Below are 57,671 nucleotides of genomic sequence, written 5' to 3' on the forward strand. Positions count from 1 at the left end.
ATCGAAGCAGCGCGGGCGGGGGAGGCGGGTCGCGGTTTTGCCGTGGTTGCCGATGAGGTGAGAGGGCTGGCGCAGCGTACTCAGAAGTCGACCGAGGACATCGAGTCCATGGTCAGCTCCATTCAGTCGGGCACCAGCCGCGCAGTTTCCTCCATGAGCCACACCCGCGCTCAGGCCGAGAGAACGCTCGAAATGGCCAATATCGCCGGCGAAGTGCTGACCGACATCACTGGCTCGCTGAATCTCATCAACGAGCGAAACCTGCTGATGGCAACCGCTGCCGAGGAGCAGGCTCAGGTTGCGCGGGAAGTCGACCGCAGCCTGATCAGCATTCGTGACCTGTCATGTGAAACCGCAGAGGGGTCGAAACAGACGGCAGTCGCATCGGCGGAGCTGTCGCAATTGGCGGCGTCGCTGAATAAATTGACCAAGGAATTCAAGCTTTAAGACGTTAACGGGAAGCCCTGATTGCCAGGGCTTTTTTGATCCGCGATCAAGCGCAGCGCGCAACGAGTGCTGACTCAACTCTGTGTTGGCGATTCGGTGTGTGCCGTCAGTTGTTCAATGCAGGTGGCGAGTTGTTTTTCATAGCTTTCAAGCACGGCTTCGGCTTCAGCTTCGCGCTCATCACGCAGACGAAAGAAGTCGTCGCGACTGAGTTGGTCCGCTACGAGTCGGATATTTTGCTCGATGATCGCGCAGAGTGAGTCTTCATCCTCTAACGCCGCGCTGGTTTGTGCTGCGCGTTGAGTGTTTTCGAGTTCGGTCTTTGCCGCCTCGGCGGCCTTCGCCTGTTCCTTCGCGGTAAGCAGGTCGGTTTCCAGGGCCTGCTTTTGTTCCGCCAGACGCTTGAGTTCAGCGGTCATTGACTGGATGGTATCGGAGCGCTGCTTGAGCTGGATCTCCTGCTGTTGCACCACGGCCTTCAGTGGAAAGAGATTGTTGAGCTCATAACCGGCGACGACAGTCATGGCGATCAGCGCCAGTGCCAGAATCGTCAGGCAGTAGAGGGCGGCGTTGCTGTGGGGTTTTGCGCTATTGAGGGTATCGAGGGCTCTCACGGAATCTGTTCTCCTATCAAGAACAGTCAGGGTACTGGCCGAGTTCCACTGTGCATTTAAGACGAGTCTTAAATTGGCTTTAGTTATTTGCGCTGAGTAAGTGTGATGCTAAATAGCGTGTCTGTTTGTAGATTTTTCAGGTCTGACTGGCTGGTTATAAATCTATGAGAATTGTCTTGTTATTGAATAAATAAATTTTTGCTCAAGTGTTCTTTTTTTATTATCTTCTCGTTCCGGTCGTGGTGATTTTGCTGCCAATTAAATAGGTGTGGCTACGTCAGCCATTCAGTTGTTTACACGCTAGATAGAGTCAGAGAGAGTGTTATGAAGTTGTGCCGTGTATTAATTGTCGGGCTCTTGTATATGCTGTCGTCAAACGCAATGGCGGCGGTATGCGAATTTTATCCGGACAATTCCATGGGCAATATGCGGGTTATACTGCCGGCCACTCTCTCGGTACCACGTGACGCGCCGAATGGCACGGTTATCTATGAAAGTCCGATCGTGACGCTGGGTTCCATTCCCAGTTCGTTCAGGTGCTCTGCAGTGCACAATGAAGGTGTGCGCAATAATGTCGGCGTTACTCAGCCGGGCGTGGAGATTTTTCCTATTGGGAATACCGGAATCGGCTGGCAATGGGTCCGACCGCCATCGGGGAAAGCGTGGAAGGGCTTTCCAGGAACTACCGACACTGCTGGCGGTTGGGGTTGGAATGGTTCGGAGCACATCTTGCGTTTTGTAAAGACGGGCACTATTTCCGGCAGTGCGACGATACCTTCAGGCCAACTGGGGACGTTTGTCGCTGCTGAAATCGAGCCTTTGGCAATGAATACCAGCGGCACGCGGGTAGTCTCACAGTCTTGCGAAACACCCGATGTGAAAGTCGATATGGGCAGCTATAACTTGAGCGATTTCCCCGAGAACGGCGCATCTGCCAAGGAGCAATACTTTTCTCTCAATATGAAAAACTGTCCCACAGGAATTAACAACTTCCGATTTTCCTTCTCACCCACTGCGGGCAGCCCTGTGTGGGACGCTGGTACTGGCATGGTAAATCTGAACAGTAATTCCACTGCCAAAGGTCTGGCATTGCAGATGCGCTTCAGTGACAAGTCGACACTCAAACTGAATCAGAACTACATAATGAAAGCGCCCACATCGCAAGGCGGCAATGCATATGTTTCCTTGCAAGCCCGCTTCGTGCGCATCGAGCCTTCCAATGCGCAAATGCGAGCGGGCGATGCCAATGCCGAAATTGCCTTTGTCGTCGAGTATCTATGAGCCCAACAGCCTCTTTACCTCAGCCACAATCACCGCAATATCAAACGGCTTGGGCACCACCACATCAAACAGATCCGAACGCTGCATGCCGATGTGCGCTTGCGCGCCACTCATGAGAATGATCGGCAAGTGTTTGACGGACGGCTGGGCACGTACGGCTTCGGCGAATTCGAGGCCGTCCATGACCGGCATCATGAAGTCAGTGATGACCAGGGCTGGACGTTCTCTTTCCAGCACTTCGAGAGCCTTCTTGCCATTGCTCGCGGTCACAGTCATGAAGCCCTCATCCTCAAGCGCAAAGCCAAGAATGTCAGCAATCAGATACTCGTCGTCGACTACCAGAATGGTGGTCATGTTATTTCAACCCGCTTGAAGACTTACGAAATTGAACCAGGCAATGACTCAGCTGTGACTGAAGGTTCATTTTTCAAAGCCTTTTCCAGGAACACATCTTGATCACGGATAACCACCTCGAACCGCGACGGGTTGTAGGAGCTATCACGTATCTTGAGAATGGAAAGCGTCCTGTGAAGTTCAGCGTGATTCTCAAAGAAACGCATGAGCATCAGGTTGTCGACAATACTGGACAGGTCGGAGTTCGGTGCGCTGACCTCGGAGCCGAACAAATCGCGCATTTCCCATGAGGCGAACACCGTAACGCCTCTGGATCGCAGCTCATTCATCAGCGCGCTGAAAAAGTCGGTGATGCGTTCCGGCGTGGTTGAAACCCGAGTCATGCCGCTGAGGCTATCGATGAACAGGCGCTTGATGCCTTTTTCATCGACCAGGCTCAGCAGGCGTGCGCCGAGGCCGTCCAGCAAGCCTTCGGTAGTTGGCTGCCAGGCAATGCTCAGCGCACCGCTGTGTTCCATGTGTTCGATATCAATGCCCAGCGAACGGCCTTTCAGCCGCAGCCGCTGCGGGCTTTCATAGAAGCCGAAGTGCAGGCCCGGCGATTCGGCCGTCGACTGCGCGATGAACTTCAGACCCAGCGTGGTCTTGCCGATCCCGGAAGGCCCCATGACCAGCGTCACGCTGGAGCTGTGCAAGCCACCCCCGAGGATGTCATCCAGTGAAGCAATGCCGCTTGGAATGCGCGTCATGTCCGCGCTGTCAGGGGCGGAAGGGCGCTTGTAGAGGCTTTCGAGGCGCGGGTAGACGACCAGGCCGTTATCGGTGATCTCGCACTCGTGAAGACCGGTCAACGCGCCGCTGCCGCGAGTCTTGCGCAAATGAATGCGCCGTACGGAACGGGTACCGAACAGCTCTTCGCCCATTTCGATGACGCCGTCGACCATCGTGTGCTCGGGGCTGCCGTCGTCCAGGCGCGAACTGGTCAGGAACAGCACGGTGCAACCGGCAAATGCGGCATGGCCTTGCAGTTCAGAGATGAATTTTTTCGTATCGATCGGCGAGTCGGCTTTGGAACGTGCGTTGAGCAGGCCGTCGACGACCATGACGGTCGCCTTCTGCCGGGTGATTTCGCGCCGAAGCAGCTTCACGACTTCATCAAGGCCTTCGTTTTCCAGCGTATCGAAGGCGCTTACGAACTGAATTTCGGCGCCGACTCGCGAGGCGTCGAAGAAACTCATGGTCGACAGAAACTGGAACAGACGGTCGTGGGACTCGGCCAGCAACGTGGCGACCAGCACACGGCCGCCGTTTCGGGCGTGGTGAAATCCGAGCTGATTGGCAAGGATGGTCTTGCCGGAGCCCGGACGCCCTTGAATGATGTACGAGGCGCCCGCGACAAAGCCCCCCTGAAGCAGCGCGTCGAGCCCTTCGATCCCGCTTTGAAGGCGTTTTAGCTTTTCCACAATGCAACCCTGATCTGAATAAACAGGCTTGTTCAGCCGAATGAGTGAAATGCTAACGCCATTTCCGGTCGAGGGCCATAAAGGCTGGGGAAAAGTAGCGTTTTTGCAATGTGAACCTGGCGCGTGACTGCTCGGGATCAGGGGGTAGTGACAAGCCCGGCACAGGAAGATTCGATTTTTCGAAACCCGGAGGCCGATTACATCCATAGGCGCTGCTGCGGACCATGAGGGTAACGCTTGCCACTTTGCTTTCATGAAATCGTCACAAAACTGCTGCAGAGTTCGGGAGCCCGTAATCACTAGGTGTCATTTAATGAAAAGTTTGATGAAGTCTGCTGCGCTCGCCATTGCGGTATCTCTTTGTGCCACCTCGGCCTCCTTTGCAGCAGAAAATGTTCGCCTGACGGGGTCCGGAGCAAGTTTCCCGGCGCCGATCTATCTGACCTGGTTCAAGGATTTCAGCAAGAAATCCGATGGTGTCACTGTCGATTACCAATCCAAGGGCAGTGGCGCGGGCGTACAGGACTTCTTGAACAAAACCGTGGATTTCGCTGCCAGTGACTCGGCAATGAAGGACGAAGATATCGCCAAGGTCGCCGAAGGCGTGCAGTTGCTGCCAATGACCGCCGGGGAAATCGTGCTGGCCTATAACCTGCCGGGCAATCCCAAGGGTCTGAAGCTGCCACGCGACGTCTATTCCAACATTTTCCTGGGCAAAATCACGCGCTGGAACGATCCGCAGATCGTCGCAGCCAACCCGGACCTGAAACTCTCCGATACGCCGATCACGGTTGTCGTGCGTGCAGATTCCAGCGGTACTACCGCCGTATTCACCAAGCACCTGGCAACCGTCAACGCCGAGTTCAAGCAGGCGTTGGGTGAGGGCAACACCGTCAACTGGCCGGCCAGTGACAAGTTCATCAAGTCGCCGAAAAACGATGGCGTAACCGCTACCGTGCGTCAGACCCCTGGTGCGATTGGTTACATCGAATATGGCTTCGCCAAGCTGGCCAAGGTCGACTTTGCCCAGTTGCAGAACAAGGCAGGCAATTACGTCGTGCCAAACGCCGAAAGCGGTGCCGAGGCCCTGGCGGCGGTGAAGATGCCGGAAAACCTGGTGGCCTGGCTGCCTGATCCGGACGGTGCCAAGTCCTATCCGATCACCTCTTATACCTGGATGATTTTCCGCAAGGATAATGGCAACCCGGCCAAGGCCAAAGCCATGCGTGAAATGGTCGAATACAGCCTGACCGAGGGGCAGAAGATTGCCGATTCGATGGGTTACATCCCGTTGCCGCAATCGGTCGTCGAACAGGTTCGCAAAGCGTCCGCCAACATTCAGTAACGCCGTGAGGTCTCTCTCGGCGTGTGCGTCTGCGCCACGCCGGGAAAGTTTTCCCCCTGTTCCGGACTTAGCCCATGAACAAACCTTTTGTCGTACCGGTTAATCCCGACTCTGCCTGCCAGCCACCCTCGACGAAGGATTTTCTGGTTGATCGCACCTTCCGCGCGCTCGCACGCATCGGTGTGGTACTGATTCTGGCGCTGGTATTTGCACTGGTGTTCGAAGTCGGACGCAAGGCACTTCCCGGTATGGAGAAGCACGGCTTCGATGTGCTTCTGGGCAGTGTGTGGGACGTCAACCAGGGCAAATACGGCATCCTGCCGGCCATCTGGGGCACGCTTTACAGCGCCTTCATCGCGTTGCTGATCGCCGGTGTCTTTGGCGTGAGCATGGCGATTTTCCTGACCCAGGATTTCCTGCCAACCAAGCTCGCTGCGCTGTTTCGCACCATCGTCGAATTGCTCGCGGCCATCCCCAGCGTGGTCTATGGCCTGTGGGGGATCTATGTGGTGATTCCGGCGATTCGGCCGCTGACGACCTGGCTGAACAGCGAGCTGGGCTGGATACCCTTTTTCGGCACGTCCCTGAGCGGTCCGGGCCTGCTGCCCGCAGCTCTGGTGCTCGCCATCATGATTCTGCCGACCATTGCCGCCGTGTCGCAGGACGCGCTTACGGCTGTGCCGATGAAAACCAAACAGGCCGCGTACGGCATGGGCACAACCCATTGGGAAGCGATTCTCAAGGTGATGGTGCCTTCGGCTGCCACCGGCATTTTCGGCTCTCTGGTGCTGGGCCTGGGGCGCGCGCTGGGTGAAACGATGGCGCTGGCCATGCTGGTCGGCAATGCCAACAACATTTCCCTCTCGTTGTTTGCACCGGCCAACACGCTTGCCGCTCTGCTGGCGCTGAACTTCCCCGAAGCCGGACCGAACGAGATCGAGGTGTTGATGTATGCCGCGCTCGTGCTGATGTTGATTACGCTGATCGTGAACATTTTCGGCTCGATGATCATGATGTACGCCCAACGGGGTAACAAGTGATGACTGATCTGACCGCAGCAACAGACCTGACGGCGCCAACCGGTGCGATGCCCAGTTTGCAACGCAGGTTCGAAGGCCGCGCGCTGCGCAGCCTGATCCTGACCACCCTGGTCTGGGCAGGTGCTTTGCTGGCCAGCGTGCCGCTGATTTCCGTGCTCTACATGCTGATCACTCGTGGTGGCGCGCGTCTTAACCTGGAAGTCTTCACCGAACTGCCGCCGACCGGCTTCGAGATGGGCGGCGGTTTCGGCAACGCGATGGCGGGTACCTTTGTGATGGTCGGTATCGCGGCAGCGATCGCGGTGCCGGTCGGGATCATGGCGGCCATTTTTCTGGCTGAACTGGGGCCGGATAGCAAGCTGGGGAACGCCGCGCGTTTTGCCGCCAAGATGCTTACGGGCCTGCCGTCGATCCTGGCGGGGGTGTTTGCCTACGCTTTGGTAGTAATGACGACTGGCACGTATTCGGCACCGGCAGGTGGCGTGGCGCTCGCCGTCCTGATGCTGCCTATCGTGGTGCTCACCGCAGAAGAATCGATGCGGATGGTGCCCAAGATCATGAAAGATGCTGCTTATGGCATGGGCTGCACTCGCTCGCAGGTCATCTGGAAAATCATCTTGCCGACCGGCATGCCGGCGATCCTGACTGGCGTGATGCTCGCCGTGGCGCGTGCCGCAGGCGAGACGGCACCTTTGTTGTTTACCGCGCTGTTCAGCAACTACTGGATCTACCACCAGGGCAATCTCGATGTCATGAATCCGACTGCCTCGCTGGCGGTGCTGATCTACAACTTCTCCGGCATGCCTTTCGATAACCAGCTCGAGCTCGCATGGGCGGCCTCGTTGGTGCTGGTGATGATCGTGCTGTTCGTGAACATCATCAGCCGGATTTTCGGCAAGCCCAAGTATTAAGAACGGGAGCATCTGATTTTGAACGTATCCACTGCGCAAATTGCCGCTCCGTTTGTCACCCAGGCGCCTGTAGTCATGGACTGCAAACTGGACAAGATTTTCTACGGCAACTTCATGGCAGTACGTGACAGCCACGTGCCCATCGAGAAAAACAAGATCACCGGATTCATCGGTCCCTCAGGCTGCGGCAAAAGCACCGTGCTGCGCAGTCTCAACCGGATGAACGATCTGGTGAAGGGCTTTCGTTTTGAGGGCCATGTGCATTTCCTCGGCCAGGATGTCTATGGCAAGGGCGTCGATCCGGTGGTCGTACGTCGCTACATCGGCATGGTGTTTCAACAGCCTAACCCGTTCTCGATGAGCATCTTCGACAACGTGGCGTTTGGTCTTCGCCTCAATCGCTACAAGGGCGATATCGGCGACCGCGTCAAGCATGCGCTGCAAGGCGCCGCGCTGTGGGACGAAGTCAAGGACAAGCTCAAGGTCAGCGGCCTGTCGCTCTCCGGTGGCCAGCAACAACGCCTGTGTATCGCCCGGGCTATCGCCACTGAGCCGGAAGTCCTGCTGCTGGATGAGCCCTGTTCGGCACTCGACCCGATCGCCACCCGACGCGTCGAAGAGTTGATGGTCGAGTTGAAGAAGGACTACACCATCGCACTGGTGACCCACAACATGCAGCAAGCCATCCGTGTTGCTGACACCACGGCGTTTTTCTCGGTAGATATTTCCCAGGGCACGCGCACCGGTTATCTGGTCGAAATGGGGCCGACCGCGCAGATCTTCGACAACCCGCGTGAACAGATGACCGGCGATTACATCAGCGGCAAGTTCAGCTGAGCCTTGCCACCGGTCACGGCCGCCTACCTGCACAAGCCAAATGGATTTGGCGGGCACCGGCGGACATTTACCAAGCGTTTCCAAGGAGCTCCAATGCCTGCCACGCATCGCCTTGATTTGCCTGCGATTGAACGCGCACTGCGTAACGTGCAGAGCCGTTTCGCCGAGCTCAGCCGGCACTTCACCGAGCCTCGGGACCCGTTCACTGACGAAGTTCTGCACAATGTGCTTGAAGGCTATGCGTTGGTTGACGAGTATGTTGCCCGCGGCGTCGACCTGTTCGATCTGCAGCAACTGAACCTGATGCTGGAGATCAATGCCACGGTGCTTTGTGGCCGGGATCCGGCGCGCCGGCTGGAATACGCCCAGCATCTGGCAGCCACCGAGGCGCATTTCTTCAACAACGTCGAGGGCGGCATCAAGGACTTGTACAACTGGTATTGCGCGTATCGCAGTGAGTCAGTCTGGAAACGTGCAGCCGGTGTCTATGTGCGCATTCTGAGCAAGCCGCAGCTGTTTATCGAAGGCAATAACCGCAGTGGCTCGCTCATTGTCAGCTACCTGCTCATGCGGGCGGGGCTGCCTCCATTCGTGTTGACGCTGGAAAACGCCGAGGGCTACTTCAACCCGTCCTCGGTCATCCGCAACTCCGCCAAGCATGGCGTCAAGGCGTTGTACGAATTGCCCAAGATCAAGAAAAAATATGCAGCATTCTTAGAAGAACAGGCGCCCGATCCAATGAAGTTCTTTCTCAAAGGCAAGCCTTTGCCTCTCTCTCAAGGTGGCCATTGATGAACTGGGCACCAGCATTTGCCAGATTGAAAACCTTCGGCAGCCGGGCAGGGCAGGCTATCCGCTGCGCTTTGCCGCAGTTGTTCGAACGTCAGCGCATACGAATTTCGTTCGATATCGATGACACGCTCGCTTGCCAGCTCCACCACTGCGCAGTGGAGAAGAGTCGACTACCGGCCTGTATTCATCGCTGGCTGGGTGAACCGTTGCGGATGGGCACACGATCGCTGATCCGAGAGCTGCGTCGCCAGGATTGCAGTGTCTGGGTCTACACCTCATCCGGGCGCACGCCGTCCTATATCAGGCGCTGGTTGGCGCTGTACGGTATCCGCGTCGACGGCGTGGTCAACAGCGTGCTGCACAACCGTGCCTTGACGGCGCACGGGATGTCGAACGCGCCTTCCAAGTATCCGCCAGCGTTCGATATCGACTTGCATGTCGATGATTCGGAGGGCGTGCAGATTGAAGGCAAGGATCATGGCTTCCGGGTGGTCGTGGTTCATCCCGAGGATGATCGCTGGGCGCAGAAAGTGCTGGATTCGGTGGCCAAGGTCCAGGCGCAGCTCGCCTGGCAGCAAATGTTCAGACCTGAAGAGCCGGTGCGGCATCGTGCTGGCGCTGTCTTTGAGCCACTTGGTTAAGTGAGCACACCTGCCGCTAACACGGCAGCATAGCATCCGACATGCGAGAGCTTTTTGAACTCTGCCAGATTGTCCCTCGGCGTGCGCGGTGCTTTCTCGGGACCACGTCACGAATATATCGATCTAAGATTCCCTTCATAGTGCGCAGATCAGTGGCTTATCCCTGGTCTCGAGTTCGATCCATTTCAACCTAGCCTAGTGCTCTGAGCCAATGTACGGCAGTGCTTTATCTTGCGGATCGCTTGCGCGAGTTTCTTTTTGTAGATCTGGTGTGGGGACACCGGGGATCCTCGCTTCTCAGGCTTAGCGCCTGAGACCGGCACATTAAATCCAGGATGAAAATTTGTAGTGGCAAAAAAATGGCGTTCAGGAGAAAATTTCGGTACATATCGTAGTAATTTGATTAAAGGGATGTGGGGTGAGGGAGTATATTTTAATTGCAGTAATAGTGTTTGTTGTGCTTGTAACTGCATACAGCATATATCAATTTGTGAGTGAGCGAAGTGTTTCAGGTGTAATTGAGGAAATTCCACCGATCAGTAATGCTTTAATGGTTTGGATGGCGCTAGTAGTTGCTGCGGTAGTCTTGTTGTCTTTCGTGATTCTTTATGGTAGGAAGCTTAATTTTGAAAATAACATCGGTCAAATAGGTGATTTTTTCGGAGGGCTGATAAATCCTGTCCTAAGTTTCCTAGCGCTGTTGGTTTTGCTTAGGACGACGTTGATACAAACTGTCGAAGCCAGAAAGACGACCACGTTTATGTCTTCGCAACAAAGCATCATGGAGGTGGAAAAATTTGAAAACACTTTTTTTCAGTTGCTTGATCGAGTGGAAAAATACTGTGAAGACCATTTTCGCGTTAACCAAACCAGTAAAGCAGATTCGATGACCAAGATTGCTGCTTTAGCCAAGCTGCTTCAGTCACAGAGGAAGCGTCTCGACGATCTAGCATGGCGGGATCAGTTGAACGAAACAAAGGCGCATATTCGAACCCTGATCACTGGCGATATCAGGAACGGTTTTTATTTGCGAACTGCAAGGGTAGTTCACTTAGTGCATAACGCTAATATCTCACATGATTTGAAAAGTAGTTATATGAACATCGCTAGAGATACGTTGATGCCCAATGAGAGGATTCTATTTTCAAGCATGTGTTTCGTTCGCGGAGGTAAAACAAGAAAGGTTGTTCGAGAGTGGGATTTCTCCTTTCTTAAACGCCATGGGTATGTCTCAAACATTATGGCGGACTATTATCGAGGTTCATGAATTGATCAATTGTATCCATTGAACTCGTTCGCCTTGCGGCTCCCATGCTTGTTTTATATTGCCTGAGCAGATCGAGCCGTGAGTGATCCCCGTAGGGGGCGCTGGCTGGCGTGAAGTGGTGATGTAATGGACGATCTAGAGCCTTGAGAGCATTCAGAGGAAGAAAGGCACAGGCTTGGTTCAAATGAAATGGTTGCCGCCTTCGATAAGATTGCAATTCTGGACTTTGATTGAAAGAGTGCTCTGATGTGAATTTTAAAAACTCAGCCATTTCGGGCGACTTCAATTATATCTTGCGACCAGTTCTAACCCGTGCGTTCCAGAAGACAAGAGCATACCGGCCAAGACTGTGCGCAGCATCTCAACGGTTCACATTATCGATCGTTGACGGTGATGAAAGGATCCCACGTGTGAGGCTCGCCTATCTGGTTCAGGTCACGGTCCAAAAGGACGAAAGTGATCTGGTAGGCGAGTTTCCCACCGTTTTCCGCCACAGCCTGCCAAAATGTATAAGTCACATCGGTTTTGCCGATGCCGTGGGGAGCGCCTTTGTCCAGATAGGGCACTGGGATATGAGGGATGTTGTACGAGGTTGGGGTGGAAATGGAGCCCGTCTCTTTGGGATCATTGCTGGGGTTACTGGTTTGTTCGATTCCGGTGATCAGTGCAACACGGTCGAAGTTGCGCGATAACGTGGTAGCGCGCCAGCGAACGTTATCGCCGGGCTCGACGTCAATCCACAGTTCTTAACCCACGGCCCCGTAGATGCCGGTCGCTTGGCTATCGATCGCTTCGCGATTTACTAGCATGGAAACCGCATTAGCGACTAATGCATCGGGGTTGGCGATCAAATAATCGGCATCTACAGCGATAAGCACATCAATTGTTTGGTCGATCCAGACATTTTGTTGCTCCTTGTTTGCGATGGCACTCTTAGACCGCTCCCTCATAGGGTGTCCGGTCACCCGGTCCCTGGGTGCACTCCGAGGGGGAGATTAGTTGAACGATTCGTATCGACAAGTTTCGATCTTCTCCCGTCATGCAGTGCAATAATCGTTAGGAAGCAGCAGTCCGGGTTGGTCATTGCGAATGTAGCCGACAGCCTTGTCCACCTTGATCCATTCGAAAGCCTCGGGTGGCTCGCCCTCATACAGCGCCATCTGCTCGGCGCGTTCTTTCGGTGTGGCTGGGTCGAGCCATTCCCGCGTGAGTTCTGTTAGGTCGATAAAGTGTGGGACGCGCTCCTAATGCTTATGGAACGCATCTTCCAAGCCGGAAATTTTTGCGAACGCCAGAAACGACAAAGCCCTGAATAATCAGGGCTTTGTCGTATAAAGATGGCGGAGGCGATGGGATTCGAACTCATGGACCTGTTACAGTCGACGGTTTTCAAGACCGTTGCCTTAAACCACTCGGCCACACCTCCGTTTGCGTTGCGGGCGCCATAATACCTGAATGAAACACACTGTCAAACTCTCTGCATGGCTTGTTACAGAGCGTCTGTTATGATCTTTGCGACTGAACGTTTCAAACCAACAGGAGTGTCGCCATGCGCGAACAGGATTACGCAGTTAATAACAGCGTGCAGGCTGAGCAGCTAGAGGTTAGCCGCGTCCTGCGCAACACTTATGGTCTCTTGGCTCTGACCCTCGCATTCAGCGGTGTGATGGCCTTCGTAGCCCAGCAGATGCGTGTCGGCTACCCGAACATTTTCGTGGTGCTGATCGGCTTCTACGGGCTGTTCTTCCTCACCAACAAACTCCGTGATTCCGCGTGGGGCCTGGTATCCGCCTTCGCGTTGACCGGTTTCATGGGTTTCCTGCTCGGCCCGATCCTCAACCGTTACCTGGGCATGCAGGGCGGCGCTGAAGTGGTCAGCTCGGCTTTCGCCATGACCGCACTGGTGTTCGGTGGTCTGTCGGCCTACGTGCTGATCACCCGCAAGGACATGAGCTTCCTTGGCGGCTTCATCACCGCAGGTTTCTTTGTCCTGCTGGGCGCTACGCTGGCGAGCTTCTTCTTCCAGATCAGCGGCCTGCAACTGGCGATCAGCGCCGGCTTTGTGCTGTTCTCGTCGGTCTGCATTCTGTTCCAGACCAGCGCGATCATCCACGGCGGCGAGCGCAACTACATCATGGCGACCATCAGCCTGTATGTATCGATCTACAACCTGTTCGTCAGCCTGCTGCAACTGTTCGGCATCATGAGCCGCGACGACTGATCGTAATGGCTGCAATAAAAAACCCGCTTCGGCGGGTTTTTTATCGTCTGGACAAAGGTGTCTGCTCAGTTGATGACGATGCTGCCGTCCACTTGCTGACGGTAGATCGTGTAGGGCAGCAGCAAGGTATCTAGGGCGCCGGAGACCACGGCGTCCACCAGCACCACCGGAATCGCCGCGTTGCGGTGATCATCGGGATCGATGCCTGAGGCCAGCGGAGCGTTCAGCGTGCAGAAGTCATAAGCGAGGCCGCTGTAGATTCTCGGTACCGCGCCGCAATAACTTTTCTGCTGCTTGAGTCCGTCAACGGCAGCCTGATCGTTGCGCGCTACTGTTTGAATCGTGCCACAGCCGCCGAGCAGCATGCCGGCCAGCAGTATTGCCTGAATTTTCATAGCGCCATTCCTTAGCCGCAAAAAACCCCAATCTACCCTGATCATTGGTAAAAGACACCTACGCCATCGGTGGCAGTCGCCGCTTGACCGGGGTCTTCTTGACGATCGCGGTGTTGGTTTCGGCCAACGTATTCAGTCGGTCGAGCAGGGTATCGAGCTGCTCCATCGAGCGCACGTGCAGGCGGGCAATAAAGCAGTCGTCGCCGGTGACCTTGTCGCACTCGGTGAACTCCGGGATCGACATGATCTGCCGCTCAACCTCCTGCAGTTGCCCTGGCAGCGGCCGCACACGGACGATCGCCTGCAACTGATAGCCGAAGCATTTCGGATCGATCTCTACCGTGTAGCCCTTGAGCACGCCACGTTCTTCCAGACGCCGCAACCGCTCGGCCACGCTGGGCGATGACAGGCCGCTGATCTGCGCCAGCGCTTTGAGCGAGCGACGCGAGTCTTCCATCAGCGCGCTGATAAGGATCTGATCGATATCGTCAGTCACATTCAAACTCCGGATTAGGCAAGGGACGCAAATCACCCTCGATAAAAAAGGCAAAAACCAAGTTTAGCCTGCTTTATGCGCTGGAGCAGCCCGAGGTGCGCTTGGCATACTTTTGCCATGCTTCGCTCACAGCCTCAGGAGAAGATGATGGACAACGCAATCCGCCGCGGTTCGCTGGAAATGACCGCCGCCATGCTGATATCCGGGACGATCGGCTGGTTTGTGCTGGTGTCCGGGCAACCGGTGCTGGACGTGGTGTTCTGGCGCTGCGTGTTCGGCGCCGGCACCTTGCTGTTGGTCTGCGCCGCGTTCGGATTCCTGCGTCCGGGGATTCTGACCCGCACAACGTTTCTGCTGGCGGTGCTCAGTGGCATGGCGATTGTCGGTAATTGGGTGCTGTTGTTCGCGTCCTATTCCCGCGCCTCGATTGCGATCGGCACGGCTGTCTATAACGTACAGCCGTTCATGCTGGTCGGCCTGGCGGCGTTGTTCCTCGGCGAGAAAATTACCCTGCAGAAGCTGTTCTGGCTGGCGATTTCGTTCATGGGCATGCTGGCGATCGTCAGCGCCCATGGCACGCAAGGCGAGGAGGGTAACGATTACTTGATGGGAATTGCCCTGGCGTTGGGCGCGGCGTTTCTCTACGCGATTGCCGCCCTGATCATCAAGCGCCTGACCGGCACGCCGCCACATCTGATCGCGCTGATTCAAGTCTGCACCGGGGTGTTGTTGCTCGCGCCTTTTGCGCATTTCGATGCGTTGCCGCAAGGCGTCGATGCCTGGGCCAGTCTGCTGACTCTCGGGATCGTGCACACCGGTCTGATGTACGTTTTGCTGTACGGCGCGATTCAAAAATTGCCGACGGCATTGACCGGCGCGCTGTCCTTTATATATCCGATCGCGGCGATTTTCGCTGACTGGTTCGCCTTCGGCCATCGCCTCGAATTGCTGCAATGGATAGGCGTCGCAGCGATCCTGCTCGCCGCCGCCGGCATGCAACAAGGTTGGGGCTGGAAAGCCCGGCGGCTGGCGGCGCAATAAGAATCAGATGTTCCAGCGCGGTGCGGTGGCTGCCAAGCGTTGGCGCATCTCGCTGATATTGGCAGCGAGTTGTCGGGTCAGCATACGGTAGCCGTCGAGCGTATTGGCGACTGGCGCATCAAGGTCCGCTGCTGGCAGCTCCATCGGCCGCTCCAGCCGTTGCGAGGCACCGGTCTTCAAGGCGCGAGCCATCCCGATCAGTTGCACGCGAATCTGCCGGTGCTCAGCCTTGAGTGCCGTTTGCAGATGTGCCGTGGCCTGCGGGTCACTTGCGTTGGGGCGGATATTGCCGAGGATCTCCAGCGTGCTGATGCACATGCGCAGGTTGCGCTGAATCGCGTCCAGCTCGGTCATGGAGATTTTCACTTCCTTGGACACCGACGGCATCAGCGAACGTAATTGCACCATCACCGCGCCGAGCTTGCTCATCAGCCGCACGTGTTCGTCGGCGCTGACCGCTTCACCGTTGATGATGCGCCCGTACACCGTGGCGCAATCGCGCAAGGCATCGGCGAGGTTGTAGCGCCACGAGTAGACCGCGTACAGCGGCAGGGCGAAGGAAAACGCCAGGGCGAGGGCGATGCCGATCAGGATGTCGACGCCGCGCCACAGACCATCGGTGATCGGGTTGTCGCCATGCCCGGCGACGATGAACACGGTGATGGCGGAGAGCAGGGCGGTGTAGCCGCCCTTGCCAATCGCGTGATAGGAGAAAAAACCACAGACCACGGCCATGGAAAAGTAGGTCAGCCACGGCATGCCCAGCCACGCATGTTGCGCCACCAGTGCCAACCCGACTCCTGCACCGATCAAGGTACCGATGGCGCGCTCGGCGGCTTTTTTGCCGATGTTGCCGTGGTGCTGCAAACCGCCGATCACCACCAGCATGGTCACCGATGCCCATTCGCCGTGGGGCAGATTGATGCCAGTGGTCAGCAGAATCGTCGCCAGCAACCCCAAGGCCACCCGCACGGAATGGATCAGTCGGGCGTGACGGTAGCGCCGATACGGGTCCAGCAACGGACGCAGGATACGGCGCAACAGCGGTGGCAGGCGGTGGGTGCTGTAAGTAGTCAGTGCGAACCTCGTACGTCAGTCAAATCAATGGAAGGGGAAAATGTAATTCATCCAGGCGGACATGCGCAGCAGGATTTTGCGCATCGCGCCGATGTGGTGAAAGTGCTGACTGTAAAGCGCCGCTTGCCCGTAGGCGCCGCCCGGCATGAGCGCGCTGTATTCGGCGAACGCCGGATCGGTTATCTCGATGATCACCGGCACGCGTCCGGCCGGTGGCGAACCGGTGTAGCTGATCAGGGTACCGGAAGGTTGCACCTGGCCCTCGGCGATCACCCCGATCACACTTTTCACCCGACCGGCAAAGACCTTGCCGGGAATGCCATCGAAGGCGACTTCGGCCTCGTCGCCCACGGTCAGACGCAATAGGCTGTTCTGGCGCATCCAGGCGGCGAAGTACTGACCTTCCTGCGGAATAAACACCATTGACGGGCGCAGCGGCAGCTTGCTCGCCATCATCCCCGGTCGCAGCGAAACGTGGGTGACGAAGCCTTTGCTCGGTGCTCGAACCACGGTGTTGTCCAACTCGAACTGCGCATTGTCAAGTTGCGCCTGCAGATCGTCGGTGCGGGCAATGGCCGCATCCAGTTCACGCTGGGTGCCGAAGTTGCGGCGGATCAGTTCGGTGATGCGGTAGCGGTCGCCTTTGGCTGCAACCAGTTGCGCCTTCAGCGATTTCAAGCGGTTCTGGAAAGGCGTGGGATCGATGCGGAACAGCACGTCGCCTTTTTCCAGGGGTTCGTTGCCCTTTACCGGCACGTCGATCACCTGGCCACTGATGATCGGAATGACCGGCACCGAGACAAAGTAGGAGCGCGCCACCTCGGAATAGGGATGGTTGTAGTTCATGGTGAAAATCAGCGCGCCGATGATCAGCACGCCCCCCAGCACAGCGGTGGGCACCGTCCATTTGTTCAGCGGAATGCGGAAGATCTTGAAAATGGCGACGCAGAGTGCGGCGTACGTGAGGATGAGCAACAGATCCATGCTCAGATCCCCCGGCTGTCAGATTGCGGCGCAACCGGCGACTGCGCTTCGAGCCGCTCGATCCGGGCTTGCAGCTCGACGACCTGCTGCTCCAGTTGATTGACGTGATTCTGAATGGGTTTGCCATCGCCGAAACCCCAACCGCGATCCTCGCGATAGGCCATCGCCCAGATCCACAGAAACGGCCACAGCGCATGCAGGGTAAACAGGCTGACCCAGCCCGTGGCATGGATCGCGTCCTGATGCGGGTGGTTGCGGTGGACGGCGATCTCGTACGGAATGTCATGCAGCACGATGATCCCGTAAAACAGCACGAGACCGACAAAAACCAACAGACCCAACGCGAAGTAATCGAGCATGGTCAGCCTCCCGGGCATTCAGCAATGCTGGGCTGAGTGTAGTCACTGAATCGCCGGGGGGCTGACGGATCGGCAGGATCGTTCAATCCTGCCGATCATCCGTCAAAAGATGTAATCGGTGGTCAGGAAACTCGAATCCCGCCCGCGAATGATCTCGCTGATCAGGTCCTTGTTGCTCTCCTGGAATTTGGTCGCCACCAGCGTGCGGATCGAAAACACCCGCAAGGCATCGTGAACCGACAGCGTGCCTTCGGCGGAGTTTTTGCGACCGTTGAACGGGTAAGTGTCCGGGCCGCGCTGGCACTGGGCGTTGAGGTTGATCCGCCCGACCTGGTTGGCGAAAGTGTCGACCAGCCGGCCGACCGCCACCGGGTTGGTGCCGAAGATGCTCAACTGCTGGCCGAAATCGGATTCCAGCACGTAGTCGATCACGGTATCGAGGTGGCGGTACGGCACGATGGGCACGACCGGGCCGAACTGTTCTTCCTGATACACGCGCATTTGCGGGTTCACCGGATAGAGCACTGCCGGGTAGAAGAACGAGGCGTGGGACTCGCCACCATTCGGGTTGACCACCTGCGCGCCTTTGCTTTGCGCATCCGCGACCAGACCGTGCAGATAATCGACCTTGCCCGACTCCGGCAGCGGCGTCAGCGCCACGCCGCTGTCCCACGGCATGCCCGGTTTCAGCGTGGCCAGTCTGGCGTTGAATTTCTCGATGAAGCTGTCGACCACGTCTTCATGCACGAAAAGAATTTTCAGTGCGGTGCAGCGCTGACCGTTGAACGACAGCGAGCCGGTTACCGCTTCGCTAACGGCGTTGTCGAGATCGACTTCGGGCAAAACGATGCCCGGGTTCTTGGCGTCCAGACCCAGAGCCGCGCGCAAACGGTGTGGTTTCGGGTGCAGCTTTTTCAGGTCACTGGCAGCCTTGTTGGTGCCGATGAAGGCGAAGATGTCGATCTTGCCGCTGGCCATCAGAGCGCTGACGGTCTCGCGGCCGCTGCCGTAGATGACGTTGATCACGCCGCTCGGGAAGCTGTCGCGGAAGGCTTCGAGCAACGGCCGAATCAGCAGCACGCCGAGCTTGGCCGGTTTGAACACCACGGTGTTGCCCATGATCAGTGCCGGAATTAGCGTGGTGAAGGTTTCGTTCAGCGGGTAGTTGTAAGGCCCCATGCACAAGGCGACGCCGAGCGGCACGCGGCGGATCTGGCCGAGGGTGTCCTGCTCCAGCTCAAAGCGGCTGGAACGGCGGTCGAGTTCTTTCAGGGCATTGATGGTGTCGACGATGTAATCGCAGGTGCGATCGAACTCTTTTTCCGAGTCCTTGAGGTTCTTGCCGATCTCCCACATCAGCAGCTTGACTACCGCCTCGCGCTGCTCGCGCATGCGGCCGAGAAACGCTTCGACATGCTGGATGCGCTCGGCCACGCGCATGGTCGGCCACAGGCCCTGACCTCGGTCGTAAGCGCGAACGGCAGCGTCGAGGGCGGTGAGGGCGGTGTCGGCATCCAGCAGCGGCGTGCTGCCGAGGATCACCTGTTCTTCGCCGTTTTCGCTTTTCAGATAAACCGGGCTGCGCACCTGCGCGAGCGGGCCGTCCCAGCGGCGCAACTGGCCATCGACCAGATATTCACGCTGCTCGACCTGAGCGTCGAGGCGATATTTTTCCGGGATGTCGCTGACCGAAGGGAACAGGTTGCCAAGGATGTTTGCTGTGGTCATGTCACTACCCTGTGTTGAAGTCGGCGTGCCGATTGAAAGTCTTGTGAAGGTTATACGCCTGAACGGGCCGGGATTTAACCCCGTGAATGTCACGCGAATGTCACGCAACGGTGCAACCACAGTCCACCTTGTGGGAGCGAGCCTGCTCGCGAAGGCGGCGGCACATCCAACATCCTCATCGCCTGACACAGCGCTTTCGCGAGCAGGCTCGCTCCCACGGTCGATCATCTACATCCGTCAATCCATCTTCGGTAATGAAGCTTTTATGACAAAAGTTCGGTAGCACATAGCCAGTCCGGTCATGCCTGTGTAACGCGCTTGAGGGGCCTTTCGGGGCGCACTTTGCAAGCCGAGGCGGGACGCCGGGAGTGAGGCAATGGGGACTATGGAACGCTATTCGAAAGTGGGCATGCAGGAGCTCGATCAACGCCTGTCGAAGATCGTCGAAGCCGCGCGCAAGAAGCCGGTTTCGGTGTATCGCTACGGCGCGCCGTGGGTCTGGATCGTCTCGCAGGATGACTGGCAGGGCGCTTTGAAAGAGGTCTCCAGCTACATTCCGCCGGGCCATTCGCTGGTGCTGCTGCGCCCGCAGATCGACGATCTGCTCGACGCCCACCAGGACCTGCTGCGCGACCTCAATGCCGCACCCGGCATGCTCATTCCCGCGCAGACGGTGATGCACATCCTGCTCCTGCAATTGCTGTATTCGGTGCCCAGCGAACAGCAGCTCTATGAACAGCTCAATTACAACCTGCTGTTCCGCTGGTTCGTCGGCCTTGGCCTGAACCAGAAGGTCTGGAGTTTCACCGCCCTCAGCCGTGACATCGCCACGCTGCTCAACGAGCCGCGTGCGGTGCTGCTGATTCAGAAAATCATCGGCGAAGTGTTCTGCGGTGCCTTGCTGCAAATGCCCGAGTTCTCGCTGAACTTTGCGCTGTTGCACACCTGGCTGGGCAAGCATGCCTGCGCCACAACGATCAGCAATTGACGCATCACATCGGGCGCTAACGCCTACAGGTCATCGCGAATTTCAGGGGGTAGTGTGGAACGGATTTTCACGTCACGGCTGGCACTGTGGGGCTGGCTGCTGGTGACGGCGGGCGCGCAGCCGGCGCTGGCCGAGGAGGGCACAGAAGCGCCCGCCGCGCAGCGACTGGTCGACGTCAACGAATACTTTGTGCGCGGCAATACCGTGCTCGATGCGCGGGCGATCGAAGAAGCGGTGTACCCGTTTCTCGGCCCGCAGAAAGCCTTGAGCGACATCGAAGGCGCCCGCGATGCGTTGCAGAAGGCCTATCAGGAGCGCGGCTATCAGTCGGTGTTTGTCGAGCTGCCCGAGCAGGCCGTGGCCGATGGCATCGTTTATTTGCAAGTCAGCGAAACCAAGGTCGGCCGGGTGCGCGTGGTCGGCGCCAAACACTATTCGCCGCTGGATATCCGCGACAACGTCCCGGCGCTGAAAGAAGGCGAGGTGCCGGACTTTGCCAAAGTCCAGGGCGAACTCGCGCAGCTCAACAAGACACCCGGTCGCCAGGTCATGCCGCTGGTGCGTGAAGGGCAGCGCCCCGGCACCATGGATGTCGACTTGCAGGTCGAAGACCAGAACCCATGGACGGCCAGCGTCGGCCTCAATAACGACTACAGCGCCGACACCGAAAAGCTGCGCAGCGTCACCAGCCTCGGTTACAACAACCTCTGGCAACTCGGTCACAGCGTCAACCTGACGTTCTTCACCGCGCCGCAAGAAACCGACAACGCCAAGGTCTGGTCCGGGTCCTACACCGCGCCGCTGAGCGAGCGCTGGAGCGTGCAATTCTCCGGTTACCAGTCCGACAGCAACGTCGCCACCATCGGCGGCAGCAACGTGCTCGGCAAGGGTCATTCTTACGGCGTCGCGGCGATTTACACGCTGCCCTCGAGTGGCAACTGGTCGAACTCGCTGTCGGCCGGCATCGACTTCAAGGACTTCGACGAGCGCCTGAGCCTGTCCGGCGAAAGCGACAAGGTACCGCTCAAATACGCGCCGTTCACCTTCGCCTACAACGGCTATCGCTACAGCGAAAAGAGCCAGCTCGGTCTCGGTCTGAGCCTGGTTGCCGCCACGCGCAGCGTGTTCGGCTACGGCAGCGACGACGAAGACTTCGACTACAAACGCTATCGCGCCAAACCGGGTTTCGCCGTGCTCAAGGGCGACACCAACTACACCTGGACCTTCGACAGCGACTGGCAGAGCGCAAGCAAAGCCGCATTCCAACTCGCCTCGGGGCCGCTGGTTTCCAACGAACAATTCTCCGCCGGTGGCGCCACTTCGGTGCGCGGCTATCTCGCGGCTGAACGTACCGCCGATGACGGCTACCTGCTCAGCCAGGAATTGCGCACACCGTCGCTGGCGAAATTCGCCGGCACGTGGATGCAGGACTGGCGCTTCTATGCCTTCGCCGAAGGCGCGCAGTTGTACCTGCGCGACGAACTGCCGGATCAGGACGCCAATTACGCCCTGGCCAGCGTCGGCCTCGGCACCCGCGCCAGCCTCAGTAAATGGCTGTCCGGCAGCCTCGACTGGGGCTACCCGCTACTCGAAGGGCCGAACACCTCAAAGCAGGAATCGCGCCTGCACTTCAACCTTCAAGCCACTTTCTAACGGAGCACGTCCATGCAACGCCTTCTCCTTTCGTTGTTGATCTGCCTGGGCTTCGTGCTCCCGGCCACGGCTCAGGCCTGGTGGCAGGACGACTGGCATTACCGCAAACAGATCGCCGTCGACACCACACCGCAGGGCGCGGCGATCAATCAGGCCCTTGGCCGCACCGCGCTGCTGGTGCGCCTGCACACCGGCAACTTCACCTTCGACGGCGTGAAAGAGGACGGCTCCGATCTGCGCTTCGTCGCTGCCGACGACAAGACCGTGCTCAACCACCAGATCGAAAGTTTCGACGCGCTGATGGGCATGGCGCTGATCTGGGTCGATGTGCCGAATGTCGAGGGTGGCCAACGTCAGGACATCTGGATGTATTACGGCAACCAGAAAGCCCCGGCTACCGGCAACGGCCAACTGACTTTCGATCCGAATTACACCGCGCTGTATCACTTCGACGGCGCCACCGGCACCCCGGCGAAAGACACCACGGCGTACGGCAACACCGCGCAAAGCGCGACCGGCACAGCGATCGATGGCGTCGTCGGCCGTGCGTTGCAGTTCAGCGGTCAACCGTTGCTGCTGCCGGCCAGTCCTTCACTGCAACACAACGCCGGCAGCGCGTTCACTTTCAGCGCCTGGCTGCGTCTGGATCAGGCGAGTGGCGAGCAACTGATTCTCGCTCGACGCGAAGGCTCGCAGAGCCTGCTGATCGGCGTTAGCCAAGGCCTGCCGTTCGTGGAAATCGACGGCCAGCGCGCCGCTGCCACCCAAGCGCTGGCGCCGGGGCAATGGCAACACCTCGCACTAACCGCCGAGGGCTCGAAAGTCACCCTGTACATCAACGGTCGCGAGAGCGCTGCATTGGCCCAGGCGATGCCGGCATTCAACTCGGTCATGGCCATCGGCGCTGATCTGCAGGAAGGCGCGTTGCAGCCATTCTCTGGCGCCATCGACGAACTGCGCCTGTCGAAAATTGCCCGACCTGCTGCGCTGTTGCTGGCCGATGCCACCTCGCAAGGCGCCGAGTCGAAACTGGTCGCTTACGGCGTCGATGAAGAACAATCCGGCTTCGGTTTCGGCAGCCTCGGCTTCCTCCTCAACGCGGTGCCGATCGACGCTTGGGTGATCATCGCCGTGCTGGTGCTGATGATGTTCCAGTCGTGGATCATCATGCTACGCAAGAACCGCAGCCTCAGCCGCGTCACTGCGGCCAACGAAGACTTTCGCGTGCAATTCGCCAAGGTCGGCACGCGTCTGGAGATGTTCGCCGACGACGCGCAACTGGCTCAGCGTCTGCAGCATTCGTCGCTGTGGCGCCTGTATCTGGTGGCGGTCAAAGAGATCCGCACCCGCCGCGAGCAGGGCGCCGATACCTCGTCGGTTTCCGCCGCGACCATCGAAGCCATTCGCTGCTCGATGGACGGTGTGCGCACCCGCGAGAACCAGCAACTGAGTTCGAAACTCTCGACCCTGTCCAACGCCATCGCCGGCGGTCCGTATATCGGCCTGCTAGGCACGGTGCTGGGGATCATGGTGGTGTTCCTCGGCACGGCAATGGCCGGCGACGTCAACATCAACGCCATCGCGCCGGGCATGGCCGCAGCACTGCTCGCCACAGCGATGGGCCTGTTCGTCGCGATCCCGGCGCTGTTTGGCTACAACCGCCTGATCACCCGCAACAAGGAAGTCAGCGCCGACATGCGCGTGTTCGTCGACGAGTTCATCACTCGTCTGGCGGAAATGCACGGCGAGAGCCAGTTCAGTGAGGCGTCGCACCAGCGCGGCCATCACGCCAACCACTCCGTCCCGGCCTGAGGAGCACTGCCATGGCGTCCGTAAATGCCTCCCACGACGATGATGACGATGCCGCAGTCGACAGCATCAACATCACCCCACTGGTCGATGTGCTGATGGTGGTGCTGGTGATGTTCATCCTCACTGCCACCGCGCAGGTTTCCGGGATCCAGATCAACCTGCCCAAGGCCAGCGCTTCGGTGTCGCTGTCGGAGGCCAAGACCAAGGCGATCTCGGTCAACGACGGCGGCCAGGTGTTTCTCGATGCCTATCCCGTGACGTTGGCGGAGCTGGAAGAACGCCTGCGCATCGAGAAAGCGCAGAGCCCGGATTTTCCGGTGATCGTGCGTGGCGATGCGACGGTGCAGTACCAGAAAGTCATCGAAGTGCTGGATCTGCTGCGCCGACTCGAACTGTCCCAGGTCGGTCTCGTCACCGGCAAACCGAGTCAGGGCTGAGTCATGACCGCACAACTCCCGATCGAGCCGCCGCCCGTGAAAAAGTCGCCGTTGCGCTATGTGAAGTGGGGCGCCGGATTGCTGGTCGGCGCGCTCGCCGCGTGGTTCCTCTGGCAGTGGGCCAACGACATGGCCGGCGTGCGCCGCGAAGCGCCGAAAGTGCCGACGATCATTCCGTTGCCGCCACCGCCACCACCGCCGCCGGAGAAACCGCCAGAGCCGGAAACGCCGGTGGAAGAAAAAGTCGTCGAGCCCGAGCCAACGCCGGAGCCGGAGGAGGTCAAGCCTGAAGAAGAAGCACCGCCATCGCCGGCGGACGACCTGGCCAACCCGATGCAAATGGACGGCGACGCGCAGGCCGGCAGCGACGCTTTCAACATCGGCGCGGGCAAGGGCGGCGGCATGGCCGGTGCCGGCGGCGGGCGTTTGGGTACGGGCACGTACAGCCAGTTTCTCGCGTTCACCTTCCAGCGTTTGCTGCGCGAGAACCCCGAGCTGCGCAACCTCGCGTTCTCGCTACAGGCCGATGTATGGCTGAGCAGCGTCGGCGAGATCACCCGTGTCGAGCTGATCAAGTCCAGTGGCAACCCGCAAATCGATACCCAGGTGCTGGCCGCTTTACGCGGTGCGCCAGCCCTCAGCGAACGGCCTCCGGCCTCCATTACTTTGCCCGTGCGCCTGTCCCTGCAAGGGCGGCGTCCGGGTTAATTCACTTATTCAAGCTTTGGCAAAAGGAGTTGTGTGCAGATGATTTCCAACGTGAATCGATTGTCCCTGGCGGTCGGCATGGTCATTGCGACCCTGGTCGGTCAGGCCGTGGCAGCGCCTGCGCCTTCGGAGAACGCCACGATCAATCTGATCCGCTTGCTGGTCGAGCAGGGCATTCTCAAACAGGACAAGGCCGACGCGCTGATCGCCCAGGCCCAGAACGAAGCGGCGCAGGCCAAACAGGCTGCCGCGTCCACTGCCGTAGCGGCTGGACCGGTCGCCGCGCCGGGGGATGTGCGCGTGCAGTACGTGCCGGCAGCGGTGCGCGACCAGATCCGTGATCAGGTCAAAGCCGAGGTCATGGCCACCGCCAAACAGGAAAACTGGGCAGCGCCGAATACCTTTCCGGACTGGGCCTCGCGCATCAGTTTCGATGGTGACATTCGTCTGCGTGACGAATCGCGTTACTACTCGGGCAACAACAGCAACGAAATCGTCGACTTCGCCAAGCTCAACAACAATGGCCCGTACGACGTGAATCCCAACAGCAGCACCAGCCTGCCGCCGTTGCTCAACACCCGCGAAGACCGCGAAAATCTCTTTCGCCTGCGCGCACGCCTGGGCATGAAAGCGCTGATCTCGGAAGAGTGGACCGCCGGCATTCGCATCGGCACCGGTTCGGACAACAACCCGGTATCGACCACGCAGAACCTCGGTGGCGGCTTCGCCAAGAAGGACATCTGGCTCGATCAGGGTTACCTGAGCTGGAAGCCAACGGACGAACTGACCCTGACCGGCGGGCGCTTCGCCAACCCGTTCATGTCCACCGACATGCTCTATTCCAGCGACCTGAATTTCGACGGTGTGGCAGCGATCTTCGACCACAAGCTCAACCGCGATTGGGGGGTGTTCGGCACCGTCGGCGCATTCCCGGTGGACTACACCAACGACACTTCCAGCAGCAACGGTTTCGACAAGGAAGAGAGCGACAACAAGTGGCTGTACGGCGCGCAGCTCGGCGCGAAGTGGGCGATCAATAGCAACAACCGCCTCAAAGGCGCGCTGGCCTATTACCGTTTCGACGACATTCAGGGCCAGCGCTCCAGCCCCTGCGAACCGTGGGCCGGCGCACCGGGTTGCGACAGCGATGGCACTCGCGCAGCGTTCATGCAAAAGGGCAACAGCGTGTTCCTGCTGCGTGACATCACGCCGAACCCGCTCAACCCGAGCGCTACGCCGCAGCCGCAATTCGTCGGGCTTGCGTCCGAGTTCAACCTGCTCGATCTCAACGTCGTGTGGGACGCCGACCTGCCGCAGGACTTCAAACTGCGTAGCCAGGGCAACTACATCCACAACCTCAGCTACGACGAAGGCGACATGCGCAAGCGCTCCGCCGGGCAGATCGTCAACAACCTCGACAGCAACGGCGAGATCGAAAGCGGCGCCAATGCATGGATGGTGCAGTTCACCCTCGGCAACGCACTGGACCTCAAACGCAAGGGCGACTGGAACCTGTTCGCCGGCTACAAGTACATCCAGCCGGACGCCTTGCCGGACGGCTTCAACGACTCGTCGTTCCACCTCGGCGGCACCAACGCCAAGGGCTATTTCATGGGCGGCAACTACGGCCTGGCGAAGAACGTTTTCGCCACGGGTCGCTGGATGAGCACCGAAGCGGTGTACGGCGCGCCGTTCGACATCGACGTCTTGCAGCTTGAGATCAACACGCGCTTCTAAGGCGCCGGGAGAGCTTTATGAACACGCGTTTTCTCGCGCTGGGCCTGGGTTTGTTGATTGCCACCGGGGCGAGCGCCGAAGGCATGGAAGAACGCTTGCGCACGCAATTGCGCAGCACCACCCAGCAATTGCAGGCCCTGCAAAGCCAACAGGCCCAGGCCAGCGCCGCGCAACTGGCGGCGCAGAACGAAGTCAAGGCAGCCCAGGCGCAAATCAAGCAATTGACCGCCGAACTGGCCAAAGCCAAAGGCCTCGCCGAGCAACTGGCCGGGCAACAACAGAGCCTGCACAGCCAGGCTCAGGCGCAAGTCGCGGCCAGTGCCGAGCAGACTGGCAAGTTCAAAAAAGCCTATGACGAATTGCTGGTCCTCGCTCGCGGCAAGGAAGCCGAACGCTCGAAGCTGCAAGCGCAACTGGCGGAACGTGACACACAAGTGCAGCAATGTTCAGCCAAGAATCAGCAAATGTACGGCGTCGCCAAACAGATCCTCACGGCCTACGAAAACATCGACGTCGCCGAAGTGATGAAGATCCGCCAGCCCTTCGCCGGCAGCGCCCGGGTCAAGTTCGATGAACTGGCCCAGGGCTTTGGCGACGAGCTGTACAAAACCCAATTCGACGCGCCGCAAGCGGCGATCGCTCACTGATAGCAAGGAAGAAAGCCATGACTCAATTGATCACCCACGTTTCCCCGCAATCACTGACCGACGTCCTGCAAGCCGCCGGTTACCGCGTCAACCAGAGCGAACAGAACGGCATCGTCCAGTTGCTCAGCGCCAGTCAGGGCATCGGCTACGCCGTGCGCTTCGGCAACCCGGCGGTGGAGCAGGGCAGCTTTGTTGATTTCACCTTCAGCTGTGCGCTGCGCGTGCAGGGCGACTTGCCCCAGGGCGTGGCCGAGCAGTGGAACGCTACGCGGCGGTTTGCACGGTTGTCGTTGCAGGGTGAGTTTCTGCTGATGGAAATGGACGTGGTCGTGGCCGCAGGGGTGAGCAACGAGCACCTGCGCGGCAATCTGGAGTTGTGGGATCGCCTGTTGCAGGAATTCATCGTTTACCTGCGCGATTTTAGCCAGACCGCTGCTGTGCAACCCGCCAAATCCGCTGTCGCCGAAGCAGAGGAAGTCGCACTGTGAAAAAGCCTGCCATGGTGATCGGCGCCGGAGCGCTGGCGTTGTTGGTGGTGGCCGTGGCGCTGGTGCTGCGACCGGGCAGTGATCCGGTCGCCGCCCAGCAGCCGTCGCCGTTGCCGGCGGTTGCAGCCGGGCCAGCAGTCGCGCGGTTGGGCAATCAGCAGGTTTCGCCAGAGGAATTGCAGGCCCTGCTGGCCACTGTCCCGGCGCAAACCCGCGAGCAATTGCGCGGCAACCGTGAGGCGCTGGAGCGCTGGATTCGTGCGCGACTGGCCGAAAAAGCCGTGCTGGAACAGGCCGATGCGCAGGGCTGGGCGCAGCGTCCGGACGTCGCCCGGCAGACCCGTGCTGCGACTGAGCAAATCGTGTTTCGTGATTATTTGCGCTCGGTGAGTCAGGTGCCGGCGGAGTATCCGAGCGCAGCTGAATTGCAGCAGGCGTACGACGCCGGCAAGGCCAATTGGCAGACGCCGCCGATGTACCGGGTCAGTCAGATTTTCCTTGGCGTCAGTGACGCAGCGAATGTGGAAACGGTGCGCAAACAAGCCGCTGAATTGAGCAAGAAGGCGCAATCAGCACCGGCTGATTTTGCGGCGCTCGCTACGCAATATTCGCAGGATCGCGTCACGGCAGAGCGGGGCGGTGATACCGGCCTGCAACCGTTGCAACAGCTGGTGCCGGAAGTGCGTGGCACCGTGGCGCGGCTCAAGGTGGGCGCCGTGTCTGATCCGGTGCAAAGCGCCGCCGGTTTCCACGTGATCAAGCTCACCGAACAACAACCGGCCCGCACCGCGACGCTGGAGGAACTGCGCGACCAACTGACCCAGGCCCTGCGCGCACAACGCCAGGAACAGATCGCCCAGGCCTATCTGGACGGCATGCTCAACACCGCCACCCTGAGCATCGACGGCGCTGAACTGAACAAAATCCTCGAGGAAAAACACTGACGTCAGCCGAACACCAATCACCCCTGTGGGAGCGAGCCTGCTCGCGAATGCGGTGGGTCAGTCAGCGAAGATGTTGAATGTGCCAACGTTTTCGCGAGCAGGCTCGCTCCCACAGGGATCCAGGGCGCATTCAAGACAACTACAAAGATCGACAGGGAGTCATCAATGTCATTCACCGAACCCGCAGGACGCCCGGGCACCGTTGATTATCAATCGCCGCAATCCCGCTCCGAGCCCTGGCTAAACCAGGCCGCGACCATCGACAGCGAAGTCGCCCAATACTTCCTGGTCAGTGCTCGCTGCGGCTGCTTCATGCAAGCCGCGCGCAGCCTCAACGTGCGCTCAACTGTATTGCGCAAACAACTCGCGCAACTCGAACAGCAACTGCAACGCAGCCTGTTCAGCTTCCAGGGCAGCGCCCTCAGCCTGACCCGCGAAGGCCAACAGTTGCAGGCCCGACTCATCACCCTGGCCCACGAACGCAAACTCCCGGTCATCGAACAACCGCTGATTCGTCTGGCCATCGCCGAATCGATCCTGCACGACATCCTCGGCCGCGACCTCATCGCACTGCTGCGGCGCAACGCCAGCCTGCGCCTGGAAATTATCGCGCTGGATAGCGTACTGGCATTGCGTGCGGTCAGCGCCGACATTGTCCTGTGGCTTGCTCCTGGCGAATGCCCAAATCCCGGCCCGACCTTTTCCACTAGCGAACCGCAACACCTCGCGCGGATTGCGTATCTGCCGCACATTGCCAAGCGCTATTCACGGGTGACAGCGCGACCGGAAACGCCGGAAGATCTGGCTGATTTCATGTTGGTGCAATGGCAGCATGACCGACAGGTTGAGAGCTTTCGGCCGTGGAATGAGTTGGTGGAGGAGAGGTTGGCTGGGGTGGTGCAGATGCAGTCCTATGAATTGATGCTGGAGATGATTCGCTGCAGCGCGTGCATCGGGTTGCTGCCGGCATACATGAGCCGCTTCGACCGTGGCCTCATCGCACTGCCCGGATTATTCGCCGAACCGATGCAGCTACACGCGTGGCTCGCCGTCAACACCGACTCGCAAAACTCCCCCGAAATCAAAGCCCTCACCGACCTCATCCAGCAAACCTTCAACGAACGCCACGAATGGTTCCAGCCTTAACCCGCCCCCCTGTAGGAGTGAACCTGCTCGCGAAAGCAATCCGCCAGTCGAAGCCTCAGTGACTGACCCACCGCCTTCGCGTGCAGGCTCGCTCCCACAGGAATCTTCGTTGCTTACGCGTTGATCGTTCCCACGCTCCGCGTGGGAACGCAGCCCGGGACGCTCTGCGTCCCCACCAGAGCTGGAACGCGGAGCGTCCCTTGAGGCATTCCCACGCAGAGCGTGGGGACGATCATCAAAACCTTCAACGAACGCCACGAATGGTTCCAGCCTTAACCCGATCCCCTTGTAGGAGTGAGCCTGCTCGCGATGGCGCCAGCCCAGACACCACACCCGTAACTGAACAAACCGTATCGATAGTGGGAGCGAGCCTGCTCGCGAATGCAATCCGCCAGTCGAAGCCTCAGTGACTGACCCACCGCCTTCGCGAGCAGGCTCGCTCCCACAAGAATCTTCATTGCTTACGCGTTGATCGTTCCCACGCTCCGCGTGGGAATGCAGCCCGGGTCGCTCTGCGTCCCCTCAGAGCTGGAACGCGGAGCGTCCCTTGAGGCATTCCCACGCAGAGCGTGGGAACGATCATCAAAGGCCCGCTACTGCGGCAACTCCAGATTATCCAGCACCCGATTCACTGCCAGTTCGCCGAGCATGATCAACTGCGCAATCCCCATCAGCGTTCGGCGCTGGGATGGCTTGACCAATCCGGCGAACTCCTGGGCGAGGGTTTTGGCCGAGGCGAGGGTTTCGCAGGCGTTGGCCAGCAGGTCTTCGTTTTTCGTGTCGGCGGTGACGGCGTACATGGCGCGGGGGCTAAAGGGCGGTGGGGTCGAGCCGGGTGGGCAGAGGTAGTGGTCGAGGGCGCGGTCGGCGGCTTGGTGGAGTTTTTTGGAGTCGAGGGATTCGTAGGGAAAGGTCGGGTCGGTTTGGGGTGGGTTGGGCGTGGGTTTGATCATGGGTGAAGCCTCTAGAGTGGTGAAGCTGCCACCGTTCGCTGCTAACGAAAGAGGTGGCGGCTGTACGCGGGTTAGCAGACCAGGACTCTAGAACCCGGCGCACCGAAGTGCCCCACGCAAAGCCGCCATAACGGCAACACCTTGTGCGTCTAGAGATAACCCGGGCTGCTAAACCCGATCACTGAACATTCAGCGACCGCACCACAATAGAACCCGCCCCCAAGGCGCACAAGCCGGCGGATTCTGGCGTAGCTGTAGGCCATGGCGCAAGAATTTGTAGCCTGGAAGGCGTGTCAGCGCGTGTCTTTTAAACGCCTGGTTTAAATCAAAAAATTGCGCCAAACCTGACGGCCCTTTCGCGATCAGAAGAAAAGCCTCGATCACGCCCTGCTATTTAAATCTCTCGTCAAATAAATCCGTCCTCTTTGTGTAGGCCCCTTTGTGCACGCTTTGTGCAAATCGACCTACCAGTCGAAACCAGGTAGTTAAACTCTCTGTTTGAAACCTTGTGTAACTTTAGATCCTAGCCACACAGACTGCTGTGTAAGTGAAAGGGGAAGAGGCACCTGTTGACGCGTTTGTGAAATTAGTGCGGGCCCATGTGAATCGAACCATGTCAGAGCTTATATATCCCCAAAAGTAATTGGCTTCGTAAAGCGGTCTGTATTTAACGTTAAGTAGTGCAATCTCGCCCAAGGTGCTCGGAAACGGACTGCCCCCCACGCGCGCGATCCAAGCACTGGCCGCAGCGTGTGTAAAGTTGGCGCCGCCAATTAAAACCGTTTGCACGTTGCTTACTACGACAGGGATTTCTTTAAGTTGTCCGCTAGCGTCAGATACGATCACTTTAGCTGCACCATTCCCGATTGAACGAATCATGCCGTTGCCGTCCACAGATACAACGTTGGGCATGCTCGACCTGTAGGTGTACGGTGCTTGCCCGCCTGTCGCCGCCCGGGTCGCGGTTGTATCTGGGAAATCGTTTCCAGTTAATGCCCAGCCAAGCGCGGCATGGTCGACGACGTAATTTCTCCCTGAGAGATGTACGGGTGATATGTCGACCAATAGCGGTGGAACAACTTTTAGAGTTCTTGGGATGGAAACTTTTCCACTACCATACAGTGCCTTGACTTTATAGCTGTGATTTCCTGCGGTCAGATCTTCACTGTATTTCCAAACGCCTTCGTGGTTCACCGGGACTTTGATTCTGAACTCTTCTTTATCAGATACCTCGACCCATTGATCTTTCGAGGCCAAGCCTTGCATTGCTACTGAAGTGTCTGCAGTAGTTCCACCTTCTTCAATTTCGGCGTTACTTGGCAATCCTTTCACCGAATCAATCGTCGGGGCAACTTCAGCTGCCACAGTAAAACTCCGCGCGCCAGAATCAACTTCTCCACCGTGATACAACGATCTGGCAAATAACCGGTGCTTCCCTTCGGCAACAGTTACTTCCCGTGTCCAGATTCCCGTCAGCGGGTCGGCCGTCGCTCGGCCTTTGGCAACCGTGCTCGACCCATCATCATCGAACACCTCGATATCCAGTCCCTTACTGGCAGTTCCCGACAACGTTAAGCTAGTGCTGACCGTCCATCCCCCTTCCAGCACTTCCTCACCGTTCGAGTCCAATACCCTGTCCAGTGTCGGCACAACCAGTTCTACAGACTTGATCGTGTAAACCCGATCCGGAAATTTCACTGCGTTCGTTTCGATATTGCTCTTGTCCAGCGCCACCAGGTATTTAAGCGTCAGCGTCGTGCCATGCCCCAATTGAACGAGATAATTGTTCGCCAGCGTCTGTGGCCAGAATCCCTGGTTGATCCAAGTGCTGTTGACTCTAGCTGGCAACCCAGCCCAGAGAGTCAAGTCATGTGCAGTGCCATCAGCCTTCTTGCCCTCTAGCCGCAGCCAGCAGGGCTGTTCGGCTTCAATCAAGGTATGCAGCAGCGCATGAATGGTTGCGTTTTTGGTGCCAAGCGCCGTTATGTCGAGAAAATTGTTGGCATCGGCCTCGACAATTTTCGGGGAGTTCAAAGCGGTTGCCGGCAGCGGCAGAATGTCCAGCAGCAACACAGCCGACTCCACGGGTTTGTCGTCGCGGTCGATAAAATAACTGACTGCAACCCGTTGGCCCAGGCTGTAGGCGAGCACCGAGCGCGGTACCGCAATCTCCAGGCCGGCACTGACCAGCCGAGGCGGGCTTGGGTAGGAGCCTTCAGGGACAGCCGTCGCGCCTTGCCAGTTCACCCACAACGTGTCGGTGGGCAGTAACGAACCCTGCGGTACGAGGACTCTGATTTCCGGAGTGGTCGGACTGAACTGATTGCCGTTCATGCCACGGACGGTGGGTGCCAGCAGAGAAAGGCGACCGAGGTGAATGTCCACGCGCTTTTCACCTGACATGACGGCATTGCCCAATTGGTCAAATACTCTGAATTCCGCCACAGCATTCGGGTTGTCACCGGCACGCTGGAAGGTATCGGTGAGCAGGGTCAGGTTGATCGGGGCCGGCGCGTCGGGCACGTCGAAGCGCACGGTGGTATCGCCGAGCGCAAAAACGATGGAGTCGAAGTGGCGTCGGTTGGTGTAAGTAAACGCAAATGTCACACCTCGTGCGGCGAGCTCCGGCCCCACGCCTTCACGTACTACTTCCGGCGGAATGATCAGATCCAGAGATTCCGGCAGACGCAAATGGTAGAGGGCTAGCGTGTCCCGAGACGATTCATCGTTACCTCCTACGCGCGTGACCTTGTAATACAGGCGATTGACGCCCTGATTGAGCCAGCCGTGGGGCAAGTACAAGCGCACCCGCTGTTGTTCTTCGCCCGGGGCAACGGTCTTGCCCGTTGCGGGAGTAGGGTTGTCGTTGACGTACAGATCGACGCGGTCATCAGCGGCCATGGTCCAGGAAGCGAGCTGCATTTCCGTCCACGGATCTATCAGACATTCCAGACCCTGCGTCTCGCCATCGTAAAGCACCTTGGGAATCCCGCCTTGGGCAATGCCCTGCGGCTTCACCGGTGTGACCCAGCCCCTGATGATGACCGGATACAAGACAAACAATTCGTTGAAAATCGAAGACTGGATATCCATGGAAGCGCTCCCTGAGAATTTTGCCGTGCCGTGCCGTGCCGTGCCGTGCCGTGCCGTGCCGTGCCGTGCCGTGCATTGAATGGGATCCATCTCACTCCAGTTTGAAAAAAAGCACACCTGTCAGATCTGACAGGTACAGGCGGTATTCAGACGAGCGGTCTTGCCGGATCTTGTCCGCGCGGCAGTTGCGGAAGCGAGCCTGCTTGCGAATTTGTCGTAATGTTCGGTTGCAATGCTGACTGCTCCGACGCTTTCGCGAGCAGGCTCGCTCCCACAGGAATCTTCACTGCTTACGCGTTGATCGTTCCCACGCTCTGCGTGGGAATGCAGCCCGGGACGCTCTGCGTCCCCACCAGAGCTGGAACGCGGAGCGTCCCTCGAGGCATTCCCACGCAGAGCGTGGGAACGATCATCAAAGGCCCGCTACTGTGGCAACTCCAGATTATCAAGCACCCGATTCACCGCCAGTTCGCCGAGCATGATCAGCTGCGCAATCCCCATCAGCGTCCGCCGCTGCGATGGCTTGACCAGCCCGGCGAACTCCTGGGCGATGGTTTTCGCGGAGGCGAGGGTTTCGCAGGCGTTGGCCAGCAGGTCTTCGTTTTTGGTGTCGGCGGTGACGGCGTACATGGCGCGGGGGCTGAAGGGCGGCGGGGTGGAGCCGGGTGGGCAGAAGTAGTGGTCGAGGGCGCGGTCGGCGGCTTGGTGAAGTTTTTTTGAGTCGAGGGATTCGTAGGGAGAGGTGGGGTCGGTTTGGGGTGGGTTTGATCATGGTAGAGCTCCTAGAGTCGACGGAGCTGCCACCTTTCGCTGCGATACGAAATGGTTGGTGGCAGCTGTACGCGGGTCGCAGACCGGGACTCTAGAACCGGCAGACCCGAAGGTCTCCCACGTACAGCCGCCATAAAAACAGCGGGTGTTGTGCGTCCAGAGATCGACGGGCTGCGAGACCCGATCGCTGATTCGTCAGCGACCGCACCACAATAGAACCCGCCCCCAAGGCGCACAAGCCGGCGGATTCTGGCTTGGCTGTAGGCAACGACGCAAGGATTTGTAGCCTGGAAGGCGTGTCAGCAGGTGTCATTTAAACAGCGGTGTTTAAAAAGCAAAAAATTGGCGACAGCACGGTAGACGTTTTTGCCGGGAAGCAGGTGTTGGCTATGAGGTCGCTTTCGCGAGCAGGCTCGCTCCCACAGGAATCTTCAGTGCTCACAGGGGTTGTGCCCGGGCTGGATCAAAATGTGGGAGCGAGCCTGCTCGCGAATGCAATCTGCCAGTCGAAGCTTCAGTGACTGGCCAACCGCCTTCGCGAGCAGGCTCGCTCCCACAATTTCATCTCGCCAGATTCCAGATCAGCGGTTTAGAGTGACCAGCCACACGCTGATCACGGACCGATCCCATGTCAGACCCAACCTCCACGATCCATCTCGAACGCTCCAACGAATCCCACCTCGAGGGTATCACCGCGCTTTACAACGACCCCGTCGTTGCACGGCAAGTGCTGCAAATGCCGTTTCAATCCACCGAGGTCTGGCGCCAGCGACTTCAGGCTGATAACGAACGTGCGCTGAAACTGGTTGCCCTGGACCAAGGCGTGGTGATCGGCAATCTGGGCCTGGAAGCTTATTCACGCATGCGCCGCGCCCACGCCGGCAGTTTCGGCATGGCAGTCGGGGCGGCTTGGCAGGGCAAGGGCGTCGGTTCGATGTTGTTGGCGGCGGCGCTGGAGGTCGCCGATAACTGGATGAATCTGCACCGCGTCGAACTCACGGTGTACGCCGATAACGAGGCAGCCATCGGCCTTTACCGCAAGTTCGGTTTCGAGGCCGAAGGGCTGTTGCGTGATTACGCGGTGCGCGACGGGCAGTGGGTCGACACGTTGAGCATGGCCCGTCTGCGCCGTTCGTCGAAACCCTGAGTCAGTCGCCCAGTGCGAACGCCACTGCCGACTGCGCATGCAGCTCGGTAGTGTCGAGCAGGGGCAGGGCGCTGTGTTCGGGTTTGATCAGCAGACCGATTTCGGTGCAGCCGAGGATGATTGCCTGGGCGCCACGTGCGGTCAGGGACTGGATGACGCCTTGATAGATTTCTCGCGATTGTTCGCTGATTACACCCACGCAGAGTTCGTCGTAGATGATCCGGTGCACCTCTTTGCGCTCGGCATCATCCGGCACCAGCACGGTCAGGCCTTGGGCGATCAGACGCTGCTTGAGAAAGTCCTGCTCCATGGTGAACGCGGTGCCGAGCAACCCGACAGTGCGCGCGTCGATTTCCAGTGCAGCCTGCGCGGCGGGTTCGGCAATGTGCAAAAACGGAATGCTGATCGCCGCCTGAATCTGCTCGGCGACCTTGTGCATGGTGTTGGTACACAGCACCACGCATTCTGCGCCGCCAGCTTCGAGCCGGCGCGCGGCATCCACCAGAATCGCCGCTGCATCGTCCCAGCGCCCGGCGTGCTGGGCCTGTTCGACCGGACCGAAATCGACGCTGTACATCAGCAACTGCGCCGAGCGCAACGGGCCGAGGCGCTCGCGAACCTGTTGGTTGATCAGGCGATAGTATTCGGCGCTGGACTCCCAGCTCATGCCGCCGATAAGGCCGATGGTGCGCATTGGATTTCCTCAAGCAAATGTCAGTGTCGAGCATTCAGGGCTGCCTGAAGTTTCCTTCTGTTCGAGACTCGACGCCAGTACCGACTGACTGTACCGCCGATCTTTCCCGCAACTGTGCATCTGCAAGAACTAAACGTACGCCGCGCCGGGGATCTGCCACTATCACCCTTCGCAGGTCCTTTCCGAGGAACACCGCAATGAACGACATACAGCAACTGGGCGAAATGCTTCGCCACTATGCCGAAAGCGAAGCGCACAAGAAGCAACTGTTCACCACGCAATCGGCTGCTTGGGCGGCTCGAATTGGCGCGCTGTTCGACGAGATCGAGCAATGGCTTGAACCGGTCAAGGCGCCGAATCTGCTGGAGGTCAGTCGCGAGGCGTATGTCGCGTTCGGGCCGAGCGTGCCGGTGGAAACCTCGACGTTCAAGACGGAAAAATTGAGCATTGTGATTGCCGGCAAACCGGTGGAATTTGTGCCGGATGTGATGGGCAGCGGCGGGCAGATTTCCCTGGCAGTGATGGGGCTGACGGCGGCGCGGTACGGGAGTATTTCGCTGGTTGGCCTGGCGGATGGCGCATGGCAGTGGCGTAAGACCAATGGCTTGAAGGATCCGGATACGTTTGCCTTCGACGCCGATTTCCTTGCTCAGCAATTGCAGAGCCTGATACCTCGCGATCGCGGTTAAGATCAAAAGCTTACCCCCTCACCCCAGCCCTCTCCCCCAAGGGGGCGAGGGGGAAAGGGGGCAGACCGAGTGATGTTCAAAACTTGAGCTCGACGCGATATTTCAGGTCGACGTGAGTCCTACAAACACTTCGGTCAGTCCCCTCTCCCTCTGGGAGAGGGCTAGGGTGAGGGCAGCCCGCCGCCAGCCACAAAAACATCACGCCCAGCGCATCAAAAAGCATCTCCATCACCTGAGCCCTCAAGCAATCTGAGCATGACGCCGGGCCAGCGCCACATCCGCAGGAGGAGTGAGGCGTAGACCGGGGAAACCCTTAGGTTCGGTGCCAATCCGGCATTTTCCCTTGGGTCACTGGTGGCCTTTTGGTAGAGTCGCCGTCGCCAGCGGGTTTTCGGCTGGACGATGGAACCGAAGAAGGGAGTCTGATCAGTGAGTCCGGGCAAAAAAATCCTCGGTCTCACGGCGTCGCTTTTGTTGCTGACGCTGTGGGCCAGTTACTTTTATGTATTCAAGGAAAACCGCGACGGCCAGCTTGGCGGTGTCGGCGAAAGCACCGCGTGGTGCGGCACGCCACCGACCAGTGAAGCGGCGTTGGTGGGCAAGGATCAACTGACCTTGCGCGTCACCAACAACCTGCGTGGCGAATTCATGGTTGGCGGCTCGCTGGTGGTTTCCGAACGAACCTTCAACCGCTACGACCTGGGCCGCAACGAACTGCGCCTGCGTCTGGAACCGCTGCAGTGGTCGTTCGGCGTCACGCCGATCTTCCTCGAGCAGGTCAAGGTGCAGCCGCTGAGCCGCAACCTCTCGTCGACCAATAAAAGCGCCTTCGCCGAACTTGAGCCTCGCGCAATCGGCGTGCACGCTCAGACTGCCGCGTTCCCCTTCGATACCTATCGCTACGGCTATAAACCGGTGCTGTATTACCTCAAGGGCAGCGAGCGCATCGACTTGCGCTTCAAGAACATCACCACGCTGATGGAGATGTCCAACACCTTTACGCCGATCCAGAAGTACAACCGCGCCGACTACATCAACGAGAAAAACTCGATGATCCGCGATGAGGACTACAAGCCGTACGGGGCGCATGAGTGCGCGTTCAGCGTCGAACGCAAAGGCTCGTTCAAGGTCGTGGTGCTGTTGCTTCTGCTGGTGCTGTGCCTGCCACTGATGCTGGTGTTCTACCGCGATGAACCGGGGATCGACTTTCTCGCGACGCTGGTGGGAATTGCGCTGGTGCGTACATTGCTGATCGGGCCGGTGGAAGATTTCCAGCTATACAACATCGACTTCTTGTTTGGTGCGGCGATTCTGCTGGTGGGAACGGTATCGCTGATCAAGGCGATGCGCGCCAATAGCCGGCGAGAGATGGCGTTGCGCAGTGGCGAAACATCCTCCTGGTAATACCGGTTGGCGAGGCACACGCGCTGTCGGATGTGAACTTTGCAATTGGCCATCGCATTTGCCGGGGTTTTGGCTATACCTGTATCTCCCCTATGCAAAATGTCTTGGCCTTCTCAAAGGAATTACAGCATGAAGCTAGCCGTCGTGATGGGCACGCTGTGCATTGCCACCCTTGGCGTGGTGGGTTGTTCCAGCAAAACCGTCGAGCCTGACCAGTATTCCGGCTTTCTCAAGGATTACAGCCAGCTGAAGGAGGCCAAGTCACCCTCTGGTGCCGAGGTGATGCGCTGGATGGACCCGAAACTCGACATCAATAAATTCACCAGCGTTTACGTAGAGCCAAGCCAGCTCTACCCGAAGCCGCAAGCCACCGAGAAAATCCCCCAGCAGACTCTCAACGGCATCACCAGTTATTACGATCAGGCGCTCAAGCGCGAACTCGGCAAATCGCTGCCGTTGGCCGCAGGTCCCGGGCCGGGCGTAATTGTGGTGCGTCCGGCGATTACCGCAGTCAGCAGCAAGACCGAAGGCCTGCAAGTCTATGAAGTGATCCCGATCGCACTGGTCGCCGCAGCGGTAAGTACGGCCTCTGGCATCCGCGACCAGGAAACCACGCTGGCCACCGAGGCGGTATTCATGGACGGCGCGACCAATCATGTCATCGCGCAGGTGGTGCGCAAAGGTACCGGCAAACCGCTGGAAAACTCTTCCCAGGTGATGAAAGCCGACGACATGAAAGCGGTGATCGATGGCTGGGCAAGCGATCTGCATCAGTCGTATCTGAAACTCAAATCTGAAGCCAAATGATGCAGTAAGGCCGGTTGCCTTTTCGCGAGCAGGCTCGCTCCCACACTGGACTCGTATTCAGTATGGGAGTGAGCCTGCTCGCATTTCGGTGTATCAGTTTCGAATGTGCTGCCTGGCACAACGCTTTTGCTAGCAGGCTCAGCCCTACAGGAAAGCTGCGGTGGGTTGTATACAATGTCACCGCTCAGCACCCAACAATTTCCAACAGGGCATAGGTCGTCAGCCGATTTCGTGGTTAACTTCCGCCTCTTGCATGCTTTCCAATCAAAAAACAGAAGGACTCAAGTCATGGCTCAAGTCACCCTCAAAGGCAATCCGGTTCAAGTCAACGGCCAGTTGCCACAAGCCGGTTCCAAGGCGCCAGCCTTTTCCCTGGTAGCCGGCAATTTGTCCGACGTCACCCTGAAAGACTTCGCCGGCAAGCGCAAAGTCCTGAACATTTTCCCAAGCGTCGACACCCCGACCTGCGCCACCTCCGTGCGCAAGTTCAACGCCCAGGCCAACGACATCAGCAACACCGTGGTGCTGTGCATCTCCGCTGACCTGCCATTCGCCCAAGCACGCTTTTGCGGTGCTGAAGGTCTGGAAAACGTACAGAACCTGTCGACTCTGCGCGGCAGCGAGTTCATCGAAAACTATGGCGTGGCCATCGCTGACGGCCCGCTGAAAGGCCTGACCGCTCGCGCGGTTGTGGTGCTGGATGAAAACGACACCGTTCTGCACAGCGAACTGGTCAAGGAAATCGCCGAAGAGCCTAACTACGAAGCGGCACTGTCCGTTCTCAAGTAAGGCTTTTACAATTGTTAACGGCCTGGCCCTGTCCAGGCCGTTTTCATTTGTGTATCAGGGTTTTGCCTCACACCTTGAAACGTAAGTGGAAGGTAAATTGCCGGTAAAGCTGCTTTGCTTAAATCCACTCAGTGCTTATCGTTCAGCCTCCCGTAATAGAAGCCCACGCGCCCAATGGTCAATAACTCCATGCAATCGTCCCCCCGCAAATCCCGTCGCTGGCTGATCAGCCTGCTCGTCCTGTTGGTCATCGCTGTCCTGTGCTGGAAATTCTGGCCCGCCGGCTCTGCTGACAAGGCGGGAGGCGACAAAGCGGCCGCTGGGCATACCGGGCGCTCGGGAATGATGCGGCCTGGCTTCGGCGGCGGTACCGGGCCGATTCCGGTGCGTGTGGCGCCGGCGGTGAAGGGCGACTTCCCGCTGTATTACAAGGCACTGGGCACGGTTACCGCGCTCAATACCATCAACGTGCGCAGCCGCGTGGGCGGCGAACTGGTAAAGATTCATTTCGAAGAAGGGCAGATGGTCAAGGCGGGCGACCTGCTGGCCGAGATCGATCCGCGTCCTTACCAGAACGCTTTGCTCCAGGCCGAAGGCACGTTGCTGCAGAATCAGGCGCAACTGAAAAACGCCCAGGTCGACGTCGAGCGTTACCGCGGTCTGTATAAAGAAGACAGCATCGCCAAACAGACCCTCGACACCGCCGAAGCGCTGGTTGGCCAGTACCTGGGCACGGTCAAGACCAATCAGGCGGCGGTCAACGACGCCAAGCTCAATCTCGAATTCACCAAGATCCGCGCGCCGATTGCCGGTCGCGTCGGTCTGCGTCAGGTCGACGTCGGCAACCTCGTCGCCGCTAATGACACGACGTTCCTCGCAGTGATCACCCAGACGCAACCGATCAGCGTTGCCTTCACCTTGCCGGAGAACAGCCTCGACACCGTGCTCGCGCGTTACCGCAGCGGAGCTAAACTGCCTGCCGAAGCGTGGGATCGGGGCGACACCAAGCTGCAGGCTACCGGTGTGCTGCAAAGCCTCGACAACCAGATCGACGTAGCTACCGGCACCCTCAAGTTCAAGGCCCGTTACGATAACCGCGACCAGTCGCTGTTCCCCAATCAGTTCGTCAACGTTCATTTGCTGGCCGACACGCTCAAAGGTGTAGTGCTGGCACCGTCGGCAGCGATTCAGTTCGGCACCAATGGCACTTTTGTCTATGCGCTGGACGGCGACAAGAAAGTTACCATTCGCCAACTGAAAATCGGTGCCAGCGACGGTGACAACACCGTGGTCACCGAAGGCCTCGCCGCAGGTGATCGCGTGGTGCTTGAAGGCACCGATCGCCTGAAGGAGGGCAGCGAAGTCGAAGTGGTCAATGACAGCAGCGAAGTGCCGACCTCGCCGACCGAACACCTGCAAGGCAAATCCGCCGCCAATCCTGATGCGACCACAGCCGACAAGGCCAAGAAGGGCGCATGAACATTTCGCGGCTGTTCATCCTCCGTCCGGTAGCCACCACCCTGAGCATGCTGGCCATTGTTCTGGCCGGCCTGATCGCTTATCGCCTGCTGCCGGTTTCGGCCTTGCCGCAGGTCGATTATCCGACCATCCGCGTCATGACCCTGTACCCCGGCGCCAGTCCGGACGTGATGACCAGCGCCGTCACCGCGCCGCTTGAACGCCAGTTCGGGCAGATGCCGGGCCTCACACAAATGGCCTCGACCAGCTCCGGCGGCGCTTCGGTGCTGACGCTGCGTTTCAGCCTCGACATCAACATGGACGTCGCCGAACAGCAGGTGCAAGCCGCGATCAACGCCGCGACCAACCTGCTGCCCACCGACCTGCCGGCACCGCCGGTGTACAACAAGGTCAACCCGGCGGACACCCCGGTGCTGACCCTGGCCATCACTTCGAAAACCATGCTGCTGCCCAAGCTCAATGACTTGGTCGATACGCGCATGGCGCAGAAAATCGCCCAGATCAGCGGCGTCGGCATGGTCAGCATTGCCGGCGGCCAGCGTCAAGCCGTGCGGATCAAAGTCAACCCCGAAGCGCTGGCGGCCAACAGCCTCAACCTGTCGGACGTACGCACGCTGATCGGCGCCTCCAACGTCAACCAGCCGAAAGGCAACTTCGACGGCCCGACCCGGGTGTCGATGCTCGATGCCAACGACCAACTGACCTCGCCCGAGGACTACGCCAACCTCATCCTGACCTACAAGAACGGCGCACCGTTGCGGCTCAAGGACGTCGCGGAAATCGTCGATGGCGCCGAGAACGAGCGTCTGGCCGCGTGGGCCAACCAGAATCAGGCGGTGTTGCTGAACATCCAGCGACAGCCCGGCGCCAACGTTATCGAAGTGGTCGACCGCATCAAGGCCTTGCTGCCAAGCATCACCGACAACCTGCCGGCCGGCCTCGAAGTCACGGTGCTGACCGATCGCACCCAGACCATCCGTGCCTCGGTCACCGACGTGCAACACGAACTGCTGATCGCTATCGCGCTGGTGGTCATGGTCACGTTCCTGTTTCTGCGCCGCGCCAGTGCGACGATCATCCCGTCAGTGGCCGTGCCGCTGTCGCTGATCGGCACCTTCGGCGTGATGTACCTCGCCGGTTTCTCGGTGAACAACCTGACCCTGATGGCGCTGACCATTGCCACCGGTTTCGTCGTCGACGACGCCATCGTCATGCTCGAGAACATTTCGCGCTTCATCGAAGAGGGTGACAGCCCGATGCAGGCCGCGCTCAAGGGCGCGAAACAGATCGGCTTCACCCTGATTTCCCTGACTCTGTCGCTGATCGCCGTACTGATTCCGCTGCTGTTCATGGCCGACGTGGTAGGGCGCCTGTTCCGCGAGTTTGCCATTACCCTGGCGGTGGCGATCCTGATTTCCCTGGTGGTGTCGCTGACCCTTACGCCGATGATGTGCGCCCGCCTGCTCAAGCGTGAACCGCAAGAACACGAGCAAGGCCGTTTCTACCGCGCCAGCGGTGCGTTCATCGACTGGATGATCAAGGAATACGGGCGGATGCTGCGCTGGGTGCTCAAGCATCAGCCGCTGACCTTGCTGGTCGCCATCGGCACGCTGGCGTTGACCGTATTCCTTTACGTGATCGTGCCGAAGGGTTTCTTTCCGGTGCAGGACACCGGGGTGATTCAGGGCATTTCCGAAGCGCCGCAGTCGATCTCCTTCGCGGCGATGGGCGAGCGGCAGCAGCAACTGGCCAAGATCATCCTCGAAGATCCGGCGGTGCAGAGCCTGTCGTCCTACATTGGTGTCGACGGCGACAACGCCACGCTCAACAGCGGCCGCTTGCTGATCAACCTCAAGCCCCATGGCGAGCGCGATCTGACGGCCAGTGAAGTGATTTCCCGCCTGCAACCGCAACTGGACAAACTGGTCGGCATTCGTCTGTTCATGCAGCCGGTGCAGGATCTGACCATCGAGGACCGGGTCAGCCGCACCCAGTACCAGTTCAGCATGTCCTCGCCGGACTCGGAATTGCTCAGCCAGTGGAGTGGCCGTCTGGTCGAAGCCCTGGCCCAGCGTCCGGAGTTGACCGACGTGGCCAGTGATCTGCAGGACAAAGGCTTGCAGGTCTATCTGGTGATCGACCGCGACGCCGCATCGCGCCTTGGCGTGTCGGTGGCGAATATCACCGATGCGCTGTACGACGCGTTCGGCCAGCGGCAGATTTCGACCATTTACACCCAGGCCAGCCAGTATCGCGTGGTGCTGCAAGCCCAGGCCGGGGAGAAGATCGGCCCGCAGGCGCTGGATCAGATTCACGTCAAGACCACCGACGGCGCGCAGGTACGCCTGTCGAGTCTGGCGCATGTTGAAGAGCGTCAGGCGCAATTGGCGATCACTCACATCGGCCAGTTCCCGGCGGTGATGATGTCGTTCAACCTCGCGCCGGGCGTGGCGTTGGGGCATGCCGTGGACATCATCGAGCAGGTGCAGCAGGACATCGGCATGCCGGTCGGCGTGCAGACTCAGTTCCAGGGCGCGGCGCAGGCGTTCCAGGCTTCGCTGTCGAGCACCTTGCTGCTGATTCTGGCGGCCGTGGTGACCATGTACATCGTCCTCGGTGTGCTCTACGAGAGCTACATCCACCCGATCACCATTCTTTCGACCTTGCCGTCCGCCGCAGTCGGTGCCTTGCTGGCGTTGCTGCTCAGCGGCAACGATTTGGGCATGATCGCGATCATCGGCATCATTCTGTTGATCGGTATCGTCAAGAAGAACGCGATCATGATGATCGACTTCGCCCTCGACGCCGAACGCACCCAGGGCATGGCCCCGGCAGAGGCGATCTATCAAGCGGCGCTGCTGCGCTTCCGGCCGATTTTGATGACCACGCTGGCGGCGTTGTTCGGCGCAGTGCCGCTGATGCTGGCCACTGGGTCTGGTGCTGAATTGCGACAGCCGTTGGGTCTGGTGATGGTCGGCGGCTTGTTGGTGAGCCAGGTGTTGACGCTGTTCACGACGCCGGTGATTTACCTGTACTTCGACCGCCTCGGAAGGCGCTTTGGCAAATCCAAAGCCGAAGGTGAAGAGGTCGCGGTATGACTGTCGGAATATATCTCCCCTGTGGGAGCGAGCCTGCTCGCGAAAGCGGGAGGTCAGTCACTGCCAAAGTTGAAGGTAAGGGCGCATTCGCGAGCAGGCTCGCTCCCACAGAGGTATGCGGGGAGAACAAGAGTCGATGAACCTCTCCGGCCCTTTCATCAAACGCCCCGTGGCAACCATGCTGCTATCCCTGGCAATCATGTTGCTCGGTGGGGTCAGCTTCGGTCTGTTGCCGGTATCGCCGCTGCCGCAGATGGACTTCCCGGTGATCGTGGTTCAGGCCAGTCTGCCGGGCGCCAGTCCCGAGGTGATGGCTTCGACGGTGGCGACGCCGCTGGAGCGGTCGTTCGGTGCGATTGCCGGCGTCAATACCATGAGCAGCCGTTCCAGTCAGGGTTCGACGCGGGTGATTCTGCAGTTTGACCTCGACCGCGACATCAACGGCGCGGCGCGGGAAGTGCAGGCGGCGATCAACGCCTCGCGCAATCTGCTGCCTAGCGGGATGCGCAGCATGCCGACCTATAAAAAGGTCAATCCGTCGCAGGCGCCGATCATGGTGCTGTCGCTGACCTCGGACGTGCTGGAAAAAGGCCAGCTCTACGACCTGGCTTCGACCATCCTCTCGCAAAGCCTGTCGCAGGTGCAGGGCGTTGGTGAAGTACAGATCGGTGGCAGTTCGCTGCCGGCGGTGCGCATCGAGCTCGAACCGCAGGCGCTGAACCAGTACGGCGTGGCCCTCGACGATGTGCGCAAGACCATTGCCGACGCTAACGTACGCCGGCCCAAGGGTTCGGTCGAGGACGGCGAGCGCTTGTGGCAAATCCAGGCCAACGACCAGTTGGAGAAAGCCAAGGATTATGAGTCGCTGATCATTCACTACGCTGACGGCGCCGCATTGCGTCTCAAGGACGTGGCGAAAGTCAGCGATGGCGTCGAAGACCGTTACAACAGCGGTTTCTTCAACGACGACGCGGCGGTATTGCTGGTGATCAACCGTCAGGCCGGCGCCAACATCATCGAGACGGTCAACGAGATCAAAGCGCAGTTGCCCGCGCTGCAAGCGGTGCTGCCGGCCAGCGTCAAACTCAATCTGGCCATGGATCGCTCGCCAGTGATCAAGGCGACGCTGCACGAAGCCGAGATGACCTTGCTGATCGCCGTCGCCCTGGTGGTGCTGGTGGTGTACCTGTTTCTGGGTAACTTCCGCGCCTCGCTGATCCCGACCCTGGCGGTGCCGGTGTCGCTGGTCGGTACCTTTGCGGTGATGTACCTTTACGGGTTCTCGCTGAACAACCTGTCGCTGATGGCGTTGATTCTCGCCACAGGTCTTGTGGTGGACGACGCCATCGTGGTGTTGGAGAACATTTCCCGGCATATCGACGAAGGCGTCAAGCCGATGCAGGCCGCGTACCTCGGCGCCAAGGAAGTCGGTTTTACCCTGCTGTCGATGAACGTCTCGCTGGTGGCGGTGTTCCTGTCGATCCTGTTCATGGGCGGGCTGGTCGAGAGCTTGTTTCGCGAATTTTCCATCACCCTGGCGGCGGCAATCGTGGTGTCGCTGGTGGTTTCCCTGACGCTGACGCCAATGCTCTGCGCGCGCTGGCTCAAGCCGCACACGCCGGGCCAGGAAAACCGCCTGCAACGCTGGAGCCACAAGACCAACGACTGGATGGTCGGCAAATACGCCACCAGCCTCGACTGGGTATTGCGTCATCGCCGTCTGACCTTGTTCAGTCTGCTGCTCACCGTTGGCGTCAACATTGCGCTGTATGTGGTAGTGCCGAAAACCTTCCTGCCGCAGCAGGACACCGGCCAGTTGATCGGTTTCGTGCGTGGCGACGACGGTCTGTCGTTCAACGTCATGCAGCCGAAAATGGAAACCTTCCGCCGCGCCGTGCTCAAGGACGAAGCGGTGGAAAGCGTGGCCGGCTTCATTGGTGGTAACAACGGCACCAACAACGCCTTCATGATCGTGCGCCTGAAACCGATCAAGGAGCGCCAGCTGTCGGCACAGAAAGTCATCGAGCGTCTGCGCAAGGAAATGCCCAAGGTGCCCGGGGCGCAGTTGATGCTGATGGCCGACCAGGACCTGCAATTTGGCGGCGGCCGCGAGCAGACCAGTTCGCAATACACCTACATCCTGCAAAGCGGCGACCTCGCTGAATTGCGCAAGTGGTTCCCGAAAGTGGTCACCGCGTTGCGCGCCTTGCCCGAGCTGACCGCCATCGATGCCCGCGAAGGTGCCGGGGCGCAGCAGGTGACACTGATTGTCGACCGGGATCAGGCCAAGCGCCTGGGGGTCGACATGAACATGGTCACCGCCGTGCTCAACAACGCTTACAGCCAGCGGCAGATTTCGACGATCTACGACAGCCTCAATCAGTATCAGGTGGTGATGGAGGTCAATCCGAAATACGCCCAGGATCCGGTGACGCTCAAGCAGGTCGAGGTGATTACCGCTGACGGTGCGCGCGTGCCGCTGTCGACGTTCGCCCATTACGAAAACAGCCTGGAAAACGACCGCGTCAGCCATGAAGGCCAGTTTGCGTCCGAAAGCATTTCATTTGATATGGCCGAAGGCGTGACCGTGGAGCAGGGGAGTGCCGCCATCGAACGAGCGATCGCCAAGGTCGGCTTGCCGGAGGATGTGATTGCGAAAATGGCCGGCACTGCGGACGCCTTCGCCGCCACGCAGAAGAGCCAGCCGTTCATGATCCTCGGTGCATTGCTGGCAGTGTATCTGGTGCTCGGTGTGCTGTATGAAAGCTACATCCACCCGCTGACCATTCTCTCGACCTTGCCCTCGGCCGGGGTTGGCGCGTTGCTGTCGATCTATGCGCTGGGCGGCGAGTTCAGCCTGATTTCCCTGCTGGGGATATTCCTGCTGATCGGCGTGGTGAAAAAGAACGCCATTCTGATGATCGATCTGGCGCTGCAATTGGAGCGTCATCAGGGCCTGTCGCCGCTGGAGTCGATCCGCAGCGCCTGTCTGCAACGCTTGCGGCCGATCCTGATGACCACGCTGGCGGCGATCCTCGGCGCCTTGCCGTTGCTGCTCGGCCGCGCCGAGGGTGCGGAAATGCGCCAGCCGCTGGGCCTGACCATCATTGGCGGCCTGGTGTTCAGCCAGGTCCTGACCCTTTACACCACCCCGGTGGTTTACCTTTATCTCGACAAGCTGCGCCATCGCTTCAACAAATGGCGTGGCGTGCGTACTGATGCCGCTCTGGAAACTCCGCTATGACTGACCGTTCGCTTATCCAATTGGCCACCGTCCGCGGCTCGCGCCTATTGAGCCTGTCGCTGTGCGTGGCGCTGCTCAGCGCTTGCGCAGTCGGTCCGGACTACCAGCGCCCGCAAACCGCCGAAATCGCTCAGTTCAAGGAAGCCGAAGGCTGGCGTCAGGCCAACCCAAGCGACTCGCTGGCCCGGGGCGCCTGGTGGGAGTTGTACGGCGACCGGCAGCTCAACGCCTTGGTGGAAAAACTCAACAGCTCCAACCAGACCGTCGCTCAATCCGAGGCGCAGTTTCGTCAGGCGCAGGCCTTGGTGCGCAGTGCACGCGGGGCGTTTTACCCGAGCGTCGACCTGAGTCTGGGCAAGAATCGCTCCAGTCAGGGCACCGGCAGCAGCAGTTCGAGCCTGAGCAGTTCCTCAAGCGGTATTCGTGATACCTACACCGCGCAACTGGGCGTCAGTTGGGAAGCCGATGTCTGGGGCAAGCTGCGCCGTGGGCTGGAGGCGGATGAGGCCAACGCCCAGGCGAGTTTTGCCGATCTGGCGGCGATGCGTCTGAGTCAGCAGTCGGAGCTGGTGCAGAACTACCTGCAACTGCGCGTCATCGATCAGCAGAAGCGTTTGCTTGAAGCCACGGTTGCCGCTTACGAGCGATCACTGAAGATGACGCAGAACCAGTACCGCGCCGGGGTTTCCGGGCGCGATGCGGTGGCGCAGGCGCAAACCCAGTTGAAAAGCACTCAGGCCGATCTGGTCGACCTGATCTGGCAGCGCGCACAGTTTGAAAACGCCATTGCCGTGCTCACTGGCGAAGCCCCGGCCAACTTCAGCATTGCCGAAAGCCAGAACATCCCGAATCTGCCGCAAGTGCCGTTGAGCCTGCCTTCGCAATTGCTCGAACGCCGTCCTGACATCGCTTCGGCAGAGCGCTCTGTGATCGCCGCCAACGCCAATGTCGGCGTGGCGAAAGCCGCGTATTACCCGGACCTGACCCTGAGCCTGAGCGGCGGCTACAGCAGCAGTACCTCGAAAAACCTGATCAGCCTGCCGAACCGTTTCTGGTCGGTCGGCCCGCAGCTTTCTCTGCCGCTGTTCGACGGCGGCATTCGTTCGGCCGAGGTTGACCGCAGCGAGGCAGCCTATGACGAAACCGTCGCGCGCTACCGGCAGACCGTGCTCGACGGTTTCCGCGAAGTGGAAAACTACCTGGTCCAGCTCAAGGTGTATGAAGACGAAGCGGCAGTGCGCCAGGAAGCGCTGGATGCCGCCCGCGATTCCCTGCGCCTGACGGAAAACCAGTACAAGGCGGGCCTGATTGCCTATATCGACGTGGTCGTGGTGCAAGCCACAGCGCTGAGCAACGAACGCAGTGTGCTGAATATTCTGCAGAACCGACTGATCGCCAGCGTGCAACTGATCGCCGCGCTGGGCGGCGGCTGGGACGGCCAACTCGACGTCAGCGACAACCGCTGAACCTGTGGGAGCGAGCCTGCTCGCGAAAGTGGTGGGTCAGGCAACTACGATGGTGGCTGTGCCGACGCCTTCGCGAGCGGGCTCGCTCCCACAGGGATTTGTGTCTGGCGTGAGATCGCTTTCACAAGGTGTGCTTAAAGCCCGCCACAGAGCCTTGTAGGACGATCGAACAAGCGTTTCATCGGCTTGATGGCAATTTGGTTACTTTGTCAGTGCGTTCTTCCGCGCAATCAGTACAATCGCCGCATTTGCCCGACCGAGAATGGAAGCAGTACGGTTTCGGCTTGTCACGAGAACGTCCATGCTCATCGGCAGCTACTCCTTCACCCTGGTTTTCATTTCGTTGTGCGTGGCCATTCTGGCTTCCTACACGGCGCTCGATCTCACCGGGCGCATTGCCACGGCTAAAGGCCGGGCCGTGCATTTCTGGACGGCGGGCGGGGCGTTGGCGATGGGCGTTGGCGTCTGGTCGATGCATTTCATCGGCATGCTCGCCTTCAAATTGCCGATCGACCTGGGCTACGACTTCGCCCTCACTGCGCTGTCGCTGCTGATCGCGGTGCTGTCCTGCGGTTTCGCCTTGTGGCTGGTCAGCCAACCGAAACTGCCACTGGCGCAACTGGCTTTCGGTGCGCTGATCATGGGTTCGGGCATCAGCGCCATGCACTACACCGGCATGGCCGCGCTGCGCATGACACCGGGCATCGATTACGACCCGACCCTGTTCAGTGCCTCCCTGCTGATCGCCGTCGGCGCCTCGGCAGCGGCATTGTGGATTGCCTTTCGCCTGCGTCAGCAATCGCCCTATGTGCGGCTGATTCGTGCCGGCGCGGCGGTGATCATGGGGGTGGCGATTGTCGGCATGCACTACACCGGCATGGCTGCTGCGCAATTTCCTGACGGCAGTTTCTGCGGCGCGACGCTCAATGGCTTGAAGGGCAATGGCCTCGACAGTCTGGTCGTGGTGACCACGCTGGCGGTGCTGTCGATTGCCTTGTTGACCTCGATCCTCGACGCCCGCCTCGAAGCGCGCACGGCTGATCTGGCGCACTCGCTGACGGTGGCCAACCGCGAACTCACCCAACTGGCCCTGCACGATCCGCTGACCAGTCTGCCCAACCGCATGCTGCTCGACGACCGCATCAATCAGGCGATCAAAAAGGTGCAAGAGCAGGGTGGCTGCTTCGCCTTGATGTTCATCGACCTCGACGGCTTCAAACCGGTCAACGACGCATTCGGCCATCACATGGGCGACCAATTGCTGCGCGAGGTCGGCGCACGTCTGCGTGAAGACTTGCGCAGCCAGGACACTCTTGCGCGGATCGGCGGCGATGAGTTCGTTCTACTGGTGCGTTTGAGCGAGCCCAATGACGCCTTGAGCCTGGCTGCGCGTCAGGTCAGCCTCATCGGTCGCACGTTCCGCGTCGCTGAACATGATCTGCAGATTTCCGCCAGCGTCGGCATCGCCCTGTACCCGGGCAACGGTGACAACGCCCAGGAACTGCTGATGAACGCCGATGCTGCGATGTACCACGCCAAGGGCGGCGGCAAGAACGGCTACAGCTTCTTTGATGCGTCGATGAACACCAACGCGCGCAAACAATTGCAACTGTTACAGGACCTGCGCGCGGCCATCGAGCACAACCAGTTCTGCCTGCATTACCAGCCCAAATTCGACGCCGCCAATGGCCGCCCGGTCGGTGCCGAAGCGCTGCTGCGCTGGAAGCATCCGCTGCATGGCATGCTGATGCCGGATAAATTCATCGATCTGGCGGAGAAAACCGGGCTGATCATTCCGATGGGCGAATGGGTGCTCAACGAAGCCTGCCGGCAGATGCGCGAATGGTACGTGCTCGGTTACACCGACTGGCGCATCGCCGTGAACCTCTCGGCCTTGCAGTTCTGCCATGCCGGGCTGGTGCAAAGCGTGGCCAAGGCGCTGGCAACCCACCACTTGCCGGCCAACAGCCTGACTCTGGAAATCACCGAGACCACGGCCATGAGCGACGCCGATGCGAGCATGACCGTGCTGCAAGAGCTGTCGGACATGGGCGTCGACCTGTCGATCGACGACTTCGGCACCGGTTATTCCAGCCTGATGTACCTCAAACGTTTGCCGGCCAATGAGCTGAAGATCGACCGCGGTTTCGTCCGCGATCTGGAGCATGACAGCGATGATGCCGCAATCGTCTCGGCGATCGTTGCGCTGGGGCAGGCCCTGGATTTGCGGATTGTCGCCGAAGGTGTCGAAACCGGCGCGCAACAGGACTTCCTGACCAAACTGGGCTGTGATTCGCTGCAGGGCTATCTGCTCGGCCATCCGATGCCGGCGGAGCGCTTCATGCAGGACATCGTGCGTGGGCAACGGCTGGCGGTGGTCTGAGATACCGAGTCATCGTTCTTCGCGAGCAGGCTCGCTCCCACAGGTGATCGCATTCCCTTGTGGGAGCGAGCCTGCTCGCGAAGGCGCTTGTGCAAACACCATAGAACTCATGCAAAAGCCATGAATGGCAGTTATTCTTGGCCCCGACTGTTACGTGTGCACGTGGGGGAAGGCCAGCATGGATAAAGTCATTGTCATCACCGGGGGCGGGCGCGGAATCGGCGCGGCTACGGCATTGCTGGCAGCCGAACAGGGCTACCGGATCTGCATCAACTATCAGTCGGATGAACAGGCCGCACACAGCGTGCTCGAGCAGGTTCGCGCCTTGGGCGCCCAGGCCATCGCGGTTCGCGCCGATGTCAGCATCGAAGACGAAGTGATCGCGATGTTTCATCGCGTCGACACCGAACTGGGCCGCGTCACCGCGCTGGTCAACAACGCCGGCACCGTTGGGCAGAAATCGCGGGTCGATGAGATGTCCGAATTCCGCATCCTCAAAATCATGAAAACCAACGTGCTGGCGCCGATCCTCTGCGCCAAGCACGCGATCCTGCGCATGTCGCCCAAACATGGAGGGCAGGGCGGCAGCATCGTCAACGTGTCCTCGGTCGCGGCACGCCTCGGTTCGCCGAACGAGTACGTTGATTACGCCGCATCCAAGGGTGCGCTCGACACCTTCACTATCGGTCTGTCGAAAGAGGTCGCAGGCGAGGGCATTCGCGTCAATGCCGTGCGTCCGGGCTACATCTATACCGACTTCCACGCGCTGAGCGGCGACCCGGATCGGGTCAGCAAGCTCGAATCGGCGATTCCCATGGCCCGGGGCGGGCGGCCGGATGAAGTGGCGGAGGCGATTGTCTGGTTGCTGTCGGACAAGGCATCGTATGCGACCGGGACGTTTGTTGATTTGGGGGGCGGGCGGTAAACCGGTGGGTTTGCAGTGTTGAAAACCGGCCTCTTCGCGAGCAGGCTCGCTCCCACATTGGTTCTGTATTCACAAATCAACTGTGGGAGCGAGCCTGCTCGCGAAGGGGCCAGCCCAGACAACACCTATCCGTCAAAACGACCGCACAATCCGCCCCAACGTCTCCATGGCCTTTTCCGATTCCTCGGTCCAGGGGCTGCCGTAATTCAATCGAATGCAATTTCTGAAACGCTGGGTCGGCGAGAAGATCGGCCCCGGCGCGATGCTGATGCCTTGTGCCAATGCCATTTGAAATAATTTCAGCGAATCCATCTGCTCCGGCAATTCCAGCCACAGGAAGTAGCCGCCCGCCGGTTGGCTGACCCGGGTCTGCGCCGGAAAGTAGCGGGCAATCGCCGCGAGCATCGCGCTCTGCTGTTCTTCCAGGGCATAACGCAGTTTGCGCAGATGCCGATCGTAGCCGCCGTGTTGCAGATAATCGGCAATCGCCGCTTGCGCCGGCATCGAAGCGCACAGTGAGGTCATCAGCTTGAGCCGTTCGATTTTCTGCGCGAAACGCCCGGCCGCCACCCAGCCGATGCGATAACCGGGCGCGAGGCTTTTGGCGAACGAGCCGCAATGCATGACCAATCCTTCGGTATCAAAAGCCTTGGCCGGTTTTGGCGCCTGTTGCCCGTAATAAAGCTCGGCGTAGACGTCGTCCTCGATCAACGGCACCTGATGCTGACGCAGCAGTTCGACCAGTTCCTGTTTTTTCGCCTCGGGCACGGTCGCGCCCATCGGGTTCTGGAAACTGGTCATGCACCAGCAGGCCTTGATCGGATGGCGTTCCAAAGTCTGCGCGAGCACACCGAGGTCGATGCCGTCACGCGGGTGCACGGGGATTTCCACGGCTTTGAGCTTCAGGCGCTCCAGCACTTGCAGGCAGGCATAAAACGCCGGGGCCTCGATGGCCACCAGATCGCCGGGCTCGGTCACTGCTTGCAGGCACAGGTTCAGCGCTTCGAGGGCGCCGTTGGTGATGAGCAATTCTTCCATCGGCAGCATCAGCCCGCCGACCATGTAGCGCAGGGCAATCTGCCGGCGCAGTTGCGGATTGCCCGGCGACATGTCGGTGACGACCATGCGCGGGTCCATCTCCCGCGCGGCGCTGGCCAGGGAACGCGACAGGCGTTGCAGCGGGAACAGTGTCGGGCTGGGGAAGGCCGAGCCGAAGGGCACGGTGTTGGGGTCTTTGATCGAATCGAGTACCGAGAACACCAACTCGCTGACGTCGACTTCAGTGGATTCGTTGACCTGGCTGCTGATTACCGGCTCGGAGAATGTGCTCGGCGTATGGGCGTTGACGAAGTAACCGGAGCGCGGCCGGGCGCGGATCAGGCCGCGGCGTTCGAGCAGGTAATAGGCCTGGAACACCGTGGACGGGCTGACGCCGTAGGTCTGGCTGGCGTAGCGCACCGACGGCACCCGCTGGCCGGGGCCGAGGACGCCGGAGCGGATCAGTTCAGCGATGTCGTCGGCGAATTTTTCGTAGCGTTTCATCGGTGGGCCTTGGTGGACATGATTTTGTGGGGTGTCAGGGAAGGAGCCCTCACCCTAGCCCTCTCCCAGAGGGAGAGGGGACTGATTGGGGGATGCTGATGAAATACGCCGACCTGACAGTGCTTTGCCGAATCCATAATCGACTCGGTCTTTCAGGTCGATGCATAGCGACAGACACCTCGGTCGGCTCCCTCTCCCTCCGGGAGAGGGCTGGGGTGAGGGCAGCAATACCAAATTCTCAACGATTTATCGGCGCCACAAACCGGCTCTTCGCCACGCTGTATACCTGCGGCTCGTCACTGTCTTCAATCCTGAAACTCAATGTCTGCGAACTGCTCGCCGGGCGCTCGGTGGTCATCGCCACCGACACCGGCACATCGACAATCTCTCCCGGCGCCAGGCTCAGGGCCGTTTTGCCCTGCAACTCAAACCCGTCGCCATCAACCAGACTCAACCGGTATTCCTGTCGCTGCTGAGTCTTGTTGATCACTTTCAGCGAATAAATATTCTCGATCTGCCCCTGAGCGTTCTCGCGGAACAACCCGCGATCCTTGGTCACGTCCAGCGACACCATCGGCCGCTCGATCAATGCCAGCGCCAACGCTCCGATCATCACCAACAACACCGCCGTATAGCCAATCAAACGCGGACGCAGCAGATGGGTTTTGCCGCCCTGCAATTCGCGCTCGGAACTGTAGCGGATCAGGCCGCGCGGGTAATGCATTTTGTCCATGATCGAATCGCAGGCGTCGATGCACGCTGCGCAGCCGATGCATTCCATTTGCAAGCCATCGCGGATGTCGATGCCGGTCGGGCAGACCTGCACGCACAACTGGCAGTCGATGCAATCACCCAGGCCGGCTTCGACCGGGCGCACGTCACGCTTGCGCGGACCACGGTTTTCGCCACGGGCGGCGTCGTAGGCAATGGTCAGCGTGTCCTTGTCGAACATCACACTCTGGAACCGCGCATACGGGCACATGTGCATGCACACTGCCTCACGCAGCCAACCGGCGTTGATGTAGGTGGCGGCGGCGAAGAACAGCACCCAGAACAGACTGACGCCACCGATCTGCAGGGTCAGCAAATCTTCAGCCAGCGGCCGGATCGGGGTGAAGTAGCCGACGAAGGTCAGGCCGGTCATCACGCTGATCGCCAGCCACAACGTGTGCTTGGCGGCGCGCCGCGCCAGTTTGTTCAGGCTCCACGGCGCCGCTTGCAGTTTGATCCGTTGGTTGCGTTCGCCTTCGGTGATCTTCTCGCACCACATGAAGATCCACGTCCACGAACTCTGCGGGCAGGTGTAACCACACCAGACGCGACCGGCAAACACGGTGATGGCGAAGAGTCCGAACGCAGCGATGATCAGCAGCGCCGAGAGCAGAATGAAATCCTGCGGCCAGAACGTCGCGCCAAAGATATGGAATTTGCTTTCCGCCAGATCCCACAGCACCGCCTGCCGACCGCCCCAGTTCAGCCACACGGTGCCGAAGAACAGCAGGAACAGAAACCCGGCACCGCTCATACGCAGGTTGCGGAACAGGCCGGTGAAACTGCGGGTGTGGATCTGCTTGTCGGTGGAGCCGGCAGTCGCCTTCAGTGGGCGCGCGGGTACGCTTTTTATCGTTGGCGATGCTTCTACGGTTCGGACGGGGATTTGCTCGCTCATGTTCGTTCGCTCATCAGCCTCCATCAGGCCGATGAACTATGGGCGCCGATCTGTTTGCAGAACAGACTCAGGTTTGGCAATAAAAAGCGGATCAGATGGGGTTTGGCGCAATCCCTGCGACAACTTGAATCATCAGGGTGGGCGCGGCGCAAACGCCTATCGCGGATGTTTGCGCAGCGTATTGAGCGAGGTCAATCAAACCACCGAATCACTGTCATCGGCCTTCAGATGTTTGCGCCCGTCCTTGGCCCCGGCGACGGTCAAGACATCGGCTTCTGCTTCGGTGATGTAGGCGCGTTTGCCTTCGATTTCCACGAACGACATGGCTTTTTCGCTATCGGTCTCGACTGTCAACGTGTCGCAGATACGGATTTCCTCACCATGCTCGACGGTGAAAAAACACACTTTCTGCTCAGGGTTGGATTCATCGATTCGAACGGTCATGGCGGCAGTCCTTTCAAGTGAGGTCTGCACGTTAGGAAACGCAGCGCGCAGTTCGTTCTGCGCAACCGATTAATGGTCGCTGTTGTCCATCGCTTATCAAGCCAATAACAAGGGAAGCACGATGGAAGACTGGTGGGATGAAGTGTGGGCCACGATGCAAGCCGAATTTGCCGATATCGGCGACGCCTCGCAAATGACCCGGATCACCGTACGCCTGCTGATGGCGGCGATTCTCGGCGGGATACTCGGATTTGAGCGCGAGCATAAAGGCAAGGCAGCGGGCGTGCGCACGCACATGCTGGTGGCGTTGGGCGCTGCGCTATTCGTGTTGGTGCCGCAGACCTCGGGCGCAGAATCCGATGCCATGAGTCGGGTCTTGCAGGGTGTGATTGCCGGGATCGGCTTTCTCGGCGCCGGCACCATTCTGAAAAATCAGCAGGGCGACGAGGCCCATGTCAAAGGCCTGACCACGGCGGCGGGCTTATGGATGACGGCGGCGATCGGCGTGGCGGCGGGGCTGGGCAAGGAAGCGACGGCATTGCTCAGTACCATTCTGGCACTGGCGATTTTCAGCGTGATGCCTTACGTGGTGAGAGTGTTCGAAAAGGATGTCGACAAGAATGACCACCTCTGACTTCCCGCCGGCTGATGATCGTTGCCTGATCGTTCCCACGCTCCGCGTGGGAATGCAGCCCGGGACGCTCCGCGTCCCTTCTGGAGCCGAACGCGGAGCGTCCGTTGAGGCATCCCCACGCGGAGCGTGGGAACGATCAGGGGGGCAGGGTCAGACGATCACTGGCGGCATCGTATTCGGTGGCTCTTCTTTCGGCGGTGGCGTGGTGCCGGGTGGCTCTTGCTCGGGCACCGGTGGCGGCTCGGTATCCGGCAGGGTGGGTTTGTCGATGTTCGGATCAGGCGTTTCCGCCGGGATCGGGATGTTCATCTGATGACCTCCGTATGGCACATGGCGTGGGACGTGCTTAAGTAAGTTGACCCGGCCACGGCAAATTCGATCCGCCGGTTTGTCTTGTTAATTTCATCTGAACTTTTCCCCGCGCCGGTTGCTCGGAACCTAAGTGAGTTCATGACAGGGCCGGCGCTTTGTCGCGAATACTGTTCCGGCACAAGAGCGTCCTTGGGGCGTTAAGGAGAGATGCTCAATGACTGCTGAAAGACCTTCAGAGCTGAGTTACAACCCGCACATGCCATTGTCGCAGGCGT

At 59.3% G+C, this 57,671-nt stretch carries 52 protein-coding genes, 1 tRNA gene and 1 pseudogene (2 of these 54 running past the window's edge); 34 read left to right on the plus strand and 20 right to left on the minus strand.

All coding sequences use genetic code 11. The features are described from left to right. On the plus strand, window positions 1-447 hold the 3' portion of the coding sequence (locus tag AB9L16_RS12220; RefSeq protein ID WP_056785681.1) for a methyl-accepting chemotaxis protein. Its footprint begins 1,182 nt before the window's first position; 447 of the gene's 1,629 nt are visible here — the last part of the coding sequence; its start codon lies off the left edge, out of view; it ends in the stop codon at window positions 445-447. 74 nt (window positions 448-521) lie between these two features. Here the strand turns inward: AB9L16_RS12220 and AB9L16_RS12225 are convergent, their stop codons facing one another. Further along, entirely contained in the window at window positions 522-1,061 is a 540-nt protein-coding gene (locus AB9L16_RS12225) for a hypothetical protein (protein WP_095179878.1), read from the minus strand. A 324-nt stretch (window positions 1,062-1,385) separates the two neighbouring features. Here AB9L16_RS12225 and AB9L16_RS12230 point away from each other — a divergent pair, with 324 nt between their 5' ends. Then, window positions 1,386-2,342, plus strand: a complete 957-nt coding sequence (locus AB9L16_RS12230) for a fimbrial protein (protein ID WP_095179880.1) — start codon at window positions 1,386-1,388, stop codon at window positions 2,340-2,342. On the opposite strand, the gene AB9L16_RS12235 is transcribed toward AB9L16_RS12230, so the two are convergent. Both AB9L16_RS12235 and AB9L16_RS12240 read right to left on the minus strand, forming a co-directional pair. Then, window positions 2,337-2,696: a response regulator gene (locus AB9L16_RS12235; protein WP_016774585.1), complete on the minus strand. Its 360-nt coding sequence runs from the start codon at window positions 2,694-2,696 to the stop codon at window positions 2,337-2,339. The two genes, AB9L16_RS12230 and AB9L16_RS12235, sit on opposite strands and share 6 nt — an antisense overlap. 23 nt (window positions 2,697-2,719) lie before the next feature. After that, window positions 2,720-4,159, minus strand: coding sequence for an ATPase domain-containing protein (locus AB9L16_RS12240; protein WP_130899380.1), 1,440 nt, complete (start codon window positions 4,157-4,159; stop codon window positions 2,720-2,722). Window positions 4,160-4,472: 313 nt separating this feature from the next. Here AB9L16_RS12240 and pstS point away from each other — a divergent pair, with 313 nt between their 5' ends. The 7 genes from pstS to AB9L16_RS12275 all read left to right on the plus strand — a co-directional run bounded on the left by pstS (window position 4,473) and on the right by AB9L16_RS12275 (window position 10,992). Then, window positions 4,473-5,504: a phosphate ABC transporter substrate-binding protein PstS gene (gene pstS / locus AB9L16_RS12245; protein WP_051600442.1), complete on the plus strand. Its 1,032-nt coding sequence runs from the start codon at window positions 4,473-4,475 to the stop codon at window positions 5,502-5,504. 74 nt (window positions 5,505-5,578) lie between these two features. Then, the gene (gene pstC, locus AB9L16_RS12250) at window positions 5,579-6,544 is read left to right on the plus strand and encodes a phosphate ABC transporter permease subunit PstC (protein ID WP_024012838.1); all 966 of its coding nucleotides are present in this window, start codon (window positions 5,579-5,581) and stop codon (window positions 6,542-6,544) included. Beyond that, entirely contained in the window at window positions 6,544-7,455 is a 912-nt protein-coding gene (gene pstA / locus AB9L16_RS12255; RefSeq protein ID WP_016774590.1) for a phosphate ABC transporter permease PstA, read from the plus strand. The genes pstC and pstA overlap by 1 nt, the downstream gene beginning before the upstream one ends. A 75-nt stretch (window positions 7,456-7,530) precedes the next feature. Continuing rightward, window positions 7,531-8,292: a phosphate ABC transporter ATP-binding protein PstB gene (pstB, locus tag AB9L16_RS12260; protein ID WP_016774591.1), complete on the plus strand. Its 762-nt coding sequence runs from the start codon at window positions 7,531-7,533 to the stop codon at window positions 8,290-8,292. Between the two features lie 93 nt (window positions 8,293-8,385). Continuing rightward, window positions 8,386-9,084: a hypothetical protein gene (locus AB9L16_RS12265; RefSeq protein ID WP_375123766.1), complete on the plus strand. Its 699-nt coding sequence runs from the start codon at window positions 8,386-8,388 to the stop codon at window positions 9,082-9,084. Then, window positions 9,084-9,725, plus strand: coding sequence for a hypothetical protein (locus tag AB9L16_RS12270; RefSeq protein WP_375123656.1), 642 nt, complete (start codon window positions 9,084-9,086; stop codon window positions 9,723-9,725). Before AB9L16_RS12265 ends, AB9L16_RS12270 begins: the two co-directional genes overlap by 1 nt. Window positions 9,726-10,143: 418 nt before the next feature. Next, a complete protein-coding gene (locus AB9L16_RS12275) occupies window positions 10,144-10,992 on the plus strand; it encodes a hypothetical protein (RefSeq protein ID WP_375123657.1) in 849 nt (282 codons plus the stop codon). Between the two features lie 374 nt (window positions 10,993-11,366). On the opposite strand, the gene AB9L16_RS12280 is transcribed toward AB9L16_RS12275, so the two are convergent. From AB9L16_RS12280 to AB9L16_RS12290, 3 genes are all read right to left on the minus strand, one after another. Further along, window positions 11,367-11,735 carry an AidA/PixA family protein gene (locus AB9L16_RS12280; RefSeq protein WP_375123767.1) on the minus strand — a complete coding sequence of 123 codons (369 nt, stop codon included), beginning with the start codon at window positions 11,733-11,735 and terminating at the stop codon, window positions 11,367-11,369. A 3-nt stretch (window positions 11,736-11,738) separates the two neighbouring features. Further along, window positions 11,739-11,942, minus strand: coding sequence for a hypothetical protein (locus tag AB9L16_RS12285; RefSeq protein ID WP_375123658.1), 204 nt, complete (start codon window positions 11,940-11,942; stop codon window positions 11,739-11,741). A 388-nt stretch (window positions 11,943-12,330) separates the two neighbouring features. Next, window positions 12,331-12,418: transfer RNA gene (locus AB9L16_RS12290), tRNA-Ser, on the minus strand. Window positions 12,419-12,541: 123 nt separating this feature from the next. Between AB9L16_RS12290 and AB9L16_RS12295 the strand changes: the two genes are divergently transcribed. Then, entirely contained in the window at window positions 12,542-13,213 is a 672-nt protein-coding gene (locus AB9L16_RS12295; protein WP_008006561.1) for a Bax inhibitor-1/YccA family protein, read from the plus strand. A 65-nt stretch (window positions 13,214-13,278) separates the two neighbouring features. Here AB9L16_RS12295 and AB9L16_RS12300 read toward each other — a convergent pair whose 3' ends face one another. Together AB9L16_RS12300 and AB9L16_RS12305 are read right to left on the minus strand one after the other, a co-directional pair. Further along, window positions 13,279-13,608: a YceK/YidQ family lipoprotein gene (locus tag AB9L16_RS12300; protein ID WP_130910296.1), complete on the minus strand. Its 330-nt coding sequence runs from the start codon at window positions 13,606-13,608 to the stop codon at window positions 13,279-13,281. Between the two features lie 58 nt (window positions 13,609-13,666). Then, window positions 13,667-14,104, minus strand: a complete 438-nt coding sequence (locus AB9L16_RS12305) for an Lrp/AsnC family transcriptional regulator (RefSeq protein ID WP_056785725.1) — start codon at window positions 14,102-14,104, stop codon at window positions 13,667-13,669. A gap of 147 nt (window positions 14,105-14,251) precedes the next feature. On the opposite strand from AB9L16_RS12305, the gene AB9L16_RS12310 reads away from it, so the two are divergent. Then, window positions 14,252-15,145, plus strand: a complete 894-nt coding sequence (locus tag AB9L16_RS12310; RefSeq protein WP_375123659.1) for a DMT family transporter — start codon at window positions 14,252-14,254, stop codon at window positions 15,143-15,145. 3 nt (window positions 15,146-15,148) lie between these two features. Here the strand turns inward: AB9L16_RS12310 and AB9L16_RS12315 are convergent, their stop codons facing one another. From AB9L16_RS12315 to AB9L16_RS12330, 4 genes are all read right to left on the minus strand, one after another. Next, window positions 15,149-16,189, minus strand: coding sequence for an FUSC family protein (locus AB9L16_RS12315; RefSeq protein ID WP_041481018.1), 1,041 nt, complete (start codon window positions 16,187-16,189; stop codon window positions 15,149-15,151). Window positions 16,190-16,246: 57 nt separating this feature from the next. Further along, a complete protein-coding gene (locus AB9L16_RS12320; RefSeq protein WP_016774598.1) occupies window positions 16,247-17,206 on the minus strand; it encodes an HlyD family secretion protein in 960 nt (319 codons plus the stop codon). Window positions 17,207-17,208: 2 nt separating this feature from the next. Further along, window positions 17,209-17,565, minus strand: coding sequence for a DUF3302 domain-containing protein (locus AB9L16_RS12325; protein WP_016774599.1), 357 nt, complete (start codon window positions 17,563-17,565; stop codon window positions 17,209-17,211). Window positions 17,566-17,667: 102 nt separating this feature from the next. Beyond that, on the minus strand, window positions 17,668-19,293 hold the full coding sequence (locus tag AB9L16_RS12330; protein ID WP_016774600.1) for an NADP-dependent glyceraldehyde-3-phosphate dehydrogenase: 1,626 nt from the start codon (window positions 19,291-19,293) through the stop codon (window positions 17,668-17,670). Between the two features lie 376 nt (window positions 19,294-19,669). On the opposite strand from AB9L16_RS12330, the gene AB9L16_RS12335 reads away from it, so the two are divergent. The 10 genes from AB9L16_RS12335 to AB9L16_RS12380 all read left to right on the plus strand — a co-directional run bounded on the left by AB9L16_RS12335 (window position 19,670) and on the right by AB9L16_RS12380 (window position 29,853). Continuing rightward, entirely contained in the window at window positions 19,670-20,281 is a 612-nt protein-coding gene (locus AB9L16_RS12335) for a transposase (protein ID WP_095179898.1), read from the plus strand. Between the two features lie 54 nt (window positions 20,282-20,335). Further along, on the plus strand, window positions 20,336-21,934 hold the full coding sequence (locus tag AB9L16_RS12340; RefSeq protein WP_095179900.1) for a ShlB/FhaC/HecB family hemolysin secretion/activation protein: 1,599 nt from the start codon (window positions 20,336-20,338) through the stop codon (window positions 21,932-21,934). Window positions 21,935-21,946: 12 nt separating this feature from the next. Then, window positions 21,947-23,746, plus strand: coding sequence for a DUF2341 domain-containing protein (locus AB9L16_RS12345; RefSeq protein ID WP_375123660.1), 1,800 nt, complete (start codon window positions 21,947-21,949; stop codon window positions 23,744-23,746). An 11-nt stretch (window positions 23,747-23,757) separates the two neighbouring features. Beyond that, window positions 23,758-24,183, plus strand: a complete 426-nt coding sequence (locus tag AB9L16_RS12350) for a biopolymer transporter ExbD (RefSeq protein WP_003201710.1) — start codon at window positions 23,758-23,760, stop codon at window positions 24,181-24,183. 3 nt (window positions 24,184-24,186) lie between these two features. After that, the gene (locus AB9L16_RS12355) at window positions 24,187-24,891 is read left to right on the plus strand and encodes an energy transducer TonB (protein ID WP_122692655.1); all 705 of its coding nucleotides are present in this window, start codon (window positions 24,187-24,189) and stop codon (window positions 24,889-24,891) included. Window positions 24,892-24,930: 39 nt separating this feature from the next. Then, entirely contained in the window at window positions 24,931-26,628 is a 1,698-nt protein-coding gene (locus AB9L16_RS12360) for a putative porin (RefSeq protein WP_375123661.1), read from the plus strand. A 17-nt stretch (window positions 26,629-26,645) separates the two neighbouring features. Then, a complete protein-coding gene (locus tag AB9L16_RS12365; protein ID WP_150635406.1) occupies window positions 26,646-27,275 on the plus strand; it encodes a DNA repair protein in 630 nt (209 codons plus the stop codon). 17 nt (window positions 27,276-27,292) lie between these two features. Beyond that, window positions 27,293-27,763: a YbjN domain-containing protein gene (locus tag AB9L16_RS12370; protein WP_056785756.1), complete on the plus strand. Its 471-nt coding sequence runs from the start codon at window positions 27,293-27,295 to the stop codon at window positions 27,761-27,763. Then, complete coding sequence (locus AB9L16_RS12375; protein ID WP_375123662.1) at window positions 27,760-28,707, plus strand: peptidylprolyl isomerase; 948 nt, start codon at window positions 27,760-27,762, stop codon at window positions 28,705-28,707. Before AB9L16_RS12370 ends, AB9L16_RS12375 begins: the two co-directional genes overlap by 4 nt. A gap of 165 nt (window positions 28,708-28,872) precedes the next feature. Then, window positions 28,873-29,853 carry a LysR substrate-binding domain-containing protein gene (locus AB9L16_RS12380; protein ID WP_375123663.1) on the plus strand — a complete coding sequence of 327 codons (981 nt, stop codon included), beginning with the start codon at window positions 28,873-28,875 and terminating at the stop codon, window positions 29,851-29,853. Between the two features lie 593 nt (window positions 29,854-30,446). On the opposite strand, the gene AB9L16_RS12385 is transcribed toward AB9L16_RS12380, so the two are convergent. The 3 genes and pseudogenes from AB9L16_RS12385 to AB9L16_RS12395 form a co-directional block, all read right to left on the minus strand. Further along, window positions 30,447-30,806, minus strand: coding sequence for a DUF6124 family protein (locus AB9L16_RS12385; RefSeq protein ID WP_375123664.1), 360 nt, complete (start codon window positions 30,804-30,806; stop codon window positions 30,447-30,449). A gap of 516 nt (window positions 30,807-31,322) precedes the next feature. Then, the gene (locus AB9L16_RS12390; RefSeq protein ID WP_375123665.1) at window positions 31,323-33,899 is read right to left on the minus strand and encodes a hypothetical protein; all 2,577 of its coding nucleotides are present in this window, start codon (window positions 33,897-33,899) and stop codon (window positions 31,323-31,325) included. A gap of 423 nt (window positions 33,900-34,322) precedes the next feature. After that, window positions 34,323-34,664, minus strand: a pseudogene (locus tag AB9L16_RS12395) (DUF6124 family protein); the annotation flags it as partial. A 634-nt stretch (window positions 34,665-35,298) separates the two neighbouring features. Here AB9L16_RS12395 and AB9L16_RS12400 point away from each other — a divergent pair. Further along, entirely contained in the window at window positions 35,299-35,817 is a 519-nt protein-coding gene (locus AB9L16_RS12400) for a GNAT family N-acetyltransferase (protein WP_375123666.1), read from the plus strand. Window position 35,818: 1 nt separating this feature from the next. Here the strand turns inward: AB9L16_RS12400 and AB9L16_RS12405 are convergent, their stop codons facing one another. Continuing rightward, window positions 35,819-36,511: an aspartate/glutamate racemase family protein gene (locus AB9L16_RS12405; protein WP_310219931.1), complete on the minus strand. Its 693-nt coding sequence runs from the start codon at window positions 36,509-36,511 to the stop codon at window positions 35,819-35,821. Window positions 36,512-36,708: 197 nt separating this feature from the next. Here AB9L16_RS12405 and AB9L16_RS12410 point away from each other — a divergent pair, with 197 nt between their 5' ends. From AB9L16_RS12410 to AB9L16_RS12455, 10 genes are all read left to right on the plus strand, one after another. Further along, window positions 36,709-37,200 carry a hypothetical protein gene (locus tag AB9L16_RS12410; RefSeq protein WP_375123667.1) on the plus strand — a complete coding sequence of 164 codons (492 nt, stop codon included), beginning with the start codon at window positions 36,709-36,711 and terminating at the stop codon, window positions 37,198-37,200. 429 nt (window positions 37,201-37,629) lie between these two features. After that, window positions 37,630-38,604 (plus strand): hypothetical protein, encoded by a 975-nt coding sequence (locus AB9L16_RS12415; RefSeq protein WP_375123668.1) that lies wholly within the window; start codon window positions 37,630-37,632, stop codon window positions 38,602-38,604. 129 nt (window positions 38,605-38,733) lie between these two features. Continuing rightward, window positions 38,734-39,411, plus strand: coding sequence for a DUF3313 domain-containing protein (locus tag AB9L16_RS12420; RefSeq protein ID WP_071172345.1), 678 nt, complete (start codon window positions 38,734-38,736; stop codon window positions 39,409-39,411). A 288-nt stretch (window positions 39,412-39,699) separates the two neighbouring features. Next, window positions 39,700-40,200 (plus strand): thiol peroxidase, encoded by a 501-nt coding sequence (gene tpx, locus AB9L16_RS12425; RefSeq protein WP_016774621.1) that lies wholly within the window; start codon window positions 39,700-39,702, stop codon window positions 40,198-40,200. Between the two features lie 174 nt (window positions 40,201-40,374). Continuing rightward, window positions 40,375-41,679: an MdtA/MuxA family multidrug efflux RND transporter periplasmic adaptor subunit gene (locus AB9L16_RS12430; RefSeq protein WP_041481001.1), complete on the plus strand. Its 1,305-nt coding sequence runs from the start codon at window positions 40,375-40,377 to the stop codon at window positions 41,677-41,679. Beyond that, on the plus strand, window positions 41,676-44,777 hold the full coding sequence (locus AB9L16_RS12435; protein WP_375123669.1) for an MdtB/MuxB family multidrug efflux RND transporter permease subunit: 3,102 nt from the start codon (window positions 41,676-41,678) through the stop codon (window positions 44,775-44,777). Before AB9L16_RS12430 ends, AB9L16_RS12435 begins: the two co-directional genes overlap by 4 nt. Window positions 44,778-44,913: 136 nt before the next feature. After that, window positions 44,914-48,021 carry an efflux RND transporter permease subunit gene (locus AB9L16_RS12440; protein WP_071172349.1) on the plus strand — a complete coding sequence of 1,036 codons (3,108 nt, stop codon included), beginning with the start codon at window positions 44,914-44,916 and terminating at the stop codon, window positions 48,019-48,021. Beyond that, window positions 48,018-49,487 carry an efflux transporter outer membrane subunit gene (locus AB9L16_RS12445; protein ID WP_150635394.1) on the plus strand — a complete coding sequence of 490 codons (1,470 nt, stop codon included), beginning with the start codon at window positions 48,018-48,020 and terminating at the stop codon, window positions 49,485-49,487. Before AB9L16_RS12440 ends, AB9L16_RS12445 begins: the two co-directional genes overlap by 4 nt. A 301-nt stretch (window positions 49,488-49,788) precedes the next feature. Then, complete coding sequence (locus AB9L16_RS12450; RefSeq protein ID WP_041480997.1) at window positions 49,789-51,870, plus strand: bifunctional diguanylate cyclase/phosphodiesterase; 2,082 nt, start codon at window positions 49,789-49,791, stop codon at window positions 51,868-51,870. Window positions 51,871-52,048: 178 nt separating this feature from the next. Beyond that, a complete protein-coding gene (locus AB9L16_RS12455) occupies window positions 52,049-52,795 on the plus strand; it encodes an SDR family oxidoreductase (RefSeq protein ID WP_041480996.1) in 747 nt (248 codons plus the stop codon). 132 nt (window positions 52,796-52,927) lie between these two features. On the opposite strand, the gene mapR is transcribed toward AB9L16_RS12455, so the two are convergent. From mapR to AB9L16_RS12470, 3 genes are all read right to left on the minus strand, one after another. After that, on the minus strand, window positions 52,928-54,337 hold the full coding sequence (gene mapR / locus AB9L16_RS12460; RefSeq protein ID WP_125916197.1) for a GntR family transcriptional regulator MpaR: 1,410 nt from the start codon (window positions 54,335-54,337) through the stop codon (window positions 52,928-52,930). 238 nt (window positions 54,338-54,575) lie between these two features. Then, window positions 54,576-56,006: a cytochrome c oxidase accessory protein CcoG gene (gene ccoG, locus AB9L16_RS12465; protein ID WP_323621516.1), complete on the minus strand. Its 1,431-nt coding sequence runs from the start codon at window positions 56,004-56,006 to the stop codon at window positions 54,576-54,578. A gap of 195 nt (window positions 56,007-56,201) precedes the next feature. Continuing rightward, window positions 56,202-56,450 carry a DUF3203 family protein gene (locus AB9L16_RS12470; RefSeq protein ID WP_056785796.1) on the minus strand — a complete coding sequence of 83 codons (249 nt, stop codon included), beginning with the start codon at window positions 56,448-56,450 and terminating at the stop codon, window positions 56,202-56,204. A 121-nt stretch (window positions 56,451-56,571) separates the two neighbouring features. On the opposite strand from AB9L16_RS12470, the gene AB9L16_RS12475 reads away from it, so the two are divergent. Next, on the plus strand, window positions 56,572-57,084 hold the full coding sequence (locus AB9L16_RS12475; RefSeq protein ID WP_056785798.1) for an MgtC/SapB family protein: 513 nt from the start codon (window positions 56,572-56,574) through the stop codon (window positions 57,082-57,084). A 150-nt stretch (window positions 57,085-57,234) separates the two neighbouring features. Here the strand turns inward: AB9L16_RS12475 and AB9L16_RS12480 are convergent, their stop codons facing one another. Then, window positions 57,235-57,393 (minus strand): hypothetical protein, encoded by a 159-nt coding sequence (locus AB9L16_RS12480; protein WP_167351302.1) that lies wholly within the window; start codon window positions 57,391-57,393, stop codon window positions 57,235-57,237. Between the two features lie 217 nt (window positions 57,394-57,610). On the opposite strand from AB9L16_RS12480, the gene AB9L16_RS12485 reads away from it, so the two are divergent. Continuing rightward, window positions 57,611-57,671, plus strand: partial view of an alpha-1,4-glucan--maltose-1-phosphate maltosyltransferase gene (locus AB9L16_RS12485; RefSeq protein ID WP_252883770.1) — the start only. Its footprint extends 1,937 nt past the window's final position; only the first 61 of its 1,998 coding nucleotides appear in the window; the start codon lies at window positions 57,611-57,613; its stop codon lies off the right edge, out of view.

This window comes from Pseudomonas sp. LW8, assembly GCF_041956865.1.
Classification (GTDB): Bacteria; Pseudomonadota; Gammaproteobacteria; order Pseudomonadales; family Pseudomonadaceae; genus Aquipseudomonas; species Aquipseudomonas siliginis.

Coding starts and splice junctions, on each gene's coding strand:
- AB9L16_RS12230 (WP_095179880.1), top strand. CDS start 1,386: ATGAAGTTGTGCCGTGTATTAATTGTCGGGCTCTTGTATATGCTGTCG.
- AB9L16_RS12235 (WP_016774585.1), bottom strand. CDS start 2,696: ATGACCACCATTCTGGTAGTCGACGACGAGTATCTGATTGCTGACATT.
- pstS (WP_051600442.1), top strand. CDS start 4,473: ATGAAAAGTTTGATGAAGTCTGCTGCGCTCGCCATTGCGGTATCTCTT.
- pstC (WP_024012838.1), top strand. CDS start 5,579: ATGAACAAACCTTTTGTCGTACCGGTTAATCCCGACTCTGCCTGCCAG.
- pstA (WP_016774590.1), top strand. CDS start 6,544: ATGACTGATCTGACCGCAGCAACAGACCTGACGGCGCCAACCGGTGCG.
- pstB (WP_016774591.1), top strand. CDS start 7,531: ATGGACTGCAAACTGGACAAGATTTTCTACGGCAACTTCATGGCAGTA.
- AB9L16_RS12265 (WP_375123766.1), top strand. CDS start 8,386: ATGCCTGCCACGCATCGCCTTGATTTGCCTGCGATTGAACGCGCACTG.
- AB9L16_RS12270 (WP_375123656.1), top strand. CDS start 9,084: ATGAACTGGGCACCAGCATTTGCCAGATTGAAAACCTTCGGCAGCCGG.
- AB9L16_RS12285 (WP_375123658.1), bottom strand. CDS start 11,942: ATGAGGGAGCGGTCTAAGAGTGCCATCGCAAACAAGGAGCAACAAAAT.
- AB9L16_RS12295 (WP_008006561.1), top strand. CDS start 12,542: ATGCGCGAACAGGATTACGCAGTTAATAACAGCGTGCAGGCTGAGCAG.
- AB9L16_RS12300 (WP_130910296.1), bottom strand. CDS start 13,608: ATGAAAATTCAGGCAATACTGCTGGCCGGCATGCTGCTCGGCGGCTGT.
- AB9L16_RS12310 (WP_375123659.1), top strand. CDS start 14,252: ATGGACAACGCAATCCGCCGCGGTTCGCTGGAAATGACCGCCGCCATG.
- AB9L16_RS12320 (WP_016774598.1), bottom strand. CDS start 17,206: ATGGATCTGTTGCTCATCCTCACGTACGCCGCACTCTGCGTCGCCATT.
- AB9L16_RS12325 (WP_016774599.1), bottom strand. CDS start 17,565: ATGCTCGATTACTTCGCGTTGGGTCTGTTGGTTTTTGTCGGTCTCGTG.
- AB9L16_RS12330 (WP_016774600.1), bottom strand. CDS start 19,293: ATGACCACAGCAAACATCCTTGGCAACCTGTTCCCTTCGGTCAGCGAC.
- AB9L16_RS12335 (WP_095179898.1), top strand. CDS start 19,670: ATGGGGACTATGGAACGCTATTCGAAAGTGGGCATGCAGGAGCTCGAT.
- AB9L16_RS12345 (WP_375123660.1), top strand. CDS start 21,947: ATGCAACGCCTTCTCCTTTCGTTGTTGATCTGCCTGGGCTTCGTGCTC.
- AB9L16_RS12350 (WP_003201710.1), top strand. CDS start 23,758: ATGGCGTCCGTAAATGCCTCCCACGACGATGATGACGATGCCGCAGTC.
- AB9L16_RS12355 (WP_122692655.1), top strand. CDS start 24,187: ATGACCGCACAACTCCCGATCGAGCCGCCGCCCGTGAAAAAGTCGCCG.
- AB9L16_RS12360 (WP_375123661.1), top strand. CDS start 24,931: ATGATTTCCAACGTGAATCGATTGTCCCTGGCGGTCGGCATGGTCATT.
- AB9L16_RS12365 (WP_150635406.1), top strand. CDS start 26,646: ATGAACACGCGTTTTCTCGCGCTGGGCCTGGGTTTGTTGATTGCCACC.
- AB9L16_RS12370 (WP_056785756.1), top strand. CDS start 27,293: ATGACTCAATTGATCACCCACGTTTCCCCGCAATCACTGACCGACGTC.
- AB9L16_RS12380 (WP_375123663.1), top strand. CDS start 28,873: ATGTCATTCACCGAACCCGCAGGACGCCCGGGCACCGTTGATTATCAA.
- AB9L16_RS12385 (WP_375123664.1), bottom strand. CDS start 30,806: ATGATCAAACCCACGCCCAACCCACCCCAAACCGACCCGACCTTTCCC.
- AB9L16_RS12390 (WP_375123665.1), bottom strand. CDS start 33,899: ATGGATATCCAGTCTTCGATTTTCAACGAATTGTTTGTCTTGTATCCG.
- AB9L16_RS12400 (WP_375123666.1), top strand. CDS start 35,299: ATGTCAGACCCAACCTCCACGATCCATCTCGAACGCTCCAACGAATCC.
- AB9L16_RS12405 (WP_310219931.1), bottom strand. CDS start 36,511: ATGCGCACCATCGGCCTTATCGGCGGCATGAGCTGGGAGTCCAGCGCC.
- AB9L16_RS12410 (WP_375123667.1), top strand. CDS start 36,709: ATGAACGACATACAGCAACTGGGCGAAATGCTTCGCCACTATGCCGAA.
- AB9L16_RS12420 (WP_071172345.1), top strand. CDS start 38,734: ATGAAGCTAGCCGTCGTGATGGGCACGCTGTGCATTGCCACCCTTGGC.
- tpx (WP_016774621.1), top strand. CDS start 39,700: ATGGCTCAAGTCACCCTCAAAGGCAATCCGGTTCAAGTCAACGGCCAG.
- AB9L16_RS12430 (WP_041481001.1), top strand. CDS start 40,375: ATGGTCAATAACTCCATGCAATCGTCCCCCCGCAAATCCCGTCGCTGG.
- AB9L16_RS12435 (WP_375123669.1), top strand. CDS start 41,676: ATGAACATTTCGCGGCTGTTCATCCTCCGTCCGGTAGCCACCACCCTG.
- AB9L16_RS12440 (WP_071172349.1), top strand. CDS start 44,914: ATGAACCTCTCCGGCCCTTTCATCAAACGCCCCGTGGCAACCATGCTG.
- AB9L16_RS12445 (WP_150635394.1), top strand. CDS start 48,018: ATGACTGACCGTTCGCTTATCCAATTGGCCACCGTCCGCGGCTCGCGC.
- AB9L16_RS12450 (WP_041480997.1), top strand. CDS start 49,789: ATGCTCATCGGCAGCTACTCCTTCACCCTGGTTTTCATTTCGTTGTGC.
- AB9L16_RS12455 (WP_041480996.1), top strand. CDS start 52,049: ATGGATAAAGTCATTGTCATCACCGGGGGCGGGCGCGGAATCGGCGCG.
- mapR (WP_125916197.1), bottom strand. CDS start 54,337: ATGAAACGCTACGAAAAATTCGCCGACGACATCGCTGAACTGATCCGC.
- ccoG (WP_323621516.1), bottom strand. CDS start 56,006: ATGAGCGAGCAAATCCCCGTCCGAACCGTAGAAGCATCGCCAACGATA.
- AB9L16_RS12470 (WP_056785796.1), bottom strand. CDS start 56,450: ATGACCGTTCGAATCGATGAATCCAACCCTGAGCAGAAAGTGTGTTTT.
- AB9L16_RS12475 (WP_056785798.1), top strand. CDS start 56,572: ATGGAAGACTGGTGGGATGAAGTGTGGGCCACGATGCAAGCCGAATTT.
- AB9L16_RS12480 (WP_167351302.1), bottom strand. CDS start 57,393: ATGAACATCCCGATCCCGGCGGAAACGCCTGATCCGAACATCGACAAA.